The sequence below is a fragment of the Delftia sp. K82 genome (assembly GCF_002193035.1).
Taxonomy (GTDB): Bacteria; Pseudomonadota; Gammaproteobacteria; order Burkholderiales; family Burkholderiaceae_C; genus Comamonas; species Comamonas acidovorans.
The window spans coordinates 727,713-783,517 of the sequence record NZ_MYFL01000001.1 but is presented as its reverse complement, the minus strand read 5'-3'; the positions used below and the strand labels follow the sequence as shown (position 1 = coordinate 783,517).

General features: G+C 67.5%; 49 protein-coding genes and 1 pseudogene (2 of these 50 cut by a window edge). 26 read left to right on the top strand and 24 right to left on the bottom strand.

Annotation, left to right across the window (positions count from 1 at the left end; genetic code table 11):
- Positions 1-163, bottom strand: the start of a protein-coding gene (locus KDK82_RS03485; RefSeq protein ID WP_013801115.1) for a cupin domain-containing protein. The gene continues 968 nt to the left of window position 1, outside the view; the window shows 163 of its 1,131 coding nt (coding positions 1-163); the start codon lies at positions 161-163; the stop codon falls past the left edge of the window.
- A 103-nt stretch (positions 164-266) separates the two neighbouring features.
- A complete protein-coding gene (locus KDK82_RS03480) occupies positions 267-1,226 on the bottom strand; it encodes a helix-turn-helix domain-containing protein (protein ID WP_088164027.1) in 960 nt (319 codons plus the stop codon).
- Positions 1,227-1,486: 260 nt separating this feature from the next.
- Between KDK82_RS03480 and KDK82_RS03475 the strand changes: the two genes are divergently transcribed.
- Both KDK82_RS03475 and KDK82_RS03470 read left to right on the top strand, forming a co-directional pair.
- Positions 1,487-2,938: an aldehyde dehydrogenase gene (locus tag KDK82_RS03475; RefSeq protein WP_088164026.1), complete on the top strand. Its 1,452-nt coding sequence runs from the start codon at positions 1,487-1,489 to the stop codon at positions 2,936-2,938.
- Positions 2,939-3,090: 152 nt separating this feature from the next.
- Positions 3,091-3,612 (top strand): peptidylprolyl isomerase, encoded by a 522-nt coding sequence (locus KDK82_RS03470; protein WP_012206894.1) that lies wholly within the window; start codon positions 3,091-3,093, stop codon positions 3,610-3,612.
- A 68-nt stretch (positions 3,613-3,680) separates the two neighbouring features.
- On the opposite strand, the gene KDK82_RS03465 is transcribed toward KDK82_RS03470, so the two are convergent.
- On the bottom strand, positions 3,681-4,238 hold the full coding sequence (locus KDK82_RS03465) for a glycine zipper 2TM domain-containing protein (protein WP_088164025.1): 558 nt from the start codon (positions 4,236-4,238) through the stop codon (positions 3,681-3,683).
- Between the two features lie 145 nt (positions 4,239-4,383).
- Complete coding sequence (locus tag KDK82_RS03460) at positions 4,384-4,764, bottom strand: PepSY domain-containing protein (RefSeq protein WP_013801111.1); 381 nt, start codon at positions 4,762-4,764, stop codon at positions 4,384-4,386.
- Between the two features lie 268 nt (positions 4,765-5,032).
- On the opposite strand from KDK82_RS03460, the gene KDK82_RS03455 reads away from it, so the two are divergent.
- The 3 genes from KDK82_RS03455 to KDK82_RS03445 are packed head-to-tail and all read left to right on the top strand — an operon-like array spanning position 5,033 to position 7,461.
- The gene (locus KDK82_RS03455; RefSeq protein ID WP_012206897.1) at positions 5,033-5,338 is read left to right on the top strand and encodes a PepSY domain-containing protein; all 306 of its coding nucleotides are present in this window, start codon (positions 5,033-5,035) and stop codon (positions 5,336-5,338) included.
- A gap of 6 nt (positions 5,339-5,344) precedes the next feature.
- Positions 5,345-6,016 carry a response regulator transcription factor gene (locus tag KDK82_RS03450; RefSeq protein ID WP_088164024.1) on the top strand — a complete coding sequence of 224 codons (672 nt, stop codon included), beginning with the start codon at positions 5,345-5,347 and terminating at the stop codon, positions 6,014-6,016.
- Positions 6,013-7,461, top strand: a complete 1,449-nt coding sequence (locus tag KDK82_RS03445; protein ID WP_088164023.1) for a sensor histidine kinase — start codon at positions 6,013-6,015, stop codon at positions 7,459-7,461. The genes KDK82_RS03450 and KDK82_RS03445 overlap by 4 nt, the downstream gene beginning before the upstream one ends.
- A 46-nt stretch (positions 7,462-7,507) precedes the next feature.
- Here the strand turns inward: KDK82_RS03445 and KDK82_RS03440 are convergent, their stop codons facing one another.
- From KDK82_RS03440 to coaBC, 4 genes are all read right to left on the bottom strand, one after another.
- Entirely contained in the window at positions 7,508-8,332 is an 825-nt protein-coding gene (locus KDK82_RS03440) for a hypothetical protein (protein ID WP_088164022.1), read from the bottom strand.
- A 63-nt stretch (positions 8,333-8,395) separates the two neighbouring features.
- Entirely contained in the window at positions 8,396-8,845 is a 450-nt protein-coding gene (gene dut, locus KDK82_RS03435) for a dUTP diphosphatase (protein ID WP_034396440.1), read from the bottom strand.
- 70 nt (positions 8,846-8,915) lie between these two features.
- Complete coding sequence (locus KDK82_RS03430; RefSeq protein WP_017404377.1) at positions 8,916-9,437, bottom strand: hypothetical protein; 522 nt, start codon at positions 9,435-9,437, stop codon at positions 8,916-8,918.
- 17 nt (positions 9,438-9,454) lie between these two features.
- Positions 9,455-10,678 carry a bifunctional phosphopantothenoylcysteine decarboxylase/phosphopantothenate--cysteine ligase CoaBC gene (gene coaBC, locus KDK82_RS03425; protein ID WP_088164021.1) on the bottom strand — a complete coding sequence of 408 codons (1,224 nt, stop codon included), beginning with the start codon at positions 10,676-10,678 and terminating at the stop codon, positions 9,455-9,457.
- Between the two features lie 102 nt (positions 10,679-10,780).
- Between coaBC and KDK82_RS03420 the strand changes: the two genes are divergently transcribed.
- The 6 genes from KDK82_RS03420 (at position 10,781) to KDK82_RS03395 (ending at position 16,098) form a co-directional block, all read left to right on the top strand.
- Complete coding sequence (locus tag KDK82_RS03420; protein ID WP_012206904.1) at positions 10,781-12,439, top strand: CTP synthase; 1,659 nt, start codon at positions 10,781-10,783, stop codon at positions 12,437-12,439.
- A 40-nt stretch (positions 12,440-12,479) separates the two neighbouring features.
- Positions 12,480-13,337 carry a 3-deoxy-8-phosphooctulonate synthase gene (gene kdsA / locus KDK82_RS03415; RefSeq protein ID WP_088164020.1) on the top strand — a complete coding sequence of 286 codons (858 nt, stop codon included), beginning with the start codon at positions 12,480-12,482 and terminating at the stop codon, positions 13,335-13,337.
- A 3-nt stretch (positions 13,338-13,340) separates the two neighbouring features.
- Positions 13,341-13,631, top strand: coding sequence for a DUF1330 domain-containing protein (locus KDK82_RS03410; RefSeq protein ID WP_012206906.1), 291 nt, complete (start codon positions 13,341-13,343; stop codon positions 13,629-13,631).
- A 234-nt stretch (positions 13,632-13,865) separates the two neighbouring features.
- Positions 13,866-15,152 carry a phosphopyruvate hydratase gene (gene eno, locus KDK82_RS03405; protein WP_012206907.1) on the top strand — a complete coding sequence of 429 codons (1,287 nt, stop codon included), beginning with the start codon at positions 13,866-13,868 and terminating at the stop codon, positions 15,150-15,152.
- A 64-nt stretch (positions 15,153-15,216) separates the two neighbouring features.
- Complete coding sequence (gene ftsB, locus KDK82_RS03400; RefSeq protein ID WP_012206908.1) at positions 15,217-15,495, top strand: cell division protein FtsB; 279 nt, start codon at positions 15,217-15,219, stop codon at positions 15,493-15,495.
- Between the two features lie 174 nt (positions 15,496-15,669).
- Positions 15,670-16,098: a hypothetical protein gene (locus KDK82_RS03395; RefSeq protein ID WP_034396449.1), complete on the top strand. Its 429-nt coding sequence runs from the start codon at positions 15,670-15,672 to the stop codon at positions 16,096-16,098.
- A gap of 12 nt (positions 16,099-16,110) precedes the next feature.
- On the opposite strand, the gene KDK82_RS03390 is transcribed toward KDK82_RS03395, so the two are convergent.
- Entirely contained in the window at positions 16,111-17,103 is a 993-nt protein-coding gene (locus KDK82_RS03390) for an Hsp33 family molecular chaperone HslO (RefSeq protein ID WP_012206910.1), read from the bottom strand.
- A gap of 35 nt (positions 17,104-17,138) precedes the next feature.
- Entirely contained in the window at positions 17,139-17,663 is a 525-nt protein-coding gene (locus KDK82_RS03385) for a gamma carbonic anhydrase family protein (RefSeq protein ID WP_012206911.1), read from the bottom strand.
- Between the two features lie 54 nt (positions 17,664-17,717).
- Between KDK82_RS03385 and KDK82_RS03380 the strand changes: the two genes are divergently transcribed.
- The 3 genes from KDK82_RS03380 to KDK82_RS03370 all read left to right on the top strand — a co-directional run bounded on the left by KDK82_RS03380 (position 17,718) and on the right by KDK82_RS03370 (position 21,338).
- A complete protein-coding gene (locus KDK82_RS03380) occupies positions 17,718-18,524 on the top strand; it encodes a ferritin-like domain-containing protein (protein ID WP_088164019.1) in 807 nt (268 codons plus the stop codon).
- 188 nt (positions 18,525-18,712) lie between these two features.
- Positions 18,713-19,990 carry an EAL and HDOD domain-containing protein gene (locus tag KDK82_RS03375; protein ID WP_034396453.1) on the top strand — a complete coding sequence of 426 codons (1,278 nt, stop codon included), beginning with the start codon at positions 18,713-18,715 and terminating at the stop codon, positions 19,988-19,990.
- Positions 19,991-20,048: 58 nt separating this feature from the next.
- A complete protein-coding gene (locus tag KDK82_RS03370; RefSeq protein ID WP_012206914.1) occupies positions 20,049-21,338 on the top strand; it encodes an EAL and HDOD domain-containing protein in 1,290 nt (429 codons plus the stop codon).
- 78 nt (positions 21,339-21,416) lie between these two features.
- On the opposite strand, the gene KDK82_RS03365 is transcribed toward KDK82_RS03370, so the two are convergent.
- The 3 genes from KDK82_RS03365 to KDK82_RS03355 all read right to left on the bottom strand — a co-directional run bounded on the left by KDK82_RS03365 (position 21,417) and on the right by KDK82_RS03355 (position 24,569).
- A complete protein-coding gene (locus tag KDK82_RS03365; RefSeq protein WP_013801099.1) occupies positions 21,417-22,415 on the bottom strand; it encodes a tripartite tricarboxylate transporter substrate binding protein in 999 nt (332 codons plus the stop codon).
- Between the two features lie 131 nt (positions 22,416-22,546).
- Positions 22,547-23,530 carry a site-specific tyrosine recombinase XerD gene (xerD, locus tag KDK82_RS03360; RefSeq protein WP_088164018.1) on the bottom strand — a complete coding sequence of 328 codons (984 nt, stop codon included), beginning with the start codon at positions 23,528-23,530 and terminating at the stop codon, positions 22,547-22,549.
- Between the two features lie 76 nt (positions 23,531-23,606).
- Complete coding sequence (locus KDK82_RS03355; protein ID WP_012206917.1) at positions 23,607-24,569, bottom strand: tripartite tricarboxylate transporter substrate binding protein BugE; 963 nt, start codon at positions 24,567-24,569, stop codon at positions 23,607-23,609.
- A gap of 327 nt (positions 24,570-24,896) precedes the next feature.
- Between KDK82_RS03355 and KDK82_RS03350 the strand changes: the two genes are divergently transcribed.
- Positions 24,897-25,805 carry an AEC family transporter gene (locus KDK82_RS03350; protein ID WP_179217842.1) on the top strand — a complete coding sequence of 303 codons (909 nt, stop codon included), beginning with the start codon at positions 24,897-24,899 and terminating at the stop codon, positions 25,803-25,805.
- Positions 25,806-25,826: 21 nt separating this feature from the next.
- On the opposite strand, the gene KDK82_RS03345 is transcribed toward KDK82_RS03350, so the two are convergent.
- Positions 25,827-26,720, bottom strand: a complete 894-nt coding sequence (locus KDK82_RS03345; RefSeq protein ID WP_012206919.1) for a LysR family transcriptional regulator — start codon at positions 26,718-26,720, stop codon at positions 25,827-25,829.
- A gap of 230 nt (positions 26,721-26,950) precedes the next feature.
- Between KDK82_RS03345 and KDK82_RS03340 the strand changes: the two genes are divergently transcribed.
- On the top strand, positions 26,951-28,339 hold the full coding sequence (locus tag KDK82_RS03340; protein WP_088164016.1) for a sodium:solute symporter: 1,389 nt from the start codon (positions 26,951-26,953) through the stop codon (positions 28,337-28,339).
- Between the two features lie 24 nt (positions 28,340-28,363).
- Complete coding sequence (gene speB, locus KDK82_RS03335; RefSeq protein WP_088164015.1) at positions 28,364-29,434, top strand: agmatinase; 1,071 nt, start codon at positions 28,364-28,366, stop codon at positions 29,432-29,434.
- Here speB and KDK82_RS03330 read toward each other — a convergent pair.
- The 3 genes from KDK82_RS03330 to queG all read right to left on the bottom strand — a co-directional run bounded on the left by KDK82_RS03330 (position 29,431) and on the right by queG (position 34,939).
- Entirely contained in the window at positions 29,431-30,486 is a 1,056-nt protein-coding gene (locus KDK82_RS03330) for an AraC family transcriptional regulator (RefSeq protein WP_179217841.1), read from the bottom strand. The genes speB and KDK82_RS03330 overlap by 4 nt on opposite strands.
- A 234-nt stretch (positions 30,487-30,720) precedes the next feature.
- Complete coding sequence (locus tag KDK82_RS03325) at positions 30,721-33,768, bottom strand: diguanylate cyclase (RefSeq protein ID WP_088164014.1); 3,048 nt, start codon at positions 33,766-33,768, stop codon at positions 30,721-30,723.
- 115 nt (positions 33,769-33,883) lie between these two features.
- On the bottom strand, positions 33,884-34,939 hold the full coding sequence (queG, locus tag KDK82_RS03320) for a tRNA epoxyqueuosine(34) reductase QueG (RefSeq protein ID WP_088165424.1): 1,056 nt from the start codon (positions 34,937-34,939) through the stop codon (positions 33,884-33,886).
- Positions 34,940-34,951: 12 nt separating this feature from the next.
- Here queG and tsaE point away from each other — a divergent pair, with 12 nt between their 5' ends.
- From tsaE to KDK82_RS03305, 3 genes are all read left to right on the top strand, one after another.
- Positions 34,952-35,479, top strand: a complete 528-nt coding sequence (gene tsaE, locus KDK82_RS03315; protein WP_034396474.1) for a tRNA (adenosine(37)-N6)-threonylcarbamoyltransferase complex ATPase subunit type 1 TsaE — start codon at positions 34,952-34,954, stop codon at positions 35,477-35,479.
- The gene (locus KDK82_RS03310; protein ID WP_013801091.1) at positions 35,476-36,969 is read left to right on the top strand and encodes an N-acetylmuramoyl-L-alanine amidase; all 1,494 of its coding nucleotides are present in this window, start codon (positions 35,476-35,478) and stop codon (positions 36,967-36,969) included. Before tsaE ends, KDK82_RS03310 begins: the two co-directional genes overlap by 4 nt.
- 229 nt (positions 36,970-37,198) lie before the next feature.
- Positions 37,199-37,423, top strand: a complete 225-nt coding sequence (locus KDK82_RS03305) for a glycine zipper 2TM domain-containing protein (protein WP_012206927.1) — start codon at positions 37,199-37,201, stop codon at positions 37,421-37,423.
- Positions 37,424-37,496: 73 nt separating this feature from the next.
- Here KDK82_RS03305 and KDK82_RS03300 read toward each other — a convergent pair whose 3' ends face one another.
- On the bottom strand, positions 37,497-38,147 hold the full coding sequence (locus KDK82_RS03300) for a DedA family protein (protein ID WP_043782650.1): 651 nt from the start codon (positions 38,145-38,147) through the stop codon (positions 37,497-37,499).
- Between the two features lie 273 nt (positions 38,148-38,420).
- Between KDK82_RS03300 and KDK82_RS03295 the strand changes: the two genes are divergently transcribed.
- Both KDK82_RS03295 and mutL read left to right on the top strand, forming a co-directional pair.
- On the top strand, positions 38,421-38,711 hold the full coding sequence (locus KDK82_RS03295; protein WP_013801089.1) for a glycine zipper 2TM domain-containing protein: 291 nt from the start codon (positions 38,421-38,423) through the stop codon (positions 38,709-38,711).
- Positions 38,712-38,875: 164 nt separating this feature from the next.
- A pseudogene (mutL, locus tag KDK82_RS03290) lies at positions 38,876-40,895 on the top strand (DNA mismatch repair endonuclease MutL).
- 34 nt (positions 40,896-40,929) lie between these two features.
- Here mutL and KDK82_RS03285 read toward each other — a convergent pair.
- Positions 40,930-41,934, bottom strand: a complete 1,005-nt coding sequence (locus tag KDK82_RS03285; protein WP_088164013.1) for a tripartite tricarboxylate transporter substrate binding protein — start codon at positions 41,932-41,934, stop codon at positions 40,930-40,932.
- Between the two features lie 53 nt (positions 41,935-41,987).
- Complete coding sequence (locus KDK82_RS03280; protein ID WP_088164012.1) at positions 41,988-43,211, bottom strand: M20 aminoacylase family protein; 1,224 nt, start codon at positions 43,209-43,211, stop codon at positions 41,988-41,990.
- Positions 43,212-43,336: 125 nt separating this feature from the next.
- On the opposite strand from KDK82_RS03280, the gene KDK82_RS03275 reads away from it, so the two are divergent.
- Positions 43,337-44,356, top strand: coding sequence for a LysR family transcriptional regulator (locus KDK82_RS03275; RefSeq protein WP_088165423.1), 1,020 nt, complete (start codon positions 43,337-43,339; stop codon positions 44,354-44,356).
- A 7-nt stretch (positions 44,357-44,363) separates the two neighbouring features.
- Here the strand turns inward: KDK82_RS03275 and KDK82_RS03270 are convergent, their stop codons facing one another.
- From KDK82_RS03270 to KDK82_RS03255, 4 genes are all read right to left on the bottom strand, one after another.
- Positions 44,364-45,833, bottom strand: a complete 1,470-nt coding sequence (locus KDK82_RS03270) for an efflux transporter outer membrane subunit (protein WP_088164011.1) — start codon at positions 45,831-45,833, stop codon at positions 44,364-44,366.
- Positions 45,834-45,861: 28 nt separating this feature from the next.
- Positions 45,862-49,113 (bottom strand): efflux RND transporter permease subunit, encoded by a 3,252-nt coding sequence (locus tag KDK82_RS03265; RefSeq protein WP_088165422.1) that lies wholly within the window; start codon positions 49,111-49,113, stop codon positions 45,862-45,864.
- 86 nt (positions 49,114-49,199) lie between these two features.
- Positions 49,200-50,483, bottom strand: a complete 1,284-nt coding sequence (locus tag KDK82_RS03260) for an efflux RND transporter periplasmic adaptor subunit (RefSeq protein WP_088164010.1) — start codon at positions 50,481-50,483, stop codon at positions 49,200-49,202.
- Positions 50,484-50,597: 114 nt separating this feature from the next.
- Positions 50,598-51,458 carry an alpha/beta hydrolase gene (locus KDK82_RS03255; RefSeq protein WP_088164009.1) on the bottom strand — a complete coding sequence of 287 codons (861 nt, stop codon included), beginning with the start codon at positions 51,456-51,458 and terminating at the stop codon, positions 50,598-50,600.
- Between the two features lie 175 nt (positions 51,459-51,633).
- Here KDK82_RS03255 and KDK82_RS03250 point away from each other — a divergent pair, with 175 nt between their 5' ends.
- The 3 genes from KDK82_RS03250 to KDK82_RS03240 all read left to right on the top strand — a co-directional run.
- Positions 51,634-52,548: a LysR family transcriptional regulator gene (locus KDK82_RS03250; protein WP_043819201.1), complete on the top strand. Its 915-nt coding sequence runs from the start codon at positions 51,634-51,636 to the stop codon at positions 52,546-52,548.
- A gap of 352 nt (positions 52,549-52,900) precedes the next feature.
- On the top strand, positions 52,901-54,244 hold the full coding sequence (gdhA, locus tag KDK82_RS03245; protein ID WP_013801081.1) for an NADP-specific glutamate dehydrogenase: 1,344 nt from the start codon (positions 52,901-52,903) through the stop codon (positions 54,242-54,244).
- Positions 54,245-54,429: 185 nt separating this feature from the next.
- On the top strand, positions 54,430-55,805 hold the 5' portion of the coding sequence (locus KDK82_RS03240) for an IPTL-CTERM sorting domain-containing protein (protein WP_088164008.1). 163 nt of this gene lie beyond the right edge of the window; the window shows 1,376 of its 1,539 coding nt (coding positions 1-1,376); it begins with the start codon at positions 54,430-54,432; its stop codon lies off the right edge, out of view.

The window sequence follows — 55,805 nt, the reverse complement described above, 5'->3', positions numbered from 1 at the left end:
CACCGTCCTCGCCTGCCATGGCCAGCAGCCTGGCGCGGGGAATCAGGGGCTTGAAGCCCGGGATTGCCTGGCGCACCAGCAAGGGCTTCTTGTGCCAGTGGCGGCGCATGAATTGGGAAGCGGTAAGCCCGCCCAGCAGGGCAAGCGGTGTGTTGGTGTCCATGAAATGGTCCGAAGTGAGCGAAGAGACAGGGCGGCATTGTCCTATGCGGGCATTGCCCTGTCCTGGCGCCAGCGCAAGCTGCCCCGCAATGGCTTCGTGGCAGTCAGCCGGCCGGCTTGCGCATGGCCCTGAAATCCGAGGGCGACAGACCCGTATAGATCTTGAAAGCGCGGCTGAAATGCGCGGTGCTGCCAAAGCCGCAATCCATGGCGACCTCGGTGATGGTGCGCTGCGCCTGGGCGGGCTGCAGCAGCTCGCGCATGCACAGCTCCAGGCGGCTGTGCTGTATGAAGGCGCCCAGGCTGGTCTGGCTGTCCGCGAAGGCGTTGTGCAGGTGGCGCTTGCTGCAGTTGAGCGCGGCGGCCACGGACTCCACCGACAGGCCCGGGTCGCGCAGATGGGCCGCCACATGGGCGCGGATGCGGTCCTGCAGCGCCAGTTGCTGCGTGCCTGCCGTGCCCTGCCCGGCCAGTTCCTGCAGCGACAGATGGACCATGTCCACCAGCAGCTCGCCCGCGCGGCGCGCCAGATGCGGCGCCATGCCGGGCAACTCCTGGTAGGTGCTGCGCATGGTTTCCAGCGCGATGCGGGCAATGCCCGAGCTGCCGCCCACATTGCGCCCCATCAGCCCTTCCAGCCGGATGCCCCGTTCCACGATGGCCTGGCGCGGCAGCATCACGATGAGGTGTTCAGACCATTCGGGGTTGGTGACCTCGTACTCCTGCGCCGTGTCATAGATCACCCAGCTGCCCTTGCGCACGCTGGCCTCGCGGTTGTGCTGGCGCACGCTGGCCACGCCCTCCCAGGGCGCGACGATCTTCAGATAGGGGGACTCATGGGCGCGCAGGCCCTGCATGCTGCGCATGACGCGGTGGCGGCCCGCCTCCAGCCGGGTCAGCACCACATCGCCGGCATTGGCCACGCGCACATGGCCTTCGAACAGGCGATCGCCATAGACATCGGTATCCAGGCCCGCAAACAGGCTCGACATCCAGGCGTGCCAAGCCGACGCCGTCTCGCCGGGCGGCAGTCCGTCGGTGCTCAACACCATGGCATCGGTCATGTGCGGTCTCTCCTGCTCGCCGCACGGGTGAAGGATCTGTGTGCGGCCATGAACGTGATTATGGGAAAGTGCAGGCCCATCGCGCCCCTTGGCTTTCCCCGCGGACAGCCAGGACAAGGGTAAACCCCGGAGCCTGTGCACGATCCGTCATGCGCTTTGTGCGCGCAGCGGGCTGCCTGCGCCATCGCCTGCTTCTACGATGACCGGCACGCCCGGCAGCGCCAACGCCCAGGCCACAACCGCATACCAAGGAGACAGTCATGATCGAACAAACCATGCTCATCGCAGGCCAGGCCGCACAGGCCGGCAATGGCGCCACCTTCGAGCGCCGCAATCCGCTGGACGGATCGGTGGCCACGCGCGCCCCGGCCGCCACCCCCGAAGATGCCGTGCGCGCCGTCGAGGCCGCACAAAAGGCCTTCCCCGCCTGGGCCGCGCTGGGTCCGACCGAGCGCCGCCAGATGCTAATGAAGGCATCGCAGGCGCTGGAGGCCAAGACCGAGGCCTTTGCCGCCGCCATGGCCGCCGAGACCGGCGCCTCGGGCATCTGGGCCGGCTTCAACGTGCACCTGGCTGCCAACATGTTCCTGGAGGCCGCATCGCTGACCACCCAGATCAACGGCCAGATCATTCCCTCTGACGTGCCCGGCAGCCTGGCCATGGCCGTGCGCCAGCCCGCCGGCGTGGTGCTGGGCATTGCGCCCTGGAATGCACCCGTCATCCTGGCCGTGCGCGCCATTGCGACGCCGCTGGCCTGCGGCAACACCGTGGTGCTCAAGGGCTCGGAGCTGTGCCCCGCCACGCACGGCCTGATCATTGAGGCCCTGCAGGAAGGCGGCCTGCCGCCCGGCGTGGTCAACTTCGTGACCAATGCGCCCGAAGATGCGGGCGCCGTGGTCGAAGCCATGGTGGCCCACCCGGCCGTGCGCCGCGTGAACTTCACCGGCTCCACGCGCGTGGGCCGCATCCTCGGCCAGACCTGCGCCAAGTACCTCAAGCCCGCCATCCTGGAGCTGGGCGGCAAGGCGCCCTTCGTGGTGCTGGACGATGCCGACATCGACGCCGCCGTGGCCGGCTGCACCTTCGGTGCCTTCGCCAACTCCGGCCAGATCTGCATGTCCACCGAGCGCATCATCGTGGACGAGTCCGTGGCCGGCGATTTCCTGGACAAGCTGGTGGCCCGTGCCACCTCGCTGCCGCTGGGCGATCCGCGCAAGGGCCCCGTGGTGCTGGGCTCGGTGGTGGACATGGCCACCGTGGAGCGTGCCAACCGCCTGATCGACGACGCGCTGGCCAAGGGCGCAAAACTGCTGTGCGGCGGCAAGGCCACCAACACCCTGATGGCCGCCACGCTGATCGACGGCGTCACGCCCGAGATGGACATCTTCCGCGAGGAAACCTTCGCCCCCGTCAAGGCCATCGTGCGTGTGCGCGGCGAGGAGCAGGCCATTGCCATGGCCAATGACAACGAATTCGGCCTGTCCTCGTCCGTCTACACCCGCGACACTGCACGCGGCTGGCGCGTGGCCGCGCGCATTGAGGCCGGCATCTGCCACGTCAACGGCCCCACCGTGCATGACGAGGCCCAGATGCCCTTTGGCGGCGTGAAAAACTCGGGCTACGGCCACTTCGGCGGCCAGGCAGGCATCGATGCCTTCACCGAAACGCGCTGGATCACCATGCAGACCGCTCCCCGCCACTATCCGTTCTGATCGGCAGGACTCGCCGCCCGGCCTGCGCAGCAGCCGGGCAGCCGTGGGAAAATCGCGCCAACGCGGCCGCCGGCACGCCTTCGTCAAACACGGGCGCGCGCGGCGGTCTTTCTTTTTCCCCACCGCGGCATGGGCCGCACAAGCTGCACACCATGGAAATCACAGAACAATGCGTGGTCGCTCTGACCTGGACCCTCAAGGACACCCTGGGCGAGGAACTGGACGTGCTCGATGAGCCCGTGGAGTTCCTGGTCGGCGGCGACGATCTGCTCAAACGCATCGAGGAAGCCCTGCAGGGCCACGGCCAGGGCAAGACCCTGGACCTGCACCTGGAGCCCGAGGAAGCCTTTGGCGACTACAACGAAAGCCTGATCTTCCTGGAGCCGCGCGCCCTGTTCCCGGCCGAGCTGGAGGAAGGCATGAGCTTCGAGGCCAGCGCCCTGCCAAAGGGCTGCAGCGCCGTGCAGCCCGACCTGCTCTACACCGTCACGGAAATCTATCCCGAGCATGTGGTGCTGGACGGCAACCACCCGCTGGCCGGCATTGCGCTGCGCCTGCACCTGAAGGTCGAAGGCGTGCGCGAGGCCACCGAGGAGGAAATCGGCCGCGGCTCGGCCGGCACCGGCTTCTTCCGCATCCAGCCCATGGCGCCGGGCAACGACACGCTACACTGAAATTGCCGCGCTGAAATGGCAAAAGGGCTCCCTGCGGGGAGCCCTTTTGCATGGAGCGAGCCTGGTACTCAGCGAATCAGCTGGTTGTTGTCCACGCGCACGCTCTCGCCTATGCGCAGCTGCGGATTGTTCTGGTAGTCGAACACGCGCGTGCTGCCGTCGTTCAACTGCACGGTGACGCGGTAGACATCGCGCAGGTCGCCAGGGCCGGTGTTCTTCTCGATGGCATTGCCCGCCATGGCACCGCCCACCACGCCCGCAATGGTGGCGATGTCGCGCCCACTGCCCTTGCCCACCTGGCGGCCCAGCACCCCGCCGACCACGCCGCCCACCACGGCCCCGGCGCCTATGCCCGAGCCGCCAATGCCGCTGGGCTGCTGGATCTGCACCAGTTGCACATTGGTCACGCGCCCCTGCTGCGCATAGCCACCGCCGCCCGGGTAGGCCGTGCCGGGCTGGCCGCCGTTGGGATAGCCACCGCTGGGGTAGCCGCTGGTCGGATAGCCCCCGGCAGGGTAGCCGCCACCCGGGTATCCACCCTGCTGGGGGTAGCCTGCGCAGGCGCTGAGCATCAGCGCGGCAATGCAGCCGGCGCCCATGGCGCTCAAGCGATGAATGGAAGGCATGAGAATCTCCTGTGTACTGTCCGTGGATCGATCAAGGGCAGCCACCGTACCGGCCAGCGACTGCATACCGCTTCAACGTCCCAGGCCGCATGCCTGCCGACCGGACAGAACACTTGCTGACAAAAATCAGCCTGCCCGCCCTGCCTCAATTGCGTGCGCGGATGCTGAGCACGTTGCCGTTGTTGCCATCGACGTAGAGCTTCACAGGGCGGCCATCGCCGGTCTGGCCCTTGACCTGGTAGAGGCCGTCCTCCCACTCGATCTCGCGCAGGTCGCGGTAGCCCAGGACTTCCATGCGCTCGAAGATTTCGCGGATGCTCAGGCCCGGCCCCTGGAAGGCGCCGCGCACGGAGGCCACCGTGGTGGCCACGGCCTCGCCGGCCTGTACGGTCACGGATGGCCCGCCCGTGGCGGCGGCCTGGGCCTGCACCTGGGCGACCAGCCCGGCAGTGGCGATCAGAACAATGCCCAGGCCCGTCAGGCCATGGCGTGCAGCGCGGGAAATCAGTTGTCGGATGGAAGGCATAAGGTTCTCCTTGGCATGTGAAGGTCGGCGACTGGGTCGGCGACTGGGCCGGCGATTGGGTCGGCGATTGGGCTGGCGATGCATCTGAAAAGGCCGCATCTGCCGGCTGCTGCGCCTTCGTTTCCGGTGGATTGCGACGGCGTGCAGCCATTGTTCGATGCAGGCCATGAACGCAAGCTGAAGCAGCCGTTCATCCGAGGTTCATCCACGCTGGGCTATAAAGTTTTCCATGCCCACTCCATCCTTCTCCATTCCTCGCAGGTCCTGGATGCTGCTGGCCGCACTGCTGCTGATGGCGGCGGCCCTGGCCTCCTGGACCACGCCCTCGGACGCCGGCGACAGCGACCATGAACTCGCACGCCAGGCCCTGCAGCAAGGCCGCGTGCTGCCGCTGCGCACCGTGCTCGACCAGGTCGAGCGCGACTACCAGGGCCAGGTCATCAAGGTCGAGTTCGAGCATGACGACGGCCGCTTCATCTACGAGATCCGGCTGCTGCAATCGGGCGGCCGCGTGGCCAAGCTCAAGATCGATGCACGCGATGGCAAGGTGCTGAGCTTCAAGCGCAAGGACTAGACGCAGATGCGAATCCTCGTGGTGGAAGACGAGCCCACGCTCTGCGGGCAACTGGTACAGGCCTTGCAGCAGGCAGGCCATACGGTGGAGACGGCCGCGGACGGCGCAACGGCCCAGTACCTGGGCGAGGTCGAGGAATTCGACGCCGCCGTGCTGGACCTGGGCCTGCCCGTGCGCGACGGGCTCACCGTGCTGCGCGCCTGGCGTGCGCAGGGCCGGGTCATGCCGGTGATGATCCTCACGGCGCGCGGCGCCTGGCATGAGAAGGTGGCCGGCATGGATGCCGGCGCCGACGACTATCTGGCCAAGCCCTTCCACATGGAAGAGCTGATGGCCCGCCTGCGCGCCCTGCTGCGCCGGCTCAGCCCGCACGCCAGCGCCCAGTGGCAATGCGGCTCCATCGTGCTGGACTCGCGCCATGCCCGCGTGAGCGTCGCCGGCCAGCCGCTGACGCTCACCAGCCATGAATTCAAGGTGCTGGCCCTGCTGATGCAGCGCGTGGGGCAGGTGATATCGCGCACCGAACTGTCAGAACACATCTACCCGCAGGACAGCGACCGCGACTCCAACACCATCGAGGTCTTCGTCGGCCGCCTGCGCAAGAAGCTGCCGGCCGGCAGCATAGAGACCGTGCGCGGCCTGGGCTACCGACTGGTGGAAGGCGCGCCCGCTGCATGAACGCGCCACAGGAAAGACAGGTATCCCGGCTTGGCGATTCGCTGCGCCTGCGCCTGCTGGCCGGCACGCTGGCCTGGGTGCTGGCGGCCGTGCTGCTGGCCGGCTGGGGGCTGCGCGGCCTGTTCCGCGACCACATCGCGCAGCAGTTGCAGGCGCAGCTGGTGCTGCAGCTCGACCAGCTCAGCGCAGCCGTCAACAGCCTGCCCGGCGGGCGCATCGAGGTCGGGCTGGCCGTGGGCGACCCGCGCCTGGCGCAGCCGCTGTCAGGCCTGTACTGGCAGATCGACCAGGTGAGCGATGGCGCGGGTCCGCCCGAGAAGGCCGGCTTGCTGCGCTCTCGTTCGCTGTGGGACCAGACGCTGGACTGGCACCAGTTCCGTGCCGACGCCGGTCGCCCGGATGAGCACCACGAGGACACGGCGCTGAACACCGGCATGCTGCCCGATGGCCAGGGCCACCAGCTCGTGGCCGTGGCACGCCCCCTGCAATTGCCCGAAGCCGACGCGCCGCCGCTGCGCCTGATCGTTGCGGCCGACAGCGCCCTGCTGGCCGAGCCCATGCAGCGCTTCACCACCATGCTGATCGCCGCACTGGGCACGCTGGCGGCAGGGCTGGTGCTGGCCGTGGTGCTGCAGCTGCGCCTGGCGCTGCGGCCGCTGCAGTTGCTGCGCAAGGGCCTGTCCGACGTGCGCAAGGGGGCAACGCCGCGCCTCGAAGGCCGGTTTCCGCAGGAACTGCGCCCCCTGGTGCAGGAATTCAACCATGTGCTGGATGTGAACGCCGACATGGTGCAGCGCGCGCGCACGCAGGCCGGCAACCTGGCCCATGCGGTGAACACGCCGCTGTCCATCCTCGGCAATGCCGCCGCGCAGGAAGGCGGGGCGCTGGCCGAACTGGTCCGAGAGCAGGTCGCCAGCGCCAGCCGCCAGGTGGACCACCATCTGGCACGCGCCCGCGCTGCGGCCCGCCAGGCCACAGGCCTGCGCACGCCGCTGGAGCCGCCGCTGGCCTCGCTGGTGCGCACCATGGAGCGGCTGCACGCCGGCCGCGGCATCCGCTTCGCGCTGAAGGGCGATGCGCAGCCTTGGGACTTTCTGGGCGATGGCCAGGACCTCATGGAAATCCTGGGCAACCTGCTGGACAACGCCGGCAAATGGGCAGCCCAGGCCGTGAGCCTGGAAGTCCAGGGCCTGGAGCACGATCAGGCCGGCGGCCCCTTGCAGCTGACGGTGGACGATGACGGCCCCGGCATCGAAGACGCCGACCTTGGGCGCATCTTCGAGCGCGGCGAGCGCCTGGACGAACGCAGGCCCGGCGCAGGCCTGGGCCTGGATATCGTGCGTGACCTGGTGCAGACCTATGGCGGCAGCATCGCGGCCAGCCGCTCGCCGCTGGGCGGACTGCGCATGCAGCTGCGCCTGCCAGGGGCAAAAAGACAGGCGTGACGGCAGGAGCCGCGCAGCAGCGGCTCTGTGCCCTCTCAGGGGCCTTTCAATGCCCTCTCAGCGCGCGCAGCACCTGCACCAGGGTGTCTGCCTGAGGGAACAGCCAGTCGGCCAGCGCGCCAAGCGCCACGGCGGCCACCAGTGCGCCCAGCACCGGCTTCCAGCTCAGGCGCAGCGCGGCCAGCAGCCAGCCCTCGCGCTCCACCACGTAGAGCGTGCGCGCCATCAGCAGCGCAAAGGCCACCTCCACCGCCACGGCCAGGAACAGGTCGGCCCCAAAGACCAGCCACAGCAGCGACCCTGCCCCCGTGACCGCGACCAGCAGCGCCGCAAACACCAGCAGCACGGGGACCAGGACGACGGCGCCGTCGTCCAGCCCATCGATGCCCGGCAGATCAAAGCCCTTCGATGCGGAAGACGCAGCCTCGGACAGCGCGCCGCCGTCATCCCAGCTGCCGCTGGAGCCACCGCCGCCATACGAGCCGCCCTGCCCGCTGTCGAATCCGCCAGTCTCCGGCGTGCGGGCCGGTGAAGAACCACTGCCGCCGGGCGTCACATCGGGAACATCGGACACATCCCAGTCGCGGCGCAGCATGCACTCGGCCCACAGGCGCAGCAGCAGCAGGTACAGCAGATAGCCGCAGGCCAGGGCCACGCCATAGCGCAGCGCCATGCTGTGCATGCCCGCGTGCAGCAGGCCCAGGCTCAACAGCGACATGCCGGCCAGGCTTAACCCACCCGTCAGTGCCGCATGCAGGCGCAGCCAGTGGCGCTGCTGCAGGCGGCGGCGCATGCGGTCTTCCTGCGTCAGCATCACGCGCGTCCATGATGCAGATGGGCAGTGGCGCGTGCGCCGGGATGGCCTGGCCATGCGGATTCCTCCCTGGAGCGATGCCCGGGCAGCGCGGCTGCGGGCGTTTTCTGGCTGAGCGCCTTATTGCTTGCCTGTAGAGCCGTAGCCGCCCGCGCCGCGCTCGGAAGCCGACTCGAACTCCTCGACCACATTGAAGCTGGGCTGCACCACGGGCACGATGATCAGCTGGGCCAGGCGGTCCATGGGCTGCAGCGTGAAGGCCGTGGTCGAGCGGTTCCAGGCGCTGACCATGAGCTGGCCCTGGTAGTCGCTGTCGATCAGTCCGACCAGGTTGCCCAGCACGATGCCGTGCTTGTGACCCATGCCCGAGCGCGGCAGGATCATGGCCGCGTAGCCGGGGTCCTTGAGGTACATGGCCATGCCCGTGGGCACCAGTTGCCATTGGCCGGGCTCCAGCGTCAGCGGCGCATCGATGCAGGCGCGCAGGTCCAGTCCCGCGCTTCCCGGCGTGGCGTAGGCGGGCATGTTCTCGCGCAGGCGCGCGTCAAGGATCTTGATATCAACGTTCATGGAAACAATCTGGGGAGCGCCTCACGGCAGGCTCTCTTGAAAAGCAAAGCGCGCATTGTGCCCCGCGCCGTCACCCGGACGACTTGAGCCCGCTGCGAAAGCCTTTGACGATGGCATTGATGATGGTGAGCAGCAGGATGAAGGGGCCGATGCCCGGAATCACCACGGCCAGGATCAGGCCGATCACGATACCCAGCAACTGGCCCGGACCTATCTTGAAGACCGTCTTCTTGACGGCCTTGGCGGCGGAGGACGCCTGGGCTTGCTGTGCCCGCGCCGCCTGCCGGCCGCGATCGGCCCTGCCACCATTCCTGTCGCCTGCAGACGGCTGGCGTCCCGGCAAGGCGGGCACCGAAGCCTGCTGCGCGGCGATGCGCGCCTTCTCGGCCGCAGCCTGCACCTGCTCGCGCACGCGCTCGACCACGGACTGGGACTGCGCGCCCGGCGTGGCCACCGCATCGGTGAAATCGCTGCGTCCCTGCGCCATCCAGCCGTGGGCCGCAGAGCGGTACAGGGGGCTGGCGCGCAGCAGCTCATCCACATAGCGCACATAGTCGCCGTGGCGGGGGCCTTCGTAGGTGTTCTGTGACATGCGGGCCTTCGGTTGTGTCAACGGACGGGTGGCAGGCGCCGGGCGATCTCGGCCACCAGCTGGCGCGCCAGCAGGGACTTGGAGGCGTGCGGCAGCTCCATGGTGCCGGACTCGTCGATCAGCAGCAGGGCATTGTCATCCCGCCCAAAGGTTGCGGGACCGATATTGCCCACCAGCAGCGGCACCTGCTTGCGCAGGCGCTTGGCGCTGGCGTGCTGCAGCAGGTCATGGCTTTCGGCGGCGAAGCCCACGCAGTACAGCCGGCCGCTGCGTGCGGGCTCGGACTGCGCGGCGGCCGCCAGGATGTCGGGGTTCTCGACGAAGGTCAGCGTGGGGGTCTGGCCCGAGCCGTCCTTCTTGATCTTCTGGTCTGACGCCGTGGCCGGGCGCCAGTCGGCCACGGCCGCCGTGGCGATGAACACGCCGGCTTGCGGCAATTGCTGGTGCACGGCATCAAACATCTGCTGCGCCGATTGCACGTCGATGCGCTGCACGCCGCGCGGCGTGCGCAGGTGCACGGGCCCGGCCACCAGGGTCACCTGGGCGCCCGCCTCGCGTGCGGCACGCGCAATGGCAAAGCCCATCTTTCCGCTGGAATGGTTGGTGATGCCGCGCACGGGGTCGATGGCCTCGAAGGTCGGGCCCGCCGTGACCAGCACCTGGCGGCCCTGCAGCAGCTTGGGCGTGAAGAAGGCAGCCAGCTCCTCCATGATTTCCTCGGGCTCCAGCATGCGGCCGTCGCCCACCTCGCCACAGGCCTGGTCGCCCGTTCCCACGCCCAGCACCAGCGCACCGTCGGCCGCCACCTGCGCCAGGTTGCGCTGCGTGGCCGGGTGCGCCCACATCTCGCGGTTCATGGCAGGCGCCAGCAACAGGGGCACGCGGTCCATGGGGCGCGCCAGGCACATCAGGCTCAGCAGCTCGTCGGAGCGGCCCTGCACCAGGCGTGCGATGAAGTCGGCGCTGCAAGGCGCGATCAGCATGGCATCGGCCTCGCGACTGAGGTTGATGTGGGGCATGTTGTTGGGCTCGCGCGCGTCCCACTGCGAACCATAGACCGGACGGCCCGACAGCGCCTGCATGGTCACCGGCGTGATGAACTGCTCTGCCGCCTCGGTCATCACCACCTGCACGGTGGCCCCGGCCTGCACCAGCAGGCGCACCAGCTGGGCAGATTTGTAACAAGCCACGCCTCCGGAGAGGCCGAGCACCAGATGTTTACCTGCGAACACTTCAGTCATGGCGCGCAATTTAGCAGAGCCGGAGCATCCGAGCAGCCCCGCGCGGCGCGGCGAATTCGGCGGCGCATCTATAATCCTGCTTTACCACCACCAATAAAAGACATGACCAAATTTGTCTTCGTCACAGGCGGTGTGGTGTCTTCCCTGGGCAAGGGAATCGCCTCAGCCTCCCTTGCTGCGATCCTCGAATCGCGCGGCCTCAAAGTCACCCTCATCAAGCTGGATCCCTACATCAACGTGGACCCGGGCACCATGTCGCCCTTCCAGCACGGTGAAGTGTTCGTGACCGATGATGGCGCCGAGACCGATCTGGACCTTGGCCACTACGAGCGTTTCATCGAAACGCGCATGAAGCAGTCCAACAACTTCACCACCGGCCGCATCTACCAGAGCGTTCTGGAAAAGGAGCGCCGCGGCGACTACCTGGGCAAGACCGTGCAGGTGATCCCGCACGTGACCAACGAAATCCAGGAGTACATCAAGCGCGGCGCCGGCCTGGGCACGCCTGACGCTGTCGATGTCGCCATCTGCGAAGTCGGCGGCACGGTGGGCGATATCGAGTCCCTGCCCTTCCTCGAAGCCGTTCGCCAGCTGGCCCTCAAGCAAGGCCCCAACAACACGGCCTTCGTCCACCTGACCTACCTGCCCTGGATTGCCACGGCCGGCGAGCTCAAGACCAAGCCCACGCAGCACACCGTGCAGAAGCTGCGCGAGATCGGCATCCAGCCCGACGCCCTGCTGTGCCGCGCGCAGCACCAGGTGCCGGAAGAGGAGAAGGAAAAGATCTCGCTGTTCACCAACGTTCCCGAGTGGGGCGTGATCTCCATGTGGGACGTGGACACCATCTACAAGGTGCCCCGCATGCTGCACGAGCAGGGCCTGGACGGCCTGATCTGCGACAAGCTGCGTCTGAACACGCCGCCCACCAACCTCAAGCGCTGGGACGACCTGGTCCACGAGACCGAGCACCCGCAGGGCGAGGTCAAGATCGCCATGGTCGGCAAGTACGTCGAGCTGTCGGACGCCTACAAGTCCGTCAACGAGGCGCTCAAGCACGCCGGCATGCAAAGCCATGTGGCAGTGAAGATCACCCACGTCGATTCCGAGACCATCAGCGACGCCAATGCGCGCGACAAGCTCTCGCAGTACGACGCCATCCTCGTGCCCGGCGGCTTCGGCTCGCGCGGCGTGGAAGGCAAGATCTCCACGGCCCGCTACGCCCGCGAGAACAAGGTGCCCTACCTGGGCATCTGCCTGGGCATGCAGGTGGCCACCATCGAATACGCCCGCCACGTGGCCGGCCTCGAAGGCGCCAACTCCACCGAGTTCGACCCCAAGTCCGCCAACCCCGTGATCGCCCTGATCACCGAGTGGAAGGATGCCGACGGCACGGTCAAGACCCGCGACGAGAACTCCGACCTGGGCGGCACCATGCGCCTGGGAGCCCAGTCCTCCGATGTGCAGGCCGGCACGCTGGCCCACAGCATCTACGGTGATGTGGTCACCGAGCGCCACCGCCACCGCTACGAAGCCAACGTCCAGTATCTGGACCAGTTGCGCGAAGCGGGCCTGGTGATCTCGGCGCTGACGCAGCGCGAGCAGCTGACCGAGATCGTCGAGCTGCCCAAGGAAGTTCACCCCTGGTACATCGGCGTGCAGTTCCACCCCGAGTTCAAGTCCACGCCGTGGAGCGGCCACCCGCTGTTCAATGCCTTCGTGAAGGCTGCGATCGAACGCCAGAAGGCGCCGCGCAAGCCCTGATCCCGCACCGCCGCCCACCATTTCCCAAGGAATCCCCACCATGAACCTCTGCGGCTTCGATGTCGGCCTCGACCGGCGCTTCTTTCTCATTGCAGGCCCCTGCGTCGTCGAGTCCGAACAGCTGCAGATGGACGTGGCGGGGCATCTCAAGGAAATCACGGCGGCCCTGGGCATCCACTTCATCTTCAAGAGCAGCTACGACAAGGCCAACCGCAGCTCGGGCGCCAGCTTTCGCGGCCCGGGCATGGACAAGGGCCTGGAGATCCTGGCCAAGGTGAAGAAGGACCTGCAGGTCCCCATCCTGACCGACGTGCACACCGAGGCCGAAATCCCGGCCGTGTCCCAGGTCGTGGACGTGCTCCAGACGCCGGCCTTCCTGTGCCGCCAGACCGACTTCATCCGCGCCGTCGCCCAGTCGGGCCGGCCGGTGAACATCAAGAAGGGCCAGTTCCTGGCCCCGCATGACATGAAGAATGTCATCGACAAGGCCCGCGCGGCTGCAAGGGAAGCCGGCCTGCCCGAGGACAGCTTCATGGCCTGCGAGCGCGGCGCCAGCTTCGGCTACAACAACCTGGTCTCGGACATGCGCAGCCTGTCCATCATGCGCGAGACCGGCGCGCCCGTCGTCTTCGACGCCACGCACAGCGTGCAGCTGCCCGGCGGCAACGGCACCAGCAGCGGCGGCATGCGCGAGATGGTGCCCGTGCTCTCGCGCGCGGCCGTGGCCGTGGGCGTGGCGGGCCTGTTCATGGAAACCCATCCCAATCCTCCCTGCGCTCTCAGCGACGGCCCCAACGCGGTGCCGCTCAAGCACATGAAGGCACTGCTCGAAACCCTGGTCGCGCTCGACGACGTGACCAAGAAGAACGGCTTCCTCGAAAACGACTTTGGAGTCTGACCCATGGCCAGCGGCTACATCATTGCGTCCGTCACCGTCACCAAGCCCGAGCAGTACGAGGAATACCGCAAGTGGAGCACCGAGGCCATGCGCGTGCATGGCGCCGAAGTCTGCGTGCGCGGCGGCAAGGTCGAAGTGCTCGAAGGCGACTGGAACCCCGGCCGCACCGTGATCCTCAAGTTCCCCAGCTTCGAGGCCGCCCGGGCCTTCTACGACACGCCCGAGTACCTGCGTGCCCGCGAGGCGCGTGAAGGCGCATCCATCATGCGCATGGTCTGCGTGGAAGGCGTCTGACGGCCAGCCACCCCGGCTAGTCAAGAGCGCAGCGCATACAAAGCCATACAACCAATTTGTGCACAATAGCCGCCGCCCGATCGCAGATACTGCGCCGCGGAGCACGGCTGTGCCCGGTGGCACGGCAGCCAGCCACGCCATCGACCACCCATACCGCTTGCCCGGCAAGCACCAGGGCGCAACCTCACCGGAACCCGCCTGCACACCGATTTCAAAAACCGCAAAGGAAATGCCATGAGTGCAATCGTTGACATCGTAGGCCGCGAAGTGCTGGACAGCCGCGGCAACCCCACCGTCGAGTGCGACGTGCTGCTGGAATCGGGCGTGATGGGCCGCGCCGCCGTGCCTTCGGGCGCGTCCACCGGCTCGCGCGAAGCCATCGAACTGCGTGACGGCGACAAGAGCCGCTACCTGGGCAAGGGCGTGCTCAAGGCCGTCGAGCACATCAACACCGAAATCTCCGAAGCCGTGTTGGGCCTGGACGCCTCCGAGCAGGCCTTCCTGGACAAGACCCTGATCGACCTGGACGGCACCGACAACAAGGGCCGCCTGGGCGCCAACGCCATGCTGGCCGTCTCCATGGCCGTGGCCCGCGCCGCTGCCGAAGAAGCCGGCCTGCCGCTGTACCGCTACCTGGGCGGCATGGGCGGCATGCAGCTGCCCGTGCCGATGATGAACGTCATCAACGGCGGCGCACACGCCAACAACAGCCTGGACCTGCAGGAATTCATGATCATCCCCGTGGGCGCGCCGTCGTTCCGCGAAGCCGTGCGCTGGGGCGCCGAAGTCTTCCACGCGCTCAAGAAGATCATCCACGACAAGGGCATGAGCACGGCCGTGGGCGACGAAGGCGGTTTTGCGCCTTCCGTGGAAAACCACGAAGCCGCCATCCAGCTGATCCTGCAGGCCATCGAAAACGCAGGCTACAAGGCCGGCGAACAGATCGCCCTGGGCCTGGACTGCGCCGCCAGCGAGTTCTACAAGGACGGCATGTACGTGCTGGCCGGTGAAGGCAACCTGACGCTGACCGCCACCCAGTGGACCGACATGCTGGCCGGCTGGTGCGACAAGTACCCCATCATCTCCATCGAGGACGGCATGGCCGAAGGCGACTGGGATGGCTGGAAGATCCTGACCGACCGCCTGGCCGCCAAGGTCCAGCTGGTGGGCGACGACCTGTTCGTCACCAACACCAAGATCCTGAAGGAAGGCATCGACAAGAAGATCGCCAACTCCATCCTGATCAAGATCAACCAGATCGGCACGCTGACCGAAACCTTCGCCGCCATCGAAATGGCCAAGCGCGCAGGCTACACGGCCGTGATCTCGCACCGCTCGGGTGAAACCGAGGATTCGACGATTGCCGACATCTCGGTGGGCACCAATGCCGGCCAGATCAAGACCGGCTCGCTGAGCCGTTCGGACCGCATCGCCAAGTACAACCAGCTGCTGCGCATCGAGGAAGACCTGGGTGACATCGCCCACTACCCCGGCCGCGAGGCTTTCTACAACCTGCGCTGAAAAGCGTTAGGCTTGCAAGCCATCCGGCCTGCAAGCCTTTTTCCTTTCCGCAACATCTGCTGCCATGGTCAACCGCGTCGTCCCCCTTGTCCTGCTCGCCCTGCTCGCCGCCGTGCACGCGCAGTTGTGGCTGGGCCATGGCAGCGTGGCCTACGTCAAGGAACTGCAGCAGCAGATCCACGACCAGAACGTGGCCAATGCCCTGGAAAAGGCCGAGAACGACCGCCTGGCCTCCGAGGTCAACGACCTCAAGGACGGCCTGGCCATGGTCGAGGAAAAGGCCCGCAGCGAGCTGGGCATGGTCAAGCCCAACGAGATCTTCGTGCAGATCGTGCGGCGCTGAAGGTTGGGATTTTTTGCACCAAGGCCGGCTTCATGCCGGCCTTGTGCTTTTGCAACAAGGCGCCTGCGCCCCTTACCGGGCCCGCGCTCAAGCCGAGACAGGTACTTGGACACAGACCACTTGCTCCCGCCCCCGGTGATTCTTCTGGGATCGCCGCCCGCGCTCGCGCTTTCCATGGCCCATGCATTGCGCCAGGCCTGGCGGCACCACGGAGCATCTCCTGCTGACTGGCAATGCCTGGCGGCCGAGCCGGGGCAGTCTCTGCCGGAACATGGGGCTGTCTACCTGCTGGGACTGGATTGGAGAGCCTCCGTCACCGAGCACGAAGGGGTGAGCAATGGCCCTGCCGCACAGCTCCAGCATTGGCGTGACCAATTGCAAAGCCAGTCACGCGACTACGTGGTGCTCTACGGCAATACCGCCCGGCAATGGCAACAGCTGGCCGAGTCGCTCAGGCTCAAGGCTCCGCAAATGGACTGGTCCTGGCTGCCCGCAAGCCCCGCGCAACGCAGCGCACGCCTTCGCCCCTACGGCTGCGAGCAATGCAGCGACCCGGACTGCGAGCGGCGATTGTTCGACGCGCTGCGCAGCGGGCGAGACTGACTTCGAGCGTATTTACTGGACGTTCGTCGAGGTCGGCGGCTGCTTGCCGGCCTCGGTGAACAGCTGGGCGGCATCGATGGGATCGAACTCGTACTGCTTGCCGCAGAAGTCGCAGCCCACCTCGATATTGCCGCGCTCCTCCAGGATGCTGTCCACCTCTTCAATGCCCAGCGAGACCAGCATGGCGCCCACGCGCTCACGGCTGCAGGTGCAGGCAAAGCGCGGGCGCTCTTCATCCTGTTGAGGGACGAAGCGCATCAGCTTTTCTTCCCAGAACAGGCGTCGCAGGATGGTTTCCACATCCAGCGTGAGCAGTTCGTCGCGCGTCAGGCTGGCGGCCAGCGTGGCGATGCGGTTGTAGTCCTCGTTCAGGCCGATGGCGTCCTGGCCCGATTGCTCGCTTTCGGTGGCGGAGGCCAGGTTGGCCTCACCCTTGACCGGCATGCGCTGGATCAGCAGGCCGGCAGCCAACTGGTCATTGGCGGCCAGCACCAGCACGGTGTCCAGCTGCTCGGACTGCAGCATGTAGTGCTGCAGTGCATCGGACACCTTGGAGAATCTGCGGCCTTGCGCATCCTGCAGCGGCACCACGCCCTGGTAGGGCTGCTGGCCCGGCTGGCGTCCCTTGGGGTCCAGCGTGATGGCGCAACGACCACCACCGTTCACATTGAGCAATTGCTCCAGCGTGGCGCCTTCGGGCGCCTCCCCGATCAGGGTGGCGGTGGCGCGCAGGCCGAAGTCGGACTGCACCTCGGCCACGGCCAGCTTGACCGGGCCGTCGCCCATGACCTGGAAGACCAGGGCGCCGTTGAACTTGATGTTGGACTGCATGAGCACGCCGGCAGCCGCCATTTCGCCCAGCAGTTCGCGCACGGCAGCGGGGTAGGCGCCGGTCTCGCCGTTGCCCGCGCGGCGTTGCAGGATTTCCTGCCAGGCGTCGGTGAGGCGGACGATGGAGCCGCGCACGGGCAGGCCTTCGAAGATGAATTTATGCAGTTCAGACACGCTGATGGATTCCGTAAAAAAGTGCCGGGCCTCGCTCAGCCCAGCTTGCGCAACCCGGTCTTGAACCGGCGCGCATTATCGACATAGTGTTGGGCGCTGCGGCGCAAGCCTTCGATCTGCTCGGGCGTCAATTGGCGCACGGCCTTGGCCGGGCTGCCGATGATCATCGAGCCATCGGGAAACTCCTTGCCCTCGGTGATGAGGGCACCTGCGCCGACCAGGCAGTTCCTGCCGATCTTCGCGCCGTTGAGCACCACGGCACCGATGCCGATCAGCGACTCGTCGCCGATGGTGCAGCCATGCAGCATGACTTGGTGGCCCACGGTCACATGGCGCCCCACGACCAGCGGCTTGCCCAGGTCGGCATGCAGCACGCTGGCGTCCTGGATGTTGCTTCCCTCGCCGATGGAGATGCTCTCGCAGTCGCCGCGCAGCACGGCGCCGAACCAGATGCTGGCGTCTTCGGCCAGCTGCACATTGCCCATCACCTCGGCGCTGTCGGCCACCCAGGCCGATGCTGCCACTTCAGGGGCCACTCCATCCAGTTCATAAATCGCCATGGGTCTTTGTCTCCGTCAATTATTGGTGATGGCAGGAAACCTAGAATTGTAGGGATGGAGTTACGTCACCGCGCCCTTGAGGTTTTGTGCCTCCCGGACCCCGAAGAAAAGGCCGCCGCCGCGTTGGACATGTATGCACGGCAGGCGCTTTATTCAATAGCAGCGCAGGCACCGGCCCTGTCCGATCCCGCACCGGACCTGCCCGGCCGCCCGCTGCGGCCCGAGCTGCGCCACCACACCGCCGTTGCAAGGCGCTCGCCGGCCACGCCCGAGGGCCGGGCCGTGCTGATCCACGCCATTGCCCACATCGAGTTCAACGCCATCAATCTGGCGCTGGATGCCGTCTGGCGCTTTGACGGCATGCCGCAGCAGTACTACCTGGACTGGCTGCAGGTGGCCGCCGAGGAGGCCAAGCACTTTCGCCTGCTGCGCGAGCATCTGCGCGCGCACCTGGGCCACGACTATGGCGACTTCCCGGCCCACCAGGGCCTGTGGACCATGTGCGAGAAAACCGCGCATGACGTGGTGGCCCGCATGGCCCTTGTGCCACGCACGCTGGAGGCACGGGGCCTGGACGCCACGCCCCAGATCCAGAACAAGCTGCGCAACACGCGCGCGCCGGATGCGCTTGCGGCCGTGGACATCCTCGACATCATCCTGCGCGAGGAAGTGGGCCACGTGGCCATAGGCAACCACTGGTACCGCTGGCTGTGCGCACGGGAAGGCCTGGAGCCGGAGGCGCACTACCAGCACCTGACGCAGCGCTACGAGGCACCGCGCCTGCGCCCGCCCTTCAACGAGCGCGCGCGCCGCGCTGCAGGCTTCACCGATACCGAACTGGCCTGGCTGCAGCAGGTCTGAAGAAAGACTGCCACAGCCGCGCGGACAGGCCCGTCCCGTCCGCATGGCCGCACAATGGTTTACAAACTAGGATGGGTCCGACTCCGCAATCGGACTTGTCCCAGCAGACACTGCCTGTCGGCATATTTATTCAGAACATTCCTACAATCAGATCTGCTGCTTACCGTGCCTCTTCGACCGAACACTCCATGACCGAATTGCCTGTCCATCTCTTCAACGATGCCCCTGCGGCCAGCCCCGCGTCCACAGACCGGGGAATGATCGCGCGCCAGGCCATCGTCAACGGGGTGCAGCAGATCATCGGCTACGAGCTTTTCAACCGTTCGCGCGCCTACCCGGACCACACGGCGGCCTCGGACGTGTCCCTGGTGTTCACGGCCCTGTCGCATGCCGGCGAGGAGGACCTGGTCGGCACCAAGTTGATGTTCGTCAACTGCACGCATGAAAGCCTGGCCGGCGGGCATCTGGAGCTGCTCAACCCCGACAAGGTGGTGCTGGAGATCCCGCCGCTGGGCCTGGCCGCACAGCAAGAGGTGCAGGCCCGCCTGCCCATCCTCAGCAATCTGCGCGCGCGCGGCTTCAACCTGGCCTTCAATCACACGGTGCTGGAGTCCGCCTATGCGGCCTGGCTGCCCCTGGCCGACTACATCAAGTTCGACCTGTCCGTGCTGGCCCCCGATCAACTGGCCGTGCTGGTCAACTTCGCCGGTCGCCACACGCGCGCCGAGCTGATCGCCGAGAAGGTGGAAAGCGCCCAGCAGCATGAGCAGGTGGGGCGCCTGGGCATACAGCTGTTCCAGGGCTTCTGGTTCGCGCGGCCCACGGTGGTGCGCACCAAGCTGCTGTCGCCCTCGCAGCAAAGCATCGTCCAGCTGCTGAATCTGGTGCGCCAGCAGGCCAGCACCGATGCCATCGAGGATGTGCTCAAGAAGGATGCGGGCTTGGCCTTCAACCTGATGCGCCTGATCAATTCCGTGGGTTTTGGCGTGCAACGCGAGATCACCTCCTTCCGCCAGGCCGTGATGCTCATGGGCCTCAAGAAGCTGTTCCGCTGGGCGGCCATGCTGCTGACCGCATCGCGCAACGGCGGGCCGCCGCCGGCCATAGGCCAGACCGCCGTGATCCGCGGGCGGCTGATGGAGCTGCTGGCCCAGGAATCGCTGAGCGAGGAAGACTCCGACCAGGCCTTCGTCGTCGGCATCTTCTCGCTGCTGGGCAGCATGCTGGACCTGCCGCAGGACGTGGCCATGAGCCTGATCCCCGTGCCCGATGCCGTCTCCGCCGCCGTGCTGCGCCACGAAGGCGTGCTGGGCGAGCTGCTGATCCTGGCCCAGGCCTGCGAAGCCAGCGACGACGCAGCCTTCAACCGCAGCGCAGACGCACTGCGCCTGAGCAGCCAGCAGATCAACTGGGCCCATCTGCAGGCCCTGGCCTGGACCGATCAACTGGCAGACAGCTCGCTATAGTCATGAGCTATCGCACGCAACTCAACGCCGCCGCTCCTTCATCTTTCTCAGCTTCCAAATGACTACCAACGACAACTCCTCCGCTCCGCCACCACCCCTGCCAGAAGGAGTGGAGGACGGACAGGTGGCCGTCATTGCGCGCCAAGCCATCGTCAACGAGGCGCGCGATGTCTTCGGCTATGAACTCTTCGATCGCTCCACAGCCCAGCATGCGCACACGGCGGCCTCCGATGCCGCCCTGCTGTTCAACGCACTGTCGTATGCGGGAGCCGAGGCGCTGGTGGGCAAGAAGACGGTCTTCATCAACTGCACGCATGACAGCCTGGCCGGCGGCCACCTGGAACTGATCCACCCCGACAAGGTGGTGCTGGAAGTGACCACGCTGGGCGAGAACGCCACCACAGCCGATATCGAAGAGCGCCTGCCCACCTTCCAGGCCCTGCGCCAGCGCGGTTTCCGCCTGGCCTTCAACCAGCACCTGCTGCGCCGCGCCTATGCCAGCTGGCTGCCTGCGGCCGCATTCATCAAGCTGGACATGCAGACCTTTGCGCTGGCCGATGCCGAGACCCTGGTGAATTTCGCGCGCGCCCATACCAATGCCCAGATCGTGGCCGAAAAGGTCGAGACCTCCGAGCAGTTCGAGCGCATGCGCGACCTGGGCGTGCGGCTGTTCCAGGGCTTCTGGTTCGCCCAGCCGCAACTCGTGCAGGCACGCACCATCCGCCCCACGCAGGCCACCATCATCCAGCTGATCAACCTGGTGCGCCAGCAGGCCAGCACGGACGAGATCGAAGCCCTGCTCAAGAAGGACCCCACGCTGTCCTTCAACCTGCTGCGCTTCATCAACTCCTCGGGCTTCGGCCTGTCCTGCGAGATCACCTCGTTCCGCCATGCGGTGATGATCCTGGGCCTCAAGAAGCTGTTCCGCTGGGCCGCGCTGCTGCTGACCACCTCGCGCGCGGGCGGCACGCCGCCGGCCGTGGGCCAGACCGCCGTGGTGCGCGGACGCCTGATGGAGCTGCTGACGGCCGAGCTGCTCTCGCCCGAGGAATGCGACAACGCCTTCGTGGTGGGCGTGTTCTCGCTGCTGGACGTGATGCTGGGCCAGCCCATGGAAAAGGCGCTGGAATCCATCGCCCTGCCCCAGCCCGTGATCGATGCGCTGGTGCACAACAAGGGCGTGTTCGCGCCCTTCCTGGAGCTGACGCGCGCCTGCGAAAGCGGCGACGACGAAGGCTTTGCGCGCGCCGCCAACGCCTTGCAGCTGTCCAACCACCAGGTCAACTGGGCGCACCTGCAGGCCCTGGCCTGGGCCGACAACCTCACGGCGGACGACGCCACGGTCTGAACGGGTCAGCCACCATGGCAAAGGGCTTGCGGCCGGGAAGCCGCAAGCCCTTTTTGCATGCCACGCGCCGCAGCGGTATCAGTTCAGCTTGATGCCTGCAGCCTGGATGATGCGCGCGTTGGACTGGGACTCGGCCTCGATCTGGCGCGCGAAATCCTCCGCCTTGCCGCCCGTGGCCACGTTGTCGGTGGCCTCCAGCTTGGCACGCATGTCGGGCTGGGTCAGCACCTGGTTGATCTCGGCATTGAGCCTTTGCAGCACGGGCGCGGGCGTTCCTGCGGGCGCGAAGATGCCGAACACCGAGGTCATGTTGGCGCTCTTGTAGCCCAGCTCGGCCAGCGTGGGCACGCCGGGCAGCGACTCCAGGCGCTGGGGGGCGCCCACGGCCAGGGCCTTGAACTTGCCCGCCTTGATGTGCTGCAGCACGGCCGGCCCGGCGTTGGTGGAGAGCACCTCGAACTGGGCGCTCAGGCCATCATTGAGCTGCTGGCCGCCGCCCTTGTAGGGAATGTGCGTGATCTTGGCCTGCGAGGCATACATGATCTGCTCGAGCATGATGTGGCCCAGCGATGCCAGGCCGGCCGTGGCCCAGCGGACTTCGCCGGGCTGGGCCTTGGCCTGCGCCACCAGTGCCTTGAAATCGGTCGCCGTGGAGCGGGCCGTGCCCAGCAGCAGCACGGGCGAATACATCACGCTGGTCACGGGCACGAGATCGCGCTGCGGATCGAACAGCGGCTTGCCCAGGTGCGGGCTCAGCGTCAGCGGGCTGATGGAGGAAAAGCCCAGCGTATAGCCATCAGGTGCGGCCTTGGCCACCAGGTCCAGGCCGATGGCGCCGCCGGCGCCGGCCTTGTTGTCCACCACCACGGGCTGGCCCAGGCGGGCGGCCAGCTTCTCGCCCAGGGCGCGCGCCACCACGTCGCTGACGCCACCGGCCGGATAGGAAACCACCACGCGGATGGGCCGGCTGGGCCAGGCAGCATCGGCGGCCGACGCGGACATCGGCAAGGCCGCAGCAGCGACCGTCGCCGCCAGCATGGAAGTCACCAGCACATGCCGGCGCAGGAAATCAGTCATCGAAAACTCCGCAGAAACACATCGAACACGGCGGTGATTGTTCTGCAAAGCGCATATCCCCGGGACAGGCTTTGCCACTTCGACGATTTCAACGGCAGAAACACCCAAACCGGCGAACCTTCCACATCCAATCAACCACGCGGATGGTGCAAAGCGTGCAATGCCTTGAGCCGCTCGCGCGCCACATGGGTGTAGATGGTGGTGGTGGAGATGTCGGCATGGCCCAGCAGCATCTGCACCACGCGCAGGTCTGCGCCATGGTTGAGCAGGTGGGTGGCGAAGGCATGGCGCAGCGTGTGCGGCGACAGCGGTGCCGTGACGCCCGCAACCTGCGCGCAGCGCTTGACGATGACCCAGAACATCACGCGGCTCATGGCCGCTCCGCGCTGGGTCACGAAGACCGCATCGCTGCGCTGCCCGCCCAGGATGGCACCGCGCGCCGTGGCCAGGTAGCGCTCCAGCCACCAGTGCGCCTCCTGGCCGAAGGGCACCAGCCTTTCCTTTTGCCCCTTGCCCGTCACGCGCAATACGCCCGAGCGCAGATCGATGCCATGCAAGGGCAGATCCACCAGCTCGCTCACGCGCAGGCCGCTGGCATACATCAGCTCCAGCATGGCACGGTCACGCAGGCCCAGTGGCGTATCGACATCGGGCGCCCTGAGCAGCGCCTCCACCTGCGCCTGCGTCAGCGTATGCGGCACGCGCGGCGGCTGCCGGGCCGCCAGCATGCGTGCCGTGGGATCGGCGGCAATGCGCTGCTCGCGCAGCGCCCAGTGGTAGTAGCGGCGCAGCACCGTCAGCCGCCGGTTGGAAGAACTGGCCTTGGTCTGCTCCACCCGCACCGCGAAATAGCCCTGCAGCTCCAGCTCGCCCGCCGCATCCAGCGCCAGCGGCGGCCGCTGGTGCGCCAGCCACCGCCCCCAGGCCGTCAGATCCCGGCGATAGGCCGCCAGCGTATTGCGCGACAGCCCGTCCTCCAGCAGCAGCGCATCCATGAACAGGTCCAGCGCATCCAGGCTGGCCGGCAGCGGCGCCGGCCAGGACGCAGGATCGGCAGCAGATTCGGCTTCGGCAGCCGATGGGGAAGCGATGGAAGCAACAGGCACTTGGGACATCCCATCAAGCCTACAACGAAAAAACCCGAGGTCCGCAAGGAGCCTCGGGTTCTGAGCCAACCGCTCAAGGCGGTGCTTACTCCAGCGTGAGTTTCTGCTGAGCAACCACCTTCTTGTACGTCTCGTACTCGTCCTTGATCTGCTTGGCGAACTCTTCAGGCGAGTTGCCGATGACCAGGGAGCCCGTGTCCTCGATGCGCTTGCGCACGGCCGGATCCTGCAGCACCTTGCGCACGGCGGCGTTGATCTTGTCCACCACGTCCTTGGGCATGTTCTTGGGGCCCAGGATGCCGTAGTAGGCCATGCGGTTCACCGGCTCCAGGCCCACTTCCTTGAAGGTGGGCACATTGGGCAGCACGGCCAGGCGCTGGGGCGCGGCCACCACGATGGGCACCAGGCGGTTGTCCTTGATGAAAGGCAGGGCCGAGGGCAGGTTGTCCAGCACCATGGGCACCTGGCCCGCCACCACGTCGTTGAGCGCAGGGCCCGCACCGCGGTAGGGGATGTGGGTGACGAAGGTGTTGGTCAGGCTCTTGTACAGCTCCATCAGCATGTGCTGGATGCCGCCCGTGCCCGAGGAGGCATAGGAGTACTTGCCCTGGGACTTCTTGAGTTCGGCCTCGAAGCTCTTGTAGTCCTTGGCGGGGAACTTGGGGTTCACCGCAATCACGTTGGGCGTGGCCGCCACGTTGATGATGGGCGTGAAGTCCGTCAGTGTGTTGTACGAGATCTTGGGGTTGATCGCGGGGTTGGTCGCCGTGGTCGAAACCGTGGCGATGCCCAGGCTGTAGCCATCGGGCTGCGAGCGCGCGGTTTCCATGGCGCCGATGACGCCGCCGCCACCGCCGCGGTTGTCCACCACCACGGGCTGGCCCAGTTCCTTGGTCAGGGGTTCGGCGATCACGCGGGCGATGATGTCGGTCGTGCCACCGGGGGCGAAGGGCACCACCAGCTTGATCGGCTTGGTGGGATAGGCCTGGGCCAGGGCTCCGGTGCTTGCGAGGACAAGGGTCAGGCCCATCCAGCTGCGACGATTCATACAAGATCTCCTTTTGGGGGTCGTGTTGACGAAGAAGGTTTCATGGACATCCGCAAGGCCGTGCCTGCGGATGGATGGTCTGCGAAATGAAGGCTCGCAAACGCTGCCACGGAACAGCCATGGTGGGGCCTGGAGCCCGCTGCGCGCTTGACGGTCGTCAGGACCTGCGCTTTCGGATCGGCTGTGTGGACCCCAGCGATGCTAAGGCCCGAGGCCCGGTTGTCACAGTTTGTCGCAGCACTGATTTCCCGGTGTTTACCCCTAGCCTCGCGCCATGGTTTTTCGGGAGACGCGGTGACTGCGGGTATGCGCTTATGCTCTGCCCCCGTGAACTACGCCGTGCTGCTCTTCCCCGATTTTTCGCTCATCGTGCTTGGCTACGTGCTGTGCCGCTTCACACAGCTCAACCGCACGGTCTGGCAGGCAGTGGAGGCGCTGGTGTACTACCTGCTGTTCCCGGTGCTGCTGTTCCACTCCATCGTCAAGAGCCCGGTGGACTGGGGTGCCACCTCCCACTTGCTGGCCGCTGGCGTGTGTGCGGCCCTGGTCGGCATTGCCCTGGCTTACAGCCTGCCCTGGTGGCCGGGCCTGCGCGGCCGGATCGACACACGCGAGCATGCGGGTGCCGTGCAGGTGGCGTTTCGCTTCAACTCCTTCATCGGCCTGGCGCTGGCCAGCCGTCTGGCGGGGCCTGAGGGCCTGCTGTTCATCTCGGTGCTGATCGGCGTGAGCGTGCCGCTGTGCAATATCGCGGCCGTCTGGCCCATGGCGCGCGGGAGCAACCAGCATTTCCTGGGCCAGCTGGTGCGCAATCCGCTGATCGTGGGCACGCTGTCGGGCCTGGTGTTCAGCGCGCTGGGGCTGAAGCTGCCGGCGCTGATCGAGCCTTCGATCTCCCGCATAGGCGCAGCCTCCATCGCGCTGGGCCTGATGTCGGCCGGCGCCGGCATGCAGTTCGGCGCGCTGGCCGCCGGCAAGCTGCTGGCCGTGTGCCTGCTGGCCGTGCGGCATCTGGTGCAGCCGCTGATCGCCTATGCCATGGTGCGGGCGTTTGGCCTGAGCGGTGCGCAGGCCCTGATCCTGATGGCCTTCTCTGCCCTGCCCACCGCATCGTCGTGCTATGTGCTGGCCGCACGCATGGGCTACAACGGCTCGTATGTGGCGGGGCTGGTCACGCTGTCCACGCTGCTGGGCGTGCTCAGCCTGCCGTTTGCGCTGAGCCTGCTGCAGTTCTGATGCCGCTGTGCCACGGCGCCCCTACAGCACGGCACGCATGTCGTCCGTGAAGGCGGCCGTGATGTCGTCCTGGCGTGCGCGCTTCTTGGCCACCATGGTGATGTCCACGTCATAGCTGAAGAGGGATTCGTCCAGCGCATGCAGCAGGCCGGCAGCCACATAGGGCGCCGCGTAGTGCTCTGGCAGGTAGCCCAGGTGGGCGCCTGACAGGATGAGGATGGCGGCCGCCTCCATGTTGTCCGCCTCTGAGGTGACATGGCGCGGGCGCCCCGTCAGCGGTGCCTGCGGCAGCGGATAGGTGCGCCAGGTCCAGTCGGCCTCGCCCGCCTCCTGCGCGCCGATGCGGCCCGCGCGTGCGGCAAAGGGATGGCTGGCGCTGCAATAGGCCACCTGCCTTTCGCTGAACAGCAGCGTGTATTCCAGCGCCGGGGCGCGGTGCAGGAAATAGCCCACGGCGACCTGGAGCTCGTCGCGCAGCAGCATCTCTTCCAGCTCGCGCGGCCCGCGCACCAGCACAGACAGGCGTACGGCCTCGTCGCGCTGGCGAAAGCGCTGTATGGCCCGCCCCATCAGCGCGTTGTATTCCATGGGTGCATTGCCGATCAGGCCGATGGCCAGGCTGCCGACCAGCTGCCTGTGCATGTTGCGCGCCTGCGCACTGAAGCCTTCCAGTCCCTGCAGGGCGGTGCGAGCCATATCGACGAAGCGCCGGCCCTTGGCCGTCAGGCGAAAGCCGCCGCGCCCGCGTTCGCACAAACTGAAACCCAGCCGCGTCTCCAGTGTGGACAGCTGACTGCTGAGCGTGGACTGCCCTACGCCAAGGCTGGCCTGCGCCGCCGACACGCCGCCCGCGTCAACGATGGCCAGAAACACGCGCAGCAGCCGCAGGTCCAGGTCTGAAACGGTATGGAGCATGGGGTTTTCACTCGGGAAAGATCGATTCTTATCGATGTTTGTAAATGGAACTTGAAATGGATGCAATCCGGGCTGCTGTCTAGCATCCACGGCTGTTGCAGCACATCTGGATTATCCAAAGAGGGACTGCAATACAGAACAAGAGGGACGGGCCAGGGAATTCACTTCCATGGATACCGCTGTTTCAAGAGGCCCCTGCCAACAGGGCCGCAACAAAAGGGAGACAAACCATGTTGCTCGATATCTCGGTCGTGGTGATCTACGCGGCGGCCATGCTGCTACTGGGCTGGTACGGCATGCGCCGCGCGAAGACGCAGGAGGACTTTCTCGTGGCCGGCCGCAACCTCGGGTCAGGCCTGTACATGGGCACCATGGCCGCCACGGTGATAGGCGGCGCCAGCACCGTGGGCACGGTGCGCCTGGGCTATGTGTACGGCATCTCCGGATTCTGGCTTTGCGCGGCGCTGGGCGCGGGCCTGCTGGTGCTGAACCTGTTCCTGGCCAAGCCCCTGCTCAGGCTGCGCATCTGCACCGTGACCCAGGTGCTGGAGCGGCGCTACAGCGCCCGCACCAAGCAGGCCAGCGCCCTGGTGATGCTGGCCTACTCGCTGATGCTGGCGGCCACGTCGGTGATCGCCATCGGCACCGTGATGCAGGTGCTGTTCGACCTGCCGCTGTGGATCTCCATCCTGGTGGGCGGGGGCGTCGTGGTCATCTACTCGGCCGTGGGCGGCATGTGGTCGCTGACGCTGACGGACATCGTGCAGTTCGTGATCAAGACCGCGGGCCTGATGCTGATCCTGCTGCCCATCTGCCTGTACCGCGTGGGCGGCTGGGATCAGCTGGTTGCACGGCTGCCTGCGTCCAGCTTCGATGTCACCCACATCGGCTGGGACACCATCGCCACCTACTTCGTCATCTATTTCTTCGGAATCATGATCGGCCAGGACGTGTGGCAGCGCGTGTTCACGGCCCGCAGCGAACGGGTGGCCGCCGTGGCGGGCAGCCTCGCCGGCGTGTACTGCGTGGTCTACGGACTGGTCGGTGCCCTGGTGGGCATGACAGCGCGCGTGCTGCTGCCGGACCTGGACAACGCCAACAATGCCTTTGCCGCCATCGTGCAGGCCAGCCTGCCGGATGGCATCCGCGGCCTGGTCATCGCTGCCGCACTGGCGGCCATGATGTCCACCGCCAGCGCCGCCATGCTGGCCGGCTCCACCGTGCTGGCCGAGGACCTCGTGCCCCTGCTGCGGGGCGGCCGGCCGCTGGTCGATGTGCGCTGGCACCGGTTGCTGACGCTGCTGGTGGGGCTGGCCGTGCTCGGCATCGCCCTGGTGGTGGACGATGTGCTCAATGCCCTGACCACCGCCTACAACCTGCTGGTGGGCGGCATGCTGGTGCCGCTGATCGGCGCCATCTACTGGCGCCGGGCCACCACGGCGGGTGCCATCGCCAGCATGCTGCTGGGCTGCGCCACGGCCGTCGCCTTCATGGTCAGGGACGGCCTGGCCGCCAACACGCCCATCTATGCCAGCCTTGCCGTGAGCACGGCCAGCTTCATCCTCATCAGCCTGGCGCAGCGCACGCAGCAGCGTTCGCTGTCGGGCATTCAATCCTGATCCCGGCACTGAATCGGAGACGACATGACGCTTTTCACACCAGACAGGCTGCAGGCGCTGCGCGCACGCTTCGGCGGCGCCAACGAGTCCGTGATCCACGACCCGCATTTCCGCGCCGTGGCCGCCCACATCATCGACGCCAGCGGCACGCGCAACGCACCCTACGCAGGCATGCCCACGCTGCTGGACGCGCCCATGCGTCCCATGGACTGGAGCCGCCCGGATTTCGGCGACCTCCAGGCCGCGCTGATCGGCGTGCCCATGGACCTGGGCATCAGCAACCGCAGCGGCTGCCGCTTCGGCCCCCGGGCCCTGCGTTCCATCGAACGCGTGGGCCCCTACAACCATGTGCTTCGATCCACTCCCACACGCGAGCTGCGCGTGGCGGACATCGGCGACGTGCCGCTGTCCAGCCGCTACAGCCTGGAGCAGTCGCACCGCGACATAGAGTCGACCTTCGCAAAGATCCATGCGGCCGGCGTGATTCCGCTGGCCGCTGGTGGAGACCATTCCATCACCCTGCCCATATTGCGCGCACTGGGCCGCGAGCGGCCACTGGCCCTGGTGCATTTCGACGCCCACTGCGACACCGGGGGTCCCTTCGACGGCAGCCGCTTCCACCACGGCGGCCCGTTTCGTCAGGCCGTGCTGGACGGCGTGCTCGACCCCACGCGGACCATTCAGATCGGCATACGCGGCGCAGCCGAATATCTCTGGGAGTTTTCCTATGAGTCGGGCATGACCGTGATCCACGCAGAGGAGCTTCCCGCGCTGGGCGTGGACGGCGTCATTGCCCGCGCACGCGAGGTGGTGGGCGATGCGCCCGTCTACGTCTCCTTCGACATCGACTGCCTGGACCCGGCCTTTGCGCCCGGCACGGGCACGCCCGAGGTCGGTGGAATCACCGTGCGCGAGGCACAGGCCATGGTGCGCGGCCTGGCCGGCATCCACATCGTGGGCGGCGATATGGTGGAGGTGTCTCCAGCCTACGACGCCACCACCAACACCGCCCATGCGGGGGCGCAGATGATGTTCGAAATCCTCGGCCTGATCTGCGCACGCCACGCCGGGAGTGGCGCCGCCAAGCCTGCCTAGGCCCCCTGCCCGCCCTCCGCATCCCGCAGCAACCCCAGCGGCGTGCTGCCGTAGCGTGCCCTGAACCGCCGGGAAAAATGCGCGGGTGAGCTGAAACCGCAGTGCTGCGAGATCTCCGCGATGCCCAGCGTTCCCGGCTCCGTGCCACGCAGCAGCGCATGGGCGCGCTCCAGGCGATAGGCCATGAGTTCGGCGCTGAGGCTGGTGCCTTCGCGCGACAGCTGGGATTGCAGCGAGCGCACGGACAGCCCCAGCCTGGACGCCACGCGCTCGGGCCCCAACGCCGGGTCCGGGTACTGGCGGGCAATGAGCTGGCGCACCCTGCGCAACAGCACGTGCATGGGCGCGCCGGGTCGGGCCGTCGCCATGTCGGCGCTGGCCTGCAGCACGGTCTTCACGGTGTTGATGACCAAGTCGGACAGCCTGGCGGATTCGGCCTCGGGCAAGGGGTCCTGCCACGCGGCCAGCAATTGCATCTGCTGGACCAGCAGCTGAAGCGATGCACAGTCGGGCAGGCTGCGTGCCAGCAGTTGCGAAGCCAGGCTGCCACGCGAATCGATCAGTGCCAGCGGCACGGCCAGCACCACCAGGTCCACGGCCTCTTTCTGCCAGATGCGGTAGCCGCGCCGCTCATCCAGCAGGAACAGCTGGCCGGGTTGCGCCTGCAGCCTCCTGCCCGCAACCGCCATGCCCGGCTCCCCGGATGACGCCGAGGCATCCGGTACGTCCGGCACGTCCGACAGGTCAGGTACGTCAGGTGCATCCGGTGCGAATACCTGGGCTCCACCTTTGGCATAGAGCACGCACAGCAGGCAGGGCGGGCCTGCGCGCTGGCCATCGGCATGCAGGCGCTCCATGCCATGTTCGGCCGCCATCTGGATGCGGTTGAGCACCACCGCGCCCACGCAGCGCGACGTCAGCACGGCCTCGAAGCGCTCGGGCTGCGCGACCAAGGGCGTGTGCGGCATCTGCGCCTCGCGGCTGGCATCGCTCCAGAACTGCGCTCGCGAAAGCGGCGCGATATGCACCGTGGACCAGCGGTTGTACGTCATACATTCCTCGCCCTGCGCTCGGCGCGCAGCCTCTTTTTGTGATGGGTTGCACGGACAGTCGGCCGCACCCGAGTGTTGGGGCCAGGCAAGAGGCGGCAGGTCCACGCGACAGCATGAACCCAGGATTTTCGGGATTGCGGCCCGATCAGGCCATTGGATGATTCTGAAAATTCACCGGGGTGAATTCCTAGGCCTGTGCGCCGCACCAGCCCGCACCAGCCGGATCAGCGCGTATCAGCGCGCAATGGCAGGCAGCCGCTCGCTCCACAGCGTGGACTGGTTGCGGCCGTTGCGCTTGGAGTAGTACAGCGCGGCGTCGGCACGCTCCAGGCAGCCCTGGGCCGAGGCATCGCTGCGCTGCAGCTCGTACACGCCCAGGCTGATGGTGATGTGCAGGTCGCCGGCCAGGCCCGCATCGATGGCGCGCGCGGCCACGGTTTCGCGCAGGCTTTCGGCGCGGCGCAGGCCCACCTCGGCATCGGTGTCGGACAGCAGCACGGCAAACTCCTCGCCACCCAGCCGGCCCACCATGTCTTCCTTGCGCATTTCCTGCGCCACCGAGGCCAGCAGCTCCTTGAGCACGATGTCGCCCACCGCATGGCCGTAGCCGTCGTTCACCTGCTTGAAGTGGTCTATGTCCAGCATGATCAGCGTGGAATGCGCCACCAGTCCGCTGCGCAGATGGTCCAGCTCCATCGCCAGCCGCTCCATGAAGGCGCGGCGGTTGGGAATGCCGGTCAGCGCGTCGGTCAGCGCCAGGGTCTCCAGCTGGGATTCGCGCTGCTGCCGCTCCGTCGCATCGTGGAAGACCCAGCAGTGGCCGATGGAGCGATCACCGTCGCGCAGCTGCATGCCCTCGATCTCCACATAGTGGTCGTCGGGCAGCGCATGCAGGGACCGGCCAGCCACGGGCCCGGCGCTGAGCACGCCAGCCACCGAAGGCGGCAGCAGCTGGATCAGCGCCGGCATGCCCAGCCCCACCAGGGCGGCAGGCGCCATGTCCAGCCGCAGCGCGGCCGCCAGCATGCGGTTGGCGGCCAGCACCTGACGGCCCTGGGCGTCGGTGACCAGAATGCCTGCGGGAAAGCGGTCGATGATGGCCTCCAGCCGGTGCTGGGTCTCGGCCAACGCGGTCTCGGCTCGCCGGCGCGCGTCGGTATCGATCATGGTCCAGATGACGCGGCCGTCGTCCTCGTCGGGGTCCAGCAGCGAGCCCTGCATGTCGAACCAGTGGCCCGAGCCCGAAGGCATGCGCAAAATCCATTCCGTGCGCACCGTGCCGCGTGCGTTGAGCTGTGCGTAGAGCTGGCCGAAGCGCTCGAAGCTCTCGTCGCTGACATGCAGGGCGCGAAAGTTCACGCCGCCGGGCAGCCGGTCTGTCTCGATCTCGAAGGTCTGCACCGCGCGCTCGTTGGCATAGAGGATTTCGCGCTGGGGACCGGCCATGACGATCAGGGCGCTTCCCCGGTCCAGCAAGGCCTTGATGAGTCGGGACTGCTCCACGCGCTGCTGTATGTCGGTGTGCGTCCCCAGCATGCGCACGGGCTTGCCGTCGGCATCGCGCTGGGTGATTTCGCCGCGCGACTCCACCCACAGCCAGCTGTCGGCCGAGCTGCGCAGCCGCATCTCCACGCGGAAGTCGGCCCCGGCCTCGGCATGGCGCTGCAGCCGCGCCAGCATCCGCGCCCTGTCCGAGGGATGGACCATGGCGCAGAAGGCGTCATAGTTCATGGGGAACTGCGCGGCCTCGAAGCCCAGCATCTGGTAGCAGCGGGCATCCCATTCCACATGGCCGCTGCGGCAGTCCCATTGCCACAGGCCGTCGCGCACGGCGCCCACGGTCAGGCGCAGGCGTTCCTCGCTGTGGCGTATGGATTCCTGCATGGCCTGGTCCTGCGTCACATCGTGCACATAGCCATGCCACAGCAGGGAGCCGTCTTCCTCCTGCTGCGGCCGGGCGTGACCATGCAGCCAGCGCAGCTCGCCTGCAGGGCCGTAGACGCGGTACTTGTGCTCCCAGACACCCTTGCTGCCCACGCTGGCCTGCACCGAGGCCGCCAGGGCCGGCAAATCCTCGGGGTGGACCCGCTTGAGCAGTTCATGGTCGGCAAACCTGGCGGCATCGGCCTTGGCGCCATGCAGTTCGAAGAATCCGGGGCTGGTGAAAGGGAACCGGAACTGTCCATCCGCGCCTATGCGGAACTGGAACAGCCCGCCCGGCACCTCCTGCGCCAGCCGCGCAAAGCGCCGCTCACCCTGCAGCCGCATGCGCTCGCTGAGCTGGCGCTGGCGCGCCAGCCACAGCGTCAGCAGCATGCCCAGCAGCAGCACGGCCGTGCCTATGCCGTTGCGCAGCAGGCCGCGCTCCAGCGATGCCTCCAGCGGCTCGAAGATGGCTTTCTTGTCCAGCCCTGCACTGACGATCAGCGGATAGCCCTCCACCCGGCTCCAGGCATACATGCGCTGCACGCCATCGACGGACGATTCGGCCTCGTAAGTGCCGCGCTCCAGGGCCGGTGCGAACAGCGCCACGCGCACATCGGAGACCGAGCGGCCCATCACCTGCTCCTGCCCCTGCGAGCGCGCCAGGTAGGCGCCATCGGTGCGCAGCAGCAGGATGACGTCGTTGGCGCCATCGAAGATGGACTGGAAATAGCGCGAGATGTATTCGGGCGACAGCGACAGCACCAGCACGCCCGAGAACTGCCCCTGGCGGTACAGCGCGCGGCTCAGCTGTATGGTCCATTTGTGGGAGACACGCCCCTGCACGGGGCGGCCGATGAACATGCCCATGTTCTCGCGGTTGGCATGCACCTGGAAATGCTCGCGGTCCCGGATGGAGACCTTGGCAGCCCGCGTCTGCGCCTCCTGCTGGAGGTTGGAGTACACGATGTCCCCTTTCTCGTCGGCCACGGCGATCTGCAGGAAGGTGCCGGCCGGGTAGGCGTCGAACGTGGTCTGCACGGCACGCCGGAACCCGTCGACATCGCCACCGGCAAAGTCGGACTCCAGGCCGCGCATGGTGTAGTCCAGGCCGGACAGCAGGGTCTGCACCTGCACCGACACCGCATGCGACATTTGCCCCACCCGCAGCCAGGACTGGGACTCGGTAAAGCTGCGCTGCGTGCGGTGGCTGTCCACCAGCACCGTCCAGTACGCCACCGTGGCCAGCAGCACGCAGCACAGTCCCACCCAGACGGCCACAGCGGTCTGGGTCAGCGGTTCTGCGTTCAGCAGGCGGGACAGGCTGCGGGGAGGCTTTGCGCGCATATCAAACATCATGTTGAGTCACACAGGCCCCGCGCCTTCAAGGGCAGTGGCCCGCAACAGGCCGCCGGGGGGCACTCCGACAGAGCGCAACAATTGTTTCACACACAAGCGCCCTGGTCTTATCAGCTCAATCCGATCTTTGCGACAGCGCCCAGGCCACGTGCTCGCGCACCAGGGCGTCCGGATGTTCGGCGCGGCTGGACAGCGCCTGCTGCAATGCCGCGTTGCCGGTGTCACGCCAGGCATTGCCCAGCGCCACGGCCACATTGCGCAGCCAGCGTGCATGGCCTATGCGCCGGATGGGACTGCCTTCGGTCAGGCGCAGAAAGGTCGGCTCGTCCCAGGCAAAGAAGTGCACCAGTTGCCCGCCGGACAGGGCCTCGCGCGCATCGAAGTCGGGCAGGCGGCTGGGCTGGGCGAACTTGTTCCAGGGGCAGGCCAGCTGGCAGTCGTCGCAGCCATAGATGCGGTTGGCCATCAGCGGCCGCAGCTCCTCGGGAATGGCGCCCGCATGCTCGATGGTCAGATAGGAGATGCAGCGCCGCGCGTCCACCCGGTGCGGCGCCACGATGGCGCCCGTGGGGCAGGCCGTGATGCAGGCCGCGCAGCTGCCGCAGTGCGCGGTCACCGGCGCCGTGGGCTCCAGCGCAAGGTCCACATAGATCTCGCCCAGGAAGAACATGGAGCCCGCTTCGCGATTGAGCACAAGCGTGTGCTTGCCGCGCCAGCCCTGGCCGCTGCGCCGGGCCAGCTCCGCCTCCAGCACGGGCGCGGAATCGGTGAAGGCGCGGTGCCCGAAGGGGCCGACTTCCTGTGCAATGCGCTCGGCCAGTTTCTGCAGCCGGTTGCGCAGCACCTTGTGATAGTCGCGCCCCCGGGCATAGACGGAGACAATGCCCTCGTCGGGCCGCTGCAGCCGCGTCCACTCCACCGCTTGCCAGGCGCCCGGCGCATCGGCAGGCGTGTCGCGCGGCAGGTAGTCCATGCGCGCCGTGATCACGCTGACCGTGCCCGGCACCAGCTCGGCAGGCCGGGCGCGGCGCAGGCCGTGGGCCTGCATATAGTCCATCTCGCCATGGAACCCTTGGGCCAGCCACTGCATCAAACCCGGCTCCGCAGAAGACAAATCCACGCCGGCCACGCCAATTTGGGAAAATCCCAGCTCGCGGGCCCAGCCTTGCATCAAAGGAACCAATTGACTGCTGCACAACATACTCCCTCGATTGTAGAAAGCGCCCAGCCGCAGGATGCGGAAACTGCGGGCCGTCGCTGGATATGGGGCAGCGAGGAAGACACGCAGCGGTTTGCGCAGCAGCTCGCGGACCATCCCGCGCTGCGCAACGCCTACGTCACGCTGCACGGCGACCTGGGCGCAGGCAAGACCACGCTGGTGCGGCACTGGCTGCGCGCACTGGGCGTACAGGGCCGCATCAAAAGCCCCACCTATGCCGTGGTGGAGCCGCATGAGGCGCCGGACCTGGCCATCTGGCACTTCGACTTCTACCGCTTCGATGACCCGCGCGAGTGGGAGGATGCAGGATTTCGCGATATTTTCGCCAGCCCCGGTCTCAAGCTGGCAGAATGGCCCGAAAAGGCCGCAGCGCTTACGCCTGCGGCAGATATAGCTATTCATATCGAAGCAATCGACGAGACGCAGCGCCAGGTGACCTTGCTCGCCGGCACGCCCGTCGGACGCGCCGTGATCCAAGCACTCAAGGCATGAGCGACGCCAACTCCTCCTCCTATCCGTCCGGCCTGTCGCGCCGCAATCTTTTGCAGGCGGGCTCCATCGTGCTGCTGCTGGGCCGCCAGCACATCGCGCACGGCGCCACCATCGTGGCCGTGCGCGTCTGGCCCGCGCCCGAATACACGCGCGTGACCATTGAGTCCGACCGGCCGCTGGCTGCCAAGCAGTTCTTCGTGGACCAGCCCCCGCGGCTGGCCGTGGACATCGAGGGCATCGACCTCAATCCCGCGCTGCGTGAACTGGTGGCCAAGGTCCGCTCCGACGATCCCAACATCGCCTCCATCCGCGTGGGCCAGAACTCGCCCAGCGTGGTGCGCCTGGTGATAGATCTCAAGCAGCCCGCCAAGCCCCAGGTCTTCACGCTGCAGCCCGTGGCGGCCTACAAGCACAGGCTGGTGTTCGACCTGTACCCCGCCAAGGCCGTGGACCCGCTGGAGGCGCTGATCAGCGAGCGCCTGCGCGATGCCTCCGGCGACGATACCGCCGTCGCATCGGCACCGCCGCCGCCTCCACCACCGCTGCCCCGGCCCTCAGGCCCCACGGCGCCAGCCCCCGACCCGTTGGGCGACCTGATCGCCCAGCACAGCAGCGGCTCCGGCGGCAAGACGCCTGCACCGCCCGCCGTAGTGGCACAGGCACCTTCCCCTGCCGCTCCGGCCCCGGCGCCTCGCCCTCCCGCGCCTGCGCCCGTTCCGGCCCCTGCCCCCATTGCCGCGCCCAACATCGCCACCTCGCGCCAGACCGACCGCATCATCATCGTGGCGCTGGACCCCGGCCACGGCGGCGAGGACCCCGGCGCCACCGGCCCCAGCGGCACGCGCGAAAAGGACGTGGTGCTCAAGATCGCCCACCTGCTGCGCGACCGCATTAACGACACCCGCATCGGCGGCAGCCCCATGCGCGCCTTCATGACGCGCGATGCCGACTTCTTCGTGCCCCTGGCTACGCGCGTGGAAAAGGCCCGGCGCGTGCAGGCCGACCTCTTCATCAGCATCCACGCCGACGCCTTCACCACGCCGGCCGCGCGTGGTGCAAGCGTCTTTGCGCTCAGCGACAAGGGCGCCTCCAGCACGGCCGCGCGCTGGCTGGCCAACAAGGAAAACCAGTCCGACATCGTCGGTGGCCTGAACATGGGCTCGCAGGACCAGCATGTGCAGCGCATGCTGCTGGACATGAGCACCACGGCCCAGATCAAGGACAGCCTCAAGCTCGGTGGCGCCCTGCTCGGCGAGATCGGCAACATGGCCAAGCTGCACAAGCCGCGCGTGGAGCAGGCCGGGTTTGCCGTGCTCAAGGCACCCGACATTCCCAGCGTGCTGGTGGAAACCGCCTTCATCAGCAACCCCGAGGAAGAGGCCCGGCTGCGCAGCAGCGCCTACCAGGTGCAACTGGCCGACGCGCTGATGCGCGGCATCCGCAACTACTTCGCGCACAACCCGCCTCTGGCACGCAGCCGCTCCGTCTGACAGAGCCAAAAGGCACGAGCGCAGGGCACGGGCGAAGGGCGCGGGCGATGCCGCCCGCAGCCGCTGTCGGACGGCAAAGACGCGACACTTCCGAGCCGCCCGGCGGCAGCTCGGGCAGATCTCCTACCGCTGCCGCAAGCCCTGAATGAGAGCATGCAAACATGTTCCACACAGTGCTTGCGCCATACGCCACTCACGGCGACAAGGCAGGCCATCACAGGAGATGAACATGAAGACACGCCTTTATTCCATTGCCGCCGCAGCAGCCATTGCCCTGTTCTCTGCCGGCTGTTCCACCAATCCCAGCAGTGCACAGATCGGTACCGGCGTAGGCGCCGTGGCCGGTGGTGTCGTGGGGGATGCCCTGTTCGGCAGCACGCTGGGCACCGTGGGCGGTGCAGCCGCCGGTGCACTGATCGGTAACGAGGTGGGCAAGCGCAACGACCGCCGCTGATCCCCACTCCCGCTCCATGAAAAAACCCCTTGCGCCATGAAGGTGCAAGGGGTTTTTTCTATGCGCGGAAAGCTCAGGCGGCCGTCTTGGGCGCGCGCCCCGCGCGCCAGGCGCCAAAGATCGCGATCAGGCCCGGCACCAGGATCAGGCCCCAGATGATCTTCTCCAGGTTCTCGCGCACCCAGGGCAGGTTGCCGAAGAAATAGCCGGCTGCGCTGATGCCGAACACCCAGACAATCGCCCCGCCCACATTGAAGGCAGTGAACTTGCCCCGGTTCATCGCGGCTACCCCGGCCACGAAGGGCGCAAAGGTGCGGATGAACGGCATGAAGCGGGCCAGCACGATGGTGATGCCGCCATAGCGCTCGTAGAACGCGTGGGCCTGGTCGAAGGCGCGGCGGTTGAACCAACGCGAGTCCTCCCACTGGAACACCTTGGGCCCTATGTAGCGGCCGATGGTGTAGTTGCACTGGTCGCCCAGCACGGCCGCCACCAGCAGCACGGTGCAGGCGATCGAATAGTCCATGAGGCCCACGCCGCACAGCGCGCCGACGATGAACAGCAGCGAGTCGCCAGGCAGAAAGGGCATGACCACCACGCCCGTCTCCACGAAGACGATGAGAAACAGCAGCGCATACACCCAGGGTCCATAGGCCACGACAAAGGCCTCCAGATGCTTGTCGATGTGCAGGATGAAGTCGATCAGGAACTGAATGATTTCCAAAAGAGAGTCCTCCGCGGCGGGCGCCGCACCGGCCCGTACTGTACTTCGCCGACATGCCCCCACGGCCAAGCCGGAGCCGGTCACGCCATCGCACACACCGGCGCTTGCAGGAATCTACAAATGCTTGAAATCAAGCTTGTTTTGTTACACAACTTGATAAAACTCTACGAAAAACTCATGAGTGCGTCAGCTTTTTGCAGGCAAAGTGCTTCCATGCCGTCGGCAATGCCGGCCCGGCCTCACCACCATCGCCAAGACACAAGGAAGCAAGCCATGAACAAGACCCTTCGCACTTTCGCGCACAAGTCCGAACGCCAGTCCGGCTCCACGATGGGCCGCACCCTGGCCATCGCCGCCCTGCTGACCGGCGCGCTCGCGATGGGCGGCTGCGCCCACCGTCCCAACAATGCGCAACTGGGCACGGGCGTGGGCGCCGTGGCCGGTGGCGTGCTGGGCAGCGCGCTGTTCGGCACCACGCTGGGCACCGTGGGCGGCGCCGCGGCCGGTGCGCTGGTCGGCAACCAGATGGGCAGCAACAGCGACCGCGCAGGCCGCCGCCGCTGACCCTGCAGCCACCCTCATTCAAAGAGTGCCCCCGGCTCCGGCCTTTGTTGCCGGGGACGCCTCTTGGAGCCGCTTTCGCGGCTCCTTTTTTTTGTGGGCGCCGGCGCTGCACACCCCATTCCCACAGCCCGCAAGCGGTGGATGCGAGCCCCTAGAATTGCCGCGTGAACGCATCCATCCCCTCCTCCGACACCCTCCCCCGCCGCCCCATCCGCGACCTGCCCGACGAGCTGATCAGCCAGATCGCGGCCGGCGAAGTCGTCGAGCGCCCTGCCTCGGTGGTGCGCGAACTCGTGGACAACGCACTGGATGCGGGCGCCCGCCAGATCAACGTGCGGCTGCTGGCCGGCGGCGTGCGGCTGATCTCGGTGGAGGACGACGGCGGCGGCATCCCGCGCGACGAGCTGCCCGTGGCATTGCGCCGCCATGCCACCAGCAAGATCACCGACCTGCACGACCTGGAGACCGTGGCCACCATGGGCTTTCGCGGCGAGGCGCTGGCGGCCATCTGCTCGGTGTCGGAGGCATCCATCCTCTCGCGCCCTGCGGGCCAGGACTCGGCCTACCTGCTCGATGCGCGCAGCGGCGAGCTGCGCCCCGCCGCCCGCAACCAGGGCACGACGGTCGAGGTCAAGGAGCTGTTCTTCTCCACCCCGGCCCGCCGCAAATTCCTCAAGAGCGACGCCACAGAGCTGGCCCACTGCATCGAGTCCGTGCGCCGCCATGCGCTGGCCCGACGTGGGCTTTGCCATCTGGCACGAAGGCAAGCTGGTCGAGCAGTGGCGTGCCGCCGGCAGCATGTCGGACGAAGCCCTTGCGCGCCGCCTGGGCGATGTGCTGGGCGACGCCTTCGTGCAGAACTCCGTGACGGTGGAGCACTGGTCGGGCGCCGTCCACGTCACGGGCCGCGCGGGCATTCCCGATGCGGCGCGCTCCCGGCCCGACCACCAGTTCTGCTACGTCAATGGCCGCTTCGTGCGCGACAAGGTGCTGACCCACGCCTCGCGCAGCGCCTACGAGGATGTGCTGCACGGCCACAAGCAGCCTGTCTATGCGCTGTATGTGGAGATCGACCCTGCGCGCGTGGACGTGAACGTGCACCCCACCAAGATCGAGGTGCGCTTTCGCGACAGCCGCGAGGTGCACCAGGCCGTGCGCCACGCCATAGAGAACGCGCTGGCCGCCCCGCGCGCGGCGGCGGCCGCCGCCGCTGCCGCCGAGGAAGCCGCCCGCACCCCGGAGCTGGCCCCTGCCGCACCGGCCACCGCGCCCAAGGTGGCGGCCCCCGCCTGGCCCCAGGCGCGCATGAGCTTTGGCGATGAACAGGGCGGCCACAAGGTCAGCAACATGGCGGGCCTGTGGGCACCCATGCGCGAAGCCGCGCCGGCCCCCGTGGCGCTTCCTGCCCAGACGGCCATGCAGGCTGCCGGTGCCGCCGAAGTCGCGGTGGACACGCCCGGCGTGCAATGGCCTGCCGGCGATGTGCCCGCCAGCTACGCACCCGCTGCACAGCCCCAGCCAGCCGCTGTCTCCGAGCCTTCACCTGCGAACTTCACGCCCCCGGCAGCGGACACCCCTGCCGCTGCCGAGGAAACCATCTGGCCCCTGGGTCGCGCCGTCGCCCAGATCCACGGCGTCTACATCCTGGCCGAGAACGCCCAGGGCATGGTCGTGGTGGACATGCATGCGGCGCACGAGCGCATCGTCTACGAGCAGCTCAAGAATGCCGTTAACGCGGCAGAGCAAATCCCCAGCCAGCCGCTGCTGATTCCCGCCACCTTCGCCGCCACACCCGAGGAAGTGGCCACGGCCGAGGCCCATGGCGACACGCTGCAGGCCCTGGGCATGGAGGTTTCCCCCTTCTCGCCCAAGACGCTGGCCGTGCGTGCCGTGCCCGCCACCCTGGCCCAGGGCGATGCCGTGGAGCTGGCGCGCAGCGTGCTGGCCGAGCTGGCCCAGCACGACGCCAGCACCGTGGTGCAGCGCGCGCGCAATGAGATCCTCGCCACCATGGCCTGCCACGGCGCCGTGCGCGCCAATCGCCGCCTGACGCTGGACGAGATGAACGCCCTGCTGCGCCAGATGGAAGTCACCGAGCGCTCCGACCAATGCAACCACGGCCGCCCCACCTGGCGGCAGATGAGCATGAAGGAGCTGGACGCGCTGTTCCTGCGCGGTCGCTGAACCTGCCCGGCTGCCGTCAGCACCGTCTACACCGTCAGTCGCGCATGTTCGCGAAGGCCGCGAGCTGCTCGTACTTGCGGTCTTCCTCGGCGATCAGGCGCGCCAGGTCCTCGCGGCCGGAGGCGGGCACCATGCCTGCATCTTCCAGGCGCTTGCGCACGGCGGGCTCGGCCAGCGCCTCCTGAAGGGCCGCCGTGATGTGCTGCGCGGTGGCGGCGGGCAGCCCGCGCGGCGCCATCAGCGCAAACCAGCCCACCAATTCATAACCGCGCAGCGGCGCCAGCTCGGCCATGGCTGGAACCTGGGGCAAGGCGGACAGGCGCTGCGCGCTGGTGACCGCCAGCGGCACGATGCGCCCGCTCTGCAGAAATGGTTGCGCCGCCGTGGGCGAGAGCATGGCCAGGTCCAGGCTGCCGCCCGCCAGGTCGCTGGTCAACGGCGCCACGCCGCGGTAGGGCACATGGGTGATGGAAACACCGGCGCGCTGCTTGAACAGCTCTCCCGCGAAATGCAGGGTCGACCCCACGCCCGAGCTGCCGTAGCTGAGCTTGCCGGGCTGGCGGCGCGCCAGCTCCAGCAAGTCGGCCATGCTCTTCACGCCCAGGCCCGGGCGTGCGGCCAGGATCAGCGGGCCGGTGGCCACCAGGCCCAGCGGCGTGAAATCGCGGCGGCCGTCGTAGCGCTGCGCGGGGTTGACGATGCGCGTGGCCACCAGCTCGTTGCTGGCCCCCACCAGCAGCGTGTAGCCATCGGCCGGTGCCGAGGCCACGCGCTGGGCCGCAATGGCGCCGGCCGCCCCACCCACGTTGTCCACCACCACCGTGCCGCGCAGCCGCGCGGCCAGCGCATCGCCCACCACGCGGGCGGCCAGGTCCACCGAACCACCGGCCGGGTATCCGACGACCAGCTTCAAGGGCTTGGAGGGAAAGCCGGCCTGTGCAGCAGCCGGCAAGGCCAGCCCCAGCGCGGCTGCGCCCAGAAGGCTGCGGCGGCTCAGGACCTGGCGGGCCTCGGAGGAGAGAGGAAATGCAGTGCGCATGGTGGCAATCGCAGATGAAGTCGTGAAAGGGAATCCGGTGCGGGCGCGGCGCCTCAGGCGACGGACAGAAAACGCCGGGCCAGCTTCACCCAGTAAGTGGCGGCCAGCGGCAGGATGCGGTCGTTGAAGTCGTAGCCGGGGTTGTGGACCATGCAGCCGCCCGTGCCATGCGTGTCGCCCACGCCGTTGCCCACGATCAGGTAGCTGCCCGGGCATTGTTCGAGCATGAAGGAGAAGTCCTCGCTGCCCGTCAGCGGCTGCAGGTCGGGGATCAGCGCCTGCTCGCCCAGCCAGTCGCGCGCCACCTCGCGGGCAAAGGCCGTGCTGGCCGCGTCGTTGACCAGGGCTGGGTAGCGCCAGCGGTAGTCCACCACGGCCTCGGCCCCCAGCGTGGCGGCCTGGGCATGGGCCAGCGCGGTGATGCGTTCGCGCAGCAGGGCACGCACCTCGGGCCGGTAGGCGCGCACGGACAGGCGCAGCTCCACCTCGCCGGGGATGACATTCGGTGCATCGCCGCCATGGATGGCGCCCACGCTGACCACGGCCATGTCGCGCGGATCGACATTGCGCGAGACCACGGTCTGCAGCGCCAGCACCAGGTGAGCCGCCGCCAGCACCGGGTCGGCCGACAGGTGGGGCGCCGAGCCATGGCCACCCTTGCCGCGCACGGTGATGATCACCGTGTCCGACGAGGCCATGAACGAGCCCTCGCGAAAGCCGAACTGCCCCTCTGCAAAGCCCGGCATGTTGTGCAGCGCAAAGATGGCATCGCAGGGGAAAAGATCGAACAGGCCATCCTCCACCATCTTGCGCCCCCCGCCCAGGCCCTCCTCGGCCGGCTGGAAGATCAGGTGCAGCGTGCCGTCGAAGCCGCGCGCCTGGGCCAGTTCGCGCGCGGCGGCCAGCAGGATGGCGGTATGGCCGTCATGCCCGCAGGCATGCATGCGGCCCGCGTGGCGGCTGGCATAGGGCAGGCCGGTCTGCTCGTGGATGGGCAGCGCGTCCATGTCGGCGCGCAGGCCCAGGCGCCGCGTGCCTGCTCCGACCCGCAGCGTGCCGACCACGCCCGTGCCTCCCAGGCCCCGGTGCACTTCGTAGCCCCAGGAGGCCAGGCGCTCGGCCACCAAGTCGCTGGTGGCGAACTCCTCGAAGGCCAGCTCGGGATGGGCATGCAGGTGATGGCGCAGGGCCACCATCTCGGCCTGCGTGGCGCGTATGCCGGCAAGCACCGGATCGGCGGCTTCGGCCGTGGTGGAAACGGGCGGGTCAATGTTCATGCCCGCAGTCTAGGAAGCGTGGGCAGCGGGAGGAAGACCGCCAGCGCCTGCCCTGCCAGGCATTGCCTGTCATCCCCCGGCATGCGCCCATCACAGCAATGGCAGGAATGGCAGAGATGGCAGACATGGCACGAAACCTGCAAGATCGGCCCATGAATTCTCAGCCCCACCCCGATGCCGGTCCCGCCATGAAGCTGCACCAGATGCGCTACCTCGTCGCCGTGGCCGGCTGCGGCAGCGTGCGCGCCGCGTCACGCGCGCTGGGCATCACGCAGTCGGCCATCACCCAGGCCCTGCGCGAGTTGGAGGAAGGCCACCGCCTTGCGCTGTTCGAGCGCCAGAGCAGCGGCATCGTCCTCACGCCAGCCGGGCGCACGCTGCTGCGCCACGCCCAGCTGATCACCGGGCAGATGGCCCAGGCCGAGGATGAAATGGCACGCCTGCGCGACACCTGCGCCGTGGCGCGCCTGTCCGTGGGCGTGACGCCCTGGGTGGGCCAGAGCCTGCTGCCCCATGTGCTGCGCGCCTTCCGCGCCGAACTGCCCCAGGTACGCCTGGAACTGTTCGAGGGCCTGTCGGCCGTGGCCCATCCGCGCCTGCGCGAAGGCACGCTGGACCTGCTGATTGGCCGCGTGCCTTCGGGCCCCTCGGGCGGCGACCTGCATGGCACGCCACTGTTCCGCTACGACGCCACCGTCGTGGCCCGCACCGGCCATCCGCTGGCAGGCGCACGCTCGCTGGCCGAGCTGATGGACTGCGACTGGCTGCTCAACTACACGCCGCCCGAAGAGGACGACCTGGTGCGGCGCCTGTTCCTGCGCCACGGCCTGCCCGTGCCCGTGGGCCACATCCACCTGGTGCATTCGGCATCGCTGCTGCTGCACCTGATCGCGCACAGCGACATGCTCTCGTTCTGCCCTTGGCCGCTGATCGAGTCGGGCGTGCCCCAGGGCACCCTGGTGCCGCTGTCCCTGCGCGAACAGTTCGAGCCCCACACCGTGGGCGTGGTCCAGCGCGGCCACGGCCCCCTGCCCTGGGTGGCCGAGCGCTTCGTGCACCACCTCATGGAGCAGGTCCACGCCTGCCGCCACAGCCCGGACCCGGTGCTGCAGCGCGTGTTCCGCTCCATCGACGTGCTGGCCTGAGGGCGGCTCAGCGCAGCGCGGCCTGGGCCACCGGCACGTTCGCCGATTCGCCGGCCGGCACATCCCAGCCCCCGCCCAGCGCGCGGATCAGGCCCACGGCTGCCTGGTACTGCGCGGACTTCACCTGCAGCGCCTGGCGGCGGTTGCGCAGTTCGCTGCGGCGGGCATCCAGCAGGTCCAGCTGGCTGACGTAGCCATTGCGGTAGCGCGTGTCCGAAAGGCTGGTGGCACGCTGGGCGGCCACCACGGCCTGGCCCTGCACGGTGGACTGCTCCTGCAGGATGCGAATGGACGACAGTTGGTCCTCCACCTCCTGGAAGGCCACCAGCGCCTGCTGCCGGTAGGCGGCCAGCGCGGCATCGAGCTGCGCGTCGGCGGCCTGCACGCCGGCCTCGCGCCGGCCGCCGTCGAACAGCGGCAGCGACAGCAAGGCGCCCACGCCCCAGGAGCGCATGGACCACTTGAACAGGTCACCAACCTCGGGCGAGGCATGGCCGGCCGCGCCGGTCAGCGAGATGCTGGGAAACCATGCCGTCTTCGCCACGCCCACGCGCGACTGCGCGGCGAACACGGCGCGCTGGGCAGCCGAGATGTCGGGCCGGCGCATGAGCACCGTGGCCGGCACGCCGGCTGGAATAGAAGGCAGCGCAGTGGTCCAGGCGCCTTCGCCCAGGCCGAAGCGCGAGGCCGAGTCGCCCACCAGCACGGCCAGCGCATGCTCGACCTGGGCGCGCTGGCGGTCCAGTGCCAGCGCGTCCGATTCGGTGGCCGACAGCTCGGCCTGAATGCGCGCCACGTCCAGCTCGGCAATGTCGCCGGCCTGCAGCCTTCGCTCCGACAGACGCAGCGTGTCGCGGTAGGCCTCCACGGTCTCGCGCATCAGGGCGCGCTCGGCGTCCAGTGCGCGCAGCTGCAGATAGGTCTGTGCGACCTCGGCCTGCACGGCCAGCCGCGTGCTTTGCAGCAGGGCCTCGCGGCCCTCGGCGTCCAGCCGCGATGCGTCGGCCGCCTGGGAAATGCGGCCGAACAGATCGACCTCATACGACAGGTTCAGCCCCGCGTTGACCAGGGTGGCAGGCCGTGTGCCCGAGGCCTTGTCCAGCCCCGCGCCGCGCGTGGCCCCTGCGCCCAGGCCCAGTTGGGGCAGGCGCTCGGCATTGGCGCTGCGCGCCAGGGCGCGGGCCTCGGCCAGGCGTGCGGCCGCAGCCTGGATGCTCTGGTTGTCCAGCGTGGCCTTGTCCACCAGCGCGTCCAGCGCCGGGTCGGCAAAGGCCAGCCACCATTGGCCTCGTGCCTGGGCTTCAGCGGGCAGGGCCTGGGTCCAGCCCGCCTGCGGCGCGGCGCCCTGCTCCTTGAAGGCGGGGGCGGCCGGCAGCTCGGGCAGGCTCTGGGACACGCTGGCGCAGCCGGCCAGGGCCAGCGCCGCCACCAGGGGCAGCAGACGCCTGGACAGTTTCGAAAGCGATGGGATCTTCATGATCGGTTCCTGTTCTTGTGGTGTGGGCTCATTCATGCTCGCCACGCGCAGCAGAGGGCATGGGCAGCGCGCCGCCACCCGAGGCATGGCCGTGGGCGGGTGCATGTGCAGGGGCCTCTTCCTCCATCTCTGGACCATGCTGCTTGAGCGGCCGGTTGCCTGCCAGGCGGCGCATCAGCACGTAGAACACGGGCGTGAGGAACAGGCCGAAGGCCGTCACCCCGATCATTCCCGAGAACACGGCCACGCCCATGGCACGGCGCATTTCCGAGCCGGCGCCCGTGGACAGCACCAGGGGCAGCACGCCCATGACGAAGGCCAGCGAGGTCATCAGAATGGGGCGCAGGCGCAGCCGGCTGGCCTCGATGGCGGCCTGTATGGGCGTGCGGCCCTCGAACTCCAGCTCCCGTGCGAACTCCACGATCAAGATGGCGTTCTTCGCACTCAACCCCACCAGCACAATGAGCCCGATCTGCGTGAAGACATTGCTGTCCCCGCCCGACAGCCACACGCCGGTCATGGCCGCCAGCAGGCCCATGGGAACGATCAGGATGATGGCAATCGGCAGGGTCAGGCTCTCGTACTGCGCGGCCAGCACCAGGAAGACCAGCAGCAGGGCCAGCGGGAACACGATCACCGCCGAATTGCCGGCCAGGATTTCCTGGTAGGTCAGGTCGGTCCATTCGAAATCGATGCCCTTGGGCAGGGTCTCGGCCGCGATGCGCTTGATGGCGTCCTGCGCCTGGCCCGAAGAGAAGCCCGGTGCGGCACCGCCGTTGATGTCGGCCGTGAGGTAGCCGTTGTAGCGCATGGCGCGCTCGGGGCCGAAGCTGGAGTCCACCTTCATCAGCGCCGACAGCGGAATCATCTCGCCCGAGCTGGAACGCACTTTGAGCATGCCCACGTCCTCGGCACGCGCGCGGTAGGGCGCGTCGGCCTGCACGCGGACGCTGTAGGTGCGGCCGAACTTGTTGAAGTCGTTCGCATACAGGCTGCCCAGGTAGATCTGCATGGTGTCGAAGATGTCCGTCACCGGCACGCCGAGCTGGCGCGCCTTGGTGCGGTCGATGTCGGCATACAGCTGGGGCACGTTGACCTGCCAGCTGGTGAACATGCCGGTCAGCTCGGGCGTCTGGTAGGCCTTGGCCATGAAGGCCTTCACGGCCGCATCCATCTGGTCATAGCCCAGGGAGGCGCGGTCTTCCAGCTGCAGCTTGAAGCCGCCCGTCGTGCCCAGGCCCGCCACGGGTGGCGGCGGGAACATGACGATGAAGGCGTCCTGGATGCCCGCGAAGGCCTGGTTGAGCTGGCCGGCCACGGCGCCGCCGCTCTGGTCGGCGCGCTTGCGCTCGTCAAAGGGCTTGAGCGTGGCGAAGACGATGCCCGAGTTGGAGCTGTTGGTGAAGCCGTTGATGGACAGGCCCGGGAAGGCGATGGTGTCCTCCACGTTGGGGTTGTCCTTCATGATCTCGCCCATGCGGCGGATCACCTCGTCCGTGCGGTCCAGCGTGGCACCGTCGGGCAACTGGGCAAAGCCGATCAGGTACTGCTTGTCCTGCGCGGGCACGAAGCCCGAAGGCACGGCCTTGAACAGGCCGAAGGTCACGGCGATCAGCGCCAGGTAGATGGCCAGCATCAGCGCCTTGCGCGAGATCACGCGGCCCACGCCGCCGCTGTAGGCCTCGGAGCCCCGGTGGAACATGCGGTTGAAGCCGCGAAACAGCCAGCCGAAGGCCCGGTCCATGCCGCGCGTCAGCGCGTCCTTGGGCGCATCGTGGCCGCGCAGCAGCAGGGCCGCCAGCGCGGGCGACAGCGTCAGCGAGTTGATGGCCGAGATCACCGTGGAGATGGCGATCGTCACCGCGAACTGCTTGTAGAACTGGCCAGTGAGGCCGCTGATGAAGGCCAGCGGCACGAACACCGCCACCAGCACCAGGGCGATGGCGATGATGGGGCCGGACACTTCGCGCATGGCGCGGTAGGTGGCGTTGCGCGGCGTGAGACCGGCCTCGATGTTGCGCTCCACGTTCTCGACCACGACGATGGCGTCATCCACCACGATGCCGATGGCCAGCACCAGGCCGAACAGGCTCAGCGCGTTGATGGAAAAGCCCAGCAGATGCAGCACGGCGAAGGTGCCGATCACCGACACCGGCACGGCCAGCAGCGGGATGATGGAGGCGCGCCAGGTCTGCAGGAACAGGATCACCACCAGCACCACAAGCACGATGGCCTCCAGCAGCGTGTGCACCACCGATTCGATGGAGGCGCGCACGAACTGCGTGGGGTCGTAGGCGATGCGGTACTCCAGGCCCTCGGGCATGTTCTTGTTCAGGGCCTCCATGGTCTTGCGCACGTTGGCCGAGATTTCCAGCGCATTGGAGCCCGGCGCCTGGAACACGCCCATGCCCACGGCCGGGTCGTTGTTCAGCAGCGAGCGCAGCGAATAGTCGGCTGCGCCCATCTCCAGGCGGCCGATGTCGCGCAGGCGGGTCACGGCGCCGTCGGAGCCGCTCTTGACGATGATGTCGCCGAAGTCCTCCTCGCTTTGCAGGCGGCCCTGGGCGTTGATGGACAGTTGCATGTCCACCCCCGGCAGCCCCGGCGAGGCGCCGACCACGCCGGCCGCAGCCTGCACGTTCTGGCCGCGGATGGCAGCCACCACATCGCTGGCCGACAGGCCGCGCTGCGCCACCTTCTGCGGGTCCAGCCACACGCGCATGGCGTAGTCGCCGCCGCCGAAGATCTGGATCTGGCCCACGCCTTCGAGGCGCGCCAGCGGGTCCTTCACGTTCAGCACCGCGTAGTTGCGCAGGTAGTTGATGTCATAGCGCTGGTTGGGCGAGACCAGGTGCACCACCATGGTCAGGTCGGGTGCGCTCTTGACCGTGGTGATGCCCAGGCGGCGCACCTCTTCCGGCAGGCGCGGCTCGGCCTGCGAGACGCGGTTTTGCACCATCTGCTGCGCCTTGTCGGGGTCGGTGCCCAGGCGGAAGGTGACGGTCAGCGTCATCACGCCGTCGCTGGTGGCCTGGCTGCCCATGTAGAGCATGCCTTCGACGCCGTTGATCTGCTCTTCCAGCGGCGTGGCCACGGTCTCGGCGATCACCTTGGGATTGGCGCCCGGGTACTGGGCGCGCACCACCACGGACGGCGGCGCGACCTCGGGGTATTCCGAGATCGGCAGCCCGCCCATGGCGATCAGGCCGGCGATCAGCATCAGCAGCGAAAGCACGCCTGCGAAGATCGGCCGGTCAATGAAGAATTTGGATAGGTTCATGGTGTTTGGCTCCGCCACGGCAAAGCGCGGCCCATGCCGCCTGCGGTCAGGCGGCATTTCAGAGGCAGGAAAGGTGTGCGGCTAGATCAGGACTTGGTTGCGTCAGCCACTTGTTCGGCTGCCTGCCGGGTGCCCGGCTGGCGGGCATCAGCCCGCGCATCCATGGACACCTCCTTGGGCGCGACCAGGGCGCCGGGGCGGATGTGCTGCAGTCCGTTGACGACCACGCGCTCGCCGGGCTGCAGGCCCTGGGTCACGTTGCGCAGGCCGTTGACCGAGGCGCCCAGGGCCACCTCGCGGTAGACGGCCTTGTTGTCGCCGCCCACCACCATCACGTACTTCTTGCTCTGGTCCGTGCCGATGGCGCGCTCGCTGACCAGCAGCATGCTGCTGTCGCGCGCCTGGCCCATGCGGATGCGGGCAAACTGGCCGGGCATGAGGGCGCCATCCTTGTTGTCGAAGGCAGCGCGCACGCGCACCGTGCCGCTTCGGGCATCGACCTGGTTGTCGATCAGCTGCAGCCGGCCTTCGAAGGGCGTGCTGCCGGCCGTGGCCGTGCCCATCTGCACGGGAATGCTGTCGATCTTGGCTCGGTTGCCCGCGCCGCCGCCGAGCTCCTTGAGCGCGCGCGTGATGACCTGCTCATCGGCATCGAAGCTCGCATAGATGGGGCTGACCGAGACCAGCGTGGTCAGCACCGGCGCGCCCGGGCCTGCGGCCACCAGGTTGCCCACGGTGATCTCGCGCTTGCCGATGCGGCCAGACACGGGGGCGCGCACCTGGGTGTAGCCCAGGTTCAGCCGCGCCGATTGCAGGGACGCCTGGGCCGCGCGCAGATTGGCCTCGGCCTCGCTGCCTGCGTTGATGCGCTCGTCCAGCTCGCGCTGGGCAATCGCCCGCTCGTCCCACAGGCGGCGTGCGCGCTCCTGCTCGCTGCGTGCATAGGACTGGCGTGCCTGGGCCGAGGCTACCTGCGCTTCGGCACGCTCGACCTCGGCCGCATACGGTGCGGGGTCGATGGTGATCAGCAGATCGCCCTGCTTGACCAGCGCGCCCTCGCGAAAGTGCACGGCCTGCACGGCGCCAGCCACGCGCGAGCGGATGTCCACGCGCTCCACGGCTTCGAGGCGGCCCGAGAACTCGTCCCAGGCGGTGACCTCGCTTTCGGCGACCGTGGCCACCGACACGGGCGTGGCGGCGGGCTGGGCGCTGGCGGGCGCGTCATCGGCCTTGGCCTCGATGCCGTGCAGGCCGAACAGGCCGGCGCTGACGGCGAGGATGGCCGCAGCGGCGGCAGGCAATCTCCAGCCCTTGCGCTGGGCCGAAGCGAAAGAAGGGGAAGAAGAGGATGAGGTGGATTCGGTGGACATGGTGTTTTTTTGCGAAATTCAGGGAACACGATGCCCGCCCGGCGCCTGAACGCGCCGGGAAGGCGGAAGGGGAAAACGGGGCAGCAGGTGTCGCCGGCTGCGGCGGCGCGGGGCCTAGCCCGGTGCTGCGGGCTTGTTCATGGTGGCCTCGAAGAAGTCATGCACATGCTGGAACACGGCGGCGCTGCAGGCCGTACAGGCCTCGGCCTCGGACAGGGCCTGCGGCCAGTTCGACGCGCTGGGCAGCACATGGCTGCTGGCTGTCACCCCAGCCGCGCGCAGGCGGGCCGCATAGGCCTGGGCCTCGTCGCGCAGCGGGTCGTCGCCACCCACCAGCACCAGGGCCGGCGGCAACTGGGCCAGGCGCAGCGAGCTGCCGGGCACGGCATAGGGATGCATGGCGTCCTTGGGGCAGCTCAGGTACTCGCGCCAGCCCGTGGCCCAGCGGCATTCGCCGGCCTCGGGCGTGGCCTCGCGCTGCGAGGCGGTGCCGGTGCAGGGATCGAGCATGGGCGACACCAGGATCTGGCCCGCCAGCGGCGGATGGCCCCGGTCGCGCGAGATCACGGCCACGGCAGCGGCCAGGTTGCCGCCCGCCTCCTCGCCAGCGAGGAACAGCGGCGCGCCCTTGCCCGCCATCTTCACGCGGTGCTTGTACAGCCACTGCAGCACGGCGTAGCCCACCTCGATGGGCTGGGGAAACGGATGCTCGGGCGCCAGCGGGTAGGCCAGCGACACCACGACGGCGCCCGCCTCGGCCAGCAGCCGGCCAATGTAGCGCCCGTTGTCCAGCGTGCCGCAGACAAAGGTGCCGCCATGGAAATGCAGCACCAGCGGCGAGACCGTGCCGGGCCTGCGCTGGCCATAGGCGCGCGCAGCCACGGTGCCGTGCTCGGGCAGCTCGATGGAGAATTCTGTTTCGGCAATCTGCGCCCCGGCGGCGGGGCCGTTCGGAAGCGACGAGGAAGTGGACATGGCGCGAACCTGCGGCAATGGTCGATGGTTGGAATATAGGCGGCGCCGGCCATGTCTGAAATAGCAACGCAGCCATCGCTCTGTTTCCGTTTCACGAACAATCGCCCGATACCGCGCATGTGAGAATTCCGCCGAGCCGGCATTCCCTTGCCGGGCGCTGCAGGAGCAACTTTCCATGGACCAGATCCAGGCCATGCGTGTCTTCGTTCGCGTGGTGGAAGCCGGCAACTTCACCCGCGCCGCCGATTCGCTCGACCTGCCCAAGGGCACGGTCACCAAACAGATACAGGCGCTGGAGGCGCGCGTGCGCGTCAAGCTGCTCAACCGCACGACGCGGCGCGTCACCGTCACGCCCGATGGCGCGGCCTACTACGAACGCGCGGCACGCCTGCTCAACGACTTCGACGATCTCGAAGCCAGCATGGTCAACACCCAGACCGCGCCCAGCGGGCGGCTGCGGCTGGACGTGGGCAGCTCCATGGCCCGGCTGATCATCATTCCGGCGCTGACCGAATTCTGCGAACGCTATCCCGACATACAGATTGACCTGGGCGTGGGCGACCGCCTGGTGGACCTGATCAGCGACAACGTGGACTGCGTGATCCGCGGGGGCGAGCTCAGCGACCAATCCCTGGTGGCGCGGCGCATCGGCTCGATGAACTGGGTCACCGTGGCCTCGCCCGCCTACCTGGCACGCCACGGCGTGCCCCAGCACCCTTCCGAGCTGGATACGAAGCACCAGATCGTCGCCTTCTTCGCGGGCCATACGCGGCGCATGTACCCGCTGGAATTCCAGCGGGGCGATGAATCCATCGAGGTGGCGGGCAACTACCGCATCGCGGCCAACGACAGCAATGCCTACACGGCCGCCGTGCTGGCGGGCTTTGGCATCGCGCAGCTGGTCACCGCCTTTGCCCAGCCGCTGATCGACAGCGGCGAACTGGTCGAGGTCCTGCCGGAATGGACCCAGCCGCCGCTGCCCATTCACGTGGTCTATCCGCCCAACCGCCACCTCAGCGCCAAGGTGCGGGCCTTCGTGGACTGGGCGGCCGACCTGTTCGCGCGCCATCCCCAGCTGCAGCGCAGCTGAAAGGCCGTCGATGGGATGGCCGGGCGGGCCCAAGCCCCGTCCGGCTGCAAGGCCTTCCTAGCCACTCTTCATGTCAGCTGGCATGGCGCCAGCCATTCCCATTCGCCATGGCCATGCACGCCACCGGATACGGCTGATCCAGGCCGCTGCCTGCCCGCTCACTGCGGCACGCAGGCCCTGACCATGCACCAAATACCGTCGGCACCTCTCTGGAAATGCACCGAAAAACGGCATTCAGGCACCAAGCACGGGCACCGTTCACCAAAACGATGCATGACGGCATAACTTTTTGGCATAATTTTGGTTTGCACTCACCCCTTCCCGCAGCCGTTTTTTAGTCAGAGGTTTTTCCATGAAGTACGAGTCCGTCGGCCAATTCCTTGAAGAAGTGGCGCAACGCAACCCCGGCCAGCCCGAATTCCTGCAAGCCGTCACCGAAGTGATGGAAAGCCTCTGGCCCTTCATCGAGAAGAACCCCAAGTACGCCGAACTCGGCCTGCTGGAGCGTCTGGTCGAGCCCGAGCGCGTGGTCATGTTCCGCGTGAGCTGGACCGACGACAAGGGCCATGTGCAGGTCAACCGCGGCTTCCGCATCCAGCACAGCATGGCCATTGGCCCCTACAAGGGCGGCCTGCGTTTCCACCCCTCGGTCACGCTGTCCGTGCTCAAGTTCCTGGCTTTCGAACAGACCTTCAAGAACGCGCTGACCACGCTGCCCATGGGCGGCGGCAAGGGCGGCTCGGACTTCGATCCCAAGGGCAAGAGCCCCGCTGAAGTCATGCGCTTTTGCCAGGCCTTCGTCACCGAACTGTTCCGCCACGTGGGCCCGGACACCGACGTGCCGGCAGGCGACATCGGCGTGGGCGGCCGCGAAGTGGGCTTCATGGCCGGCATGTACAAGAAGCTGTCCAACAGCGCCGCCAGCGTGTTCACGGGCAAGGGCCTGTCCTTCGGCGGCTCGCTGATCCGCCCCGAAGCGACCGGCTACGGCACCGTCTACTTCGCCCAGGAAATGCTGGCCACGCGCGGCCAGTCCTTCGCAGGCAAGACCGTCTCCGTCTCGGGTTCGGGCAACGTGGCCCAGTACGCCGTGGAGAAGGCCCTGCAGCTGGGCGCCAAGGTGGTATCGGTCTCCGACTCCTCGGGCACCGTGTATGACCAGGACGGCTTCACCACCGAGAAGCTGGCCATCCTGATGGACGTGAAGAACCACCGCTACGGCCGCGTGGACGAGTACGCCAAGCTGGTGGGCGCCGAGTTCCTGCGCGGCAAGACGCCGTGGCACCTGAAGGTGGACGTGGCCCTGCCCTGTGCCACGCAGAACGAACTGACCGAGGAAGACGCCAAGGTGCTGATCGCCAACGGCGTGGTCTGCGTGGCCGAAGGCGCCAACATGCCCTCGACCATCGAAGCCGCCAAGGCCTTCGAGAAGGCCGGCGTGCTGTACGCACCGGGCAAGGCCAGCAACGCCGGTGGCGTGGCCACCTCGGGCCTGGAGATGAGCCAGAACGCGGCCCGCCTGTCCTGGCCCGCCGAGGAAGTCGATGCCCGCCTGCTGCAGATCATGCAAGGCATCCACGCCGCCTGCCTGAAGTACGGCAAGCGCGAGGACGGCACGGTCAGCTACATTGACGGCGCCAACATCGCCGGCTTCGTCAAGGTGGCCGACGCCATGCTGGCCCAGGGCGTGATCTGAGCGTCAGCGCTTCCCATCCCTGACGAAAGCCCATGCAGCCTGCTGCATGGGCTTTTTTCATGGCTGGGCCGCACCACAGAAAGCGCGACGGCCTTGGCCACTGAAAGCCAATTCTCAGAATTGCTCAGATTCGCCGGCCAACGGGAGAGGACACTCAGCGCGCCCTGTCTTCACCCCCGTTCCCCATGCTCCCTGGACCCATCACCAAAGCGCTGCTCGTCGGCGCCGCTGCCCTGTCGCTGGGCAATGCCTTCGCCTACGAATCCCTCGGCTTCAAACCCAATCTGGATGCCAACGGCTACTGCATATCCACGACTGACACGACGCCTTCATCGCCCAGCTATCTTTTCTCTGCACAGATGACCAGTGGCGTCATCCGCTGCGGAACCGACAGCAGCGGCTGGATGAGCTTTCGCATCAGCGGCGCGGCCTATCCCTTTGCCTCCTGGTCCGTGACGGCTCTCTCCGGAAAGATCAATTTCCAGTCATTCGTGATGCGCAACAGCACGGCCAATCCGTTGCCACTGACCATCACATCGGGCACCGTGACGTACAGCAAGACGGCGCCTGTGGGCATCTCCACCATCACGCTGGACGAGCCCATCACCAACAGCGGCGCCGTGAAGATCACTTTCTCGGCCACCGACATCGTGGGCGTGGACCTGCAGTCCGTTTCCGTCGAACCCTTCATTCCCCTGAGCATCAGCCCCTCGACCTTGCCCAGCCCCCAGGTCGGCAGCCTGTACTCCCGGACGCTGACGGCAACCGGCGGTCTGGGCGCACCCTACACGTTTGCACTGCAAAGCGGAACGCTGCCTGCAGGCCTTGAGCTGGACCCCGCCACAGGCACGATCAGCGGCACGCCCACGGCCGCAGGCAGCACCTCGTTCACGATCCGGGTCACCGACAGCAAAGCCAATACGCTGGACCGCAGCTACACGCTCAATCCCATCAAGATCCCCGAGCCCCAGGCAGCCACCGTGACCGCGACGCCGACAGCCGTCGCCGTGGGCGAAACCACCACTCTGGCCCTGAGCGGCGGCATAGGCAATGCCGTCCCCGCCTTCCAGCTCCTGAGCGGGCCATGTACGGTCAGCGGCAACCAGTTGACCGGCACGGCCACCGGCACCTGCGTCGTGCGGGGGACCAAGGCCAGCAGCGATCCCTTGAACTACGCAGCCGCAACCGGCACCGTCTCCGTGACTGTTCTCGGCCTCACACAGCACGCCGATGGAACGAGCAGGACACAGTTCACGCAAGGCCTGCCCAATGGCACCTGCACGTTCCGCCATGTCGCATTCACCAGCGCCCTGCCCGGCCCCTTGCCCGCCGGCTTCACGGCCGTGCCCGACATGCCCAGGCCCGTGCTGGAGTTTGAGACCCGGGACTGCACCGTCGGCGACACGCTGACCATGCAGGTGACGCATGCGGACGTGCCCGCAGGTGCCGTTCTGCTGAAATGGAAGCCGCTGGCAACGCCTGCCCAGTGGGTGAAGATTTCCAGCTTCAATGGTGGCACTGCCAGCTACACCGTCACGGACGGCGGCGATGGCGACGATGA

What these genes read in the sequence shown, in the direction of transcription:
- KDK82_RS03380 (WP_088164019.1), top strand. Translation starts at nt 17,718, where the DNA reads ATGGAGTTACGTCACCGCGCCCTTGAGGTTTTGTGCCTCCCGGACCCC.
- KDK82_RS03305 (WP_012206927.1), top strand. Translation starts at nt 37,199, where the DNA reads ATGAAGACACGCCTTTATTCCATTGCCGCCGCAGCAGCCATTGCCCTG.
- speB (WP_088164015.1), top strand. Translation starts at nt 28,364, where the DNA reads ATGACGCTTTTCACACCAGACAGGCTGCAGGCGCTGCGCGCACGCTTC.
- KDK82_RS03470 (WP_012206894.1), top strand. Translation starts at nt 3,091, where the DNA reads ATGGAAATCACAGAACAATGCGTGGTCGCTCTGACCTGGACCCTCAAG.
- KDK82_RS03260 (WP_088164010.1), bottom strand. Translation starts at nt 50,483, where the DNA reads ATGTCCACCGAATCCACCTCATCCTCTTCTTCCCCTTCTTTCGCTTCG.
- KDK82_RS03280 (WP_088164012.1), bottom strand. Translation starts at nt 43,211, where the DNA reads ATGAACATTGACCCGCCCGTTTCCACCACGGCCGAAGCCGCCGATCCG.
- KDK82_RS03295 (WP_013801089.1), top strand. Translation starts at nt 38,421, where the DNA reads ATGAACAAGACCCTTCGCACTTTCGCGCACAAGTCCGAACGCCAGTCC.
- KDK82_RS03420 (WP_012206904.1), top strand. Translation starts at nt 10,781, where the DNA reads ATGACCAAATTTGTCTTCGTCACAGGCGGTGTGGTGTCTTCCCTGGGC.
- KDK82_RS03370 (WP_012206914.1), top strand. Translation starts at nt 20,049, where the DNA reads ATGACTACCAACGACAACTCCTCCGCTCCGCCACCACCCCTGCCAGAA.
- KDK82_RS03310 (WP_013801091.1), top strand. Translation starts at nt 35,476, where the DNA reads ATGAGCGACGCCAACTCCTCCTCCTATCCGTCCGGCCTGTCGCGCCGC.
- queG (WP_088165424.1), bottom strand. Translation starts at nt 34,939, where the DNA reads ATGCAAGGCTGGGCCCGCGAGCTGGGATTTTCCCAAATTGGCGTGGCC.
- KDK82_RS03450 (WP_088164024.1), top strand. Translation starts at nt 5,345, where the DNA reads ATGCGAATCCTCGTGGTGGAAGACGAGCCCACGCTCTGCGGGCAACTG.
- kdsA (WP_088164020.1), top strand. Translation starts at nt 12,480, where the DNA reads ATGAACCTCTGCGGCTTCGATGTCGGCCTCGACCGGCGCTTCTTTCTC.
- KDK82_RS03255 (WP_088164009.1), bottom strand. Translation starts at nt 51,458, where the DNA reads ATGTCCACTTCCTCGTCGCTTCCGAACGGCCCCGCCGCCGGGGCGCAG.
- KDK82_RS03395 (WP_034396449.1), top strand. Translation starts at nt 15,670, where the DNA reads ATGGCCCATGCATTGCGCCAGGCCTGGCGGCACCACGGAGCATCTCCT.
- KDK82_RS03325 (WP_088164014.1), bottom strand. Translation starts at nt 33,768, where the DNA reads ATGATGTTTGATATGCGCGCAAAGCCTCCCCGCAGCCTGTCCCGCCTG.
- xerD (WP_088164018.1), bottom strand. Translation starts at nt 23,530, where the DNA reads ATGTCCCAAGTGCCTGTTGCTTCCATCGCTTCCCCATCGGCTGCCGAA.
- KDK82_RS03355 (WP_012206917.1), bottom strand. Translation starts at nt 24,569, where the DNA reads ATGAATCGTCGCAGCTGGATGGGCCTGACCCTTGTCCTCGCAAGCACC.
- gdhA (WP_013801081.1), top strand. Translation starts at nt 52,901, where the DNA reads ATGAAGTACGAGTCCGTCGGCCAATTCCTTGAAGAAGTGGCGCAACGC.
- KDK82_RS03455 (WP_012206897.1), top strand. Translation starts at nt 5,033, where the DNA reads ATGCTGCTGGCCGCACTGCTGCTGATGGCGGCGGCCCTGGCCTCCTGG.
- coaBC (WP_088164021.1), bottom strand. Translation starts at nt 10,678, where the DNA reads ATGACTGAAGTGTTCGCAGGTAAACATCTGGTGCTCGGCCTCTCCGGA.
- KDK82_RS03365 (WP_013801099.1), bottom strand. Translation starts at nt 22,415, where the DNA reads ATGACTGATTTCCTGCGCCGGCATGTGCTGGTGACTTCCATGCTGGCG.
- KDK82_RS03375 (WP_034396453.1), top strand. Translation starts at nt 18,713, where the DNA reads ATGACCGAATTGCCTGTCCATCTCTTCAACGATGCCCCTGCGGCCAGC.
- eno (WP_012206907.1), top strand. Translation starts at nt 13,866, where the DNA reads ATGAGTGCAATCGTTGACATCGTAGGCCGCGAAGTGCTGGACAGCCGC.
- ftsB (WP_012206908.1), top strand. Translation starts at nt 15,217, where the DNA reads ATGGTCAACCGCGTCGTCCCCCTTGTCCTGCTCGCCCTGCTCGCCGCC.
- KDK82_RS03475 (WP_088164026.1), top strand. Translation starts at nt 1,487, where the DNA reads ATGATCGAACAAACCATGCTCATCGCAGGCCAGGCCGCACAGGCCGGC.
- KDK82_RS03445 (WP_088164023.1), top strand. Translation starts at nt 6,013, where the DNA reads ATGAACGCGCCACAGGAAAGACAGGTATCCCGGCTTGGCGATTCGCTG.
- KDK82_RS03480 (WP_088164027.1), bottom strand. Translation starts at nt 1,226, where the DNA reads ATGACCGATGCCATGGTGTTGAGCACCGACGGACTGCCGCCCGGCGAG.
- KDK82_RS03265 (WP_088165422.1), bottom strand. Translation starts at nt 49,113, where the DNA reads ATGAACCTATCCAAATTCTTCATTGACCGGCCGATCTTCGCAGGCGTG.
- KDK82_RS03385 (WP_012206911.1), bottom strand. Translation starts at nt 17,663, where the DNA reads ATGGCGATTTATGAACTGGATGGAGTGGCCCCTGAAGTGGCAGCATCG.
- KDK82_RS03440 (WP_088164022.1), bottom strand. Translation starts at nt 8,332, where the DNA reads ATGGCCAGGCCATCCCGGCGCACGCGCCACTGCCCATCTGCATCATGG.
- KDK82_RS03270 (WP_088164011.1), bottom strand. Translation starts at nt 45,833, where the DNA reads ATGAAGATCCCATCGCTTTCGAAACTGTCCAGGCGTCTGCTGCCCCTG.
- dut (WP_034396440.1), bottom strand. Translation starts at nt 8,845, where the DNA reads ATGAACGTTGATATCAAGATCCTTGACGCGCGCCTGCGCGAGAACATG.
- KDK82_RS03430 (WP_017404377.1), bottom strand. Translation starts at nt 9,437, where the DNA reads ATGTCACAGAACACCTACGAAGGCCCCCGCCACGGCGACTATGTGCGC.
- KDK82_RS03340 (WP_088164016.1), top strand. Translation starts at nt 26,951, where the DNA reads ATGTTGCTCGATATCTCGGTCGTGGTGATCTACGCGGCGGCCATGCTG.
- KDK82_RS03285 (WP_088164013.1), bottom strand. Translation starts at nt 41,934, where the DNA reads ATGCGCACTGCATTTCCTCTCTCCTCCGAGGCCCGCCAGGTCCTGAGC.
- KDK82_RS03250 (WP_043819201.1), top strand. Translation starts at nt 51,634, where the DNA reads ATGGACCAGATCCAGGCCATGCGTGTCTTCGTTCGCGTGGTGGAAGCC.
- KDK82_RS03345 (WP_012206919.1), bottom strand. Translation starts at nt 26,720, where the DNA reads ATGCTCCATACCGTTTCAGACCTGGACCTGCGGCTGCTGCGCGTGTTT.
- KDK82_RS03465 (WP_088164025.1), bottom strand. Translation starts at nt 4,238, where the DNA reads ATGCCTTCCATTCATCGCTTGAGCGCCATGGGCGCCGGCTGCATTGCC.
- KDK82_RS03410 (WP_012206906.1), top strand. Translation starts at nt 13,341, where the DNA reads ATGGCCAGCGGCTACATCATTGCGTCCGTCACCGTCACCAAGCCCGAG.
- KDK82_RS03330 (WP_179217841.1), bottom strand. Translation starts at nt 30,486, where the DNA reads ATGACGTACAACCGCTGGTCCACGGTGCATATCGCGCCGCTTTCGCGA.
- KDK82_RS03275 (WP_088165423.1), top strand. Translation starts at nt 43,337, where the DNA reads ATGGCACGAAACCTGCAAGATCGGCCCATGAATTCTCAGCCCCACCCC.
- KDK82_RS03460 (WP_013801111.1), bottom strand. Translation starts at nt 4,764, where the DNA reads ATGCCTTCCATCCGACAACTGATTTCCCGCGCTGCACGCCATGGCCTG.